The organism is Holophagales bacterium (genome assembly GCA_016699405.1).
Lineage (GTDB): Bacteria > Acidobacteriota > Thermoanaerobaculia > Multivoradales > JAGPDF01 > JAAYLR01.
The window spans coordinates 2319545-2377215 of the sequence record CP064972.1 but is presented as its reverse complement, the minus strand read 5'-3'; the positions used below and the strand labels follow the sequence as shown (position 1 = coordinate 2377215).

At 69.5% G+C, this 57671-nt stretch carries 48 protein-coding genes and 3 tRNA genes (2 of these 51 running past the window's edge); 13 read left to right on the top strand and 38 right to left on the bottom strand.

Annotated features, from left to right (window positions below; all coding sequences use genetic code 11):
- Positions 1-1812, bottom strand: partial view of a YfhO family protein gene (locus IPJ17_09860; GenBank protein QQR75848.1) — the 5' portion only. It extends 441 nt beyond the left edge of the window; 1812 of the gene's 2253 nt are visible here — the first part of the coding sequence; its start codon is at positions 1810-1812; its stop codon lies off the left edge, out of view.
- A gap of 161 nt (positions 1813-1973) precedes the next feature.
- Here IPJ17_09860 and IPJ17_09855 point away from each other — a divergent pair, with 161 nt between their 5' ends.
- Positions 1974-2816 (top strand): class I SAM-dependent methyltransferase, encoded by an 843-nt coding sequence (locus IPJ17_09855; protein ID QQR75847.1) that lies wholly within the window; start codon positions 1974-1976, stop codon positions 2814-2816.
- 7 nt (positions 2817-2823) lie between these two features.
- Here IPJ17_09855 and IPJ17_09850 read toward each other — a convergent pair whose 3' ends face one another.
- From IPJ17_09850 to IPJ17_09840, 3 genes are all read right to left on the bottom strand, one after another.
- Entirely contained in the window at positions 2824-4398 is a 1575-nt protein-coding gene (locus IPJ17_09850; GenBank protein ID QQR75846.1) for a beta-ketoacyl synthase, read from the bottom strand.
- A gap of 123 nt (positions 4399-4521) precedes the next feature.
- Positions 4522-5523 carry a type I glyceraldehyde-3-phosphate dehydrogenase gene (gap, locus tag IPJ17_09845; GenBank protein QQR75845.1) on the bottom strand — a complete coding sequence of 334 codons (1002 nt, stop codon included), beginning with the start codon at positions 5521-5523 and terminating at the stop codon, positions 4522-4524.
- Positions 5520-6545 carry a type I glyceraldehyde-3-phosphate dehydrogenase gene (locus IPJ17_09840; protein ID QQR75844.1) on the bottom strand — a complete coding sequence of 342 codons (1026 nt, stop codon included), beginning with the start codon at positions 6543-6545 and terminating at the stop codon, positions 5520-5522. Before IPJ17_09840 ends, gap begins: the two co-directional genes overlap by 4 nt.
- Before the next feature lie 177 nt (positions 6546-6722).
- On the opposite strand from IPJ17_09840, the gene IPJ17_09835 reads away from it, so the two are divergent.
- From IPJ17_09835 to IPJ17_09820, 4 genes are all read left to right on the top strand, one after another.
- Positions 6723-10163 (top strand): choice-of-anchor J domain-containing protein, encoded by a 3441-nt coding sequence (locus IPJ17_09835; protein ID QQR75843.1) that lies wholly within the window; start codon positions 6723-6725, stop codon positions 10161-10163.
- A gap of 1036 nt (positions 10164-11199) precedes the next feature.
- A complete protein-coding gene (locus tag IPJ17_09830) occupies positions 11200-11496 on the top strand; it encodes a hypothetical protein (GenBank protein QQR75842.1) in 297 nt (98 codons plus the stop codon).
- Positions 11497-12283: 787 nt separating this feature from the next.
- Complete coding sequence (locus IPJ17_09825) at positions 12284-13054, top strand: RHS repeat-associated core domain-containing protein (GenBank protein ID QQR75841.1); 771 nt, start codon at positions 12284-12286, stop codon at positions 13052-13054.
- Positions 13055-13834: 780 nt separating this feature from the next.
- Positions 13835-16600, top strand: coding sequence for a hypothetical protein (locus IPJ17_09820; protein ID QQR75840.1), 2766 nt, complete (start codon positions 13835-13837; stop codon positions 16598-16600).
- A gap of 107 nt (positions 16601-16707) precedes the next feature.
- Here the strand turns inward: IPJ17_09820 and IPJ17_09815 are convergent.
- From IPJ17_09815 to IPJ17_09765, 11 genes are all read right to left on the bottom strand, one after another.
- Positions 16708-16784 (bottom strand) — tRNA-Pro (locus tag IPJ17_09815).
- 98 nt (positions 16785-16882) lie between these two features.
- Entirely contained in the window at positions 16883-17137 is a 255-nt protein-coding gene (gene zapB, locus IPJ17_09810) for a cell division protein ZapB (protein ID QQR75839.1), read from the bottom strand.
- Positions 17134-19263, bottom strand: a complete 2130-nt coding sequence (pheT, locus tag IPJ17_09805) for a phenylalanine--tRNA ligase subunit beta (protein ID QQR75838.1) — start codon at positions 19261-19263, stop codon at positions 17134-17136. The genes zapB and pheT overlap by 4 nt, the downstream gene beginning before the upstream one ends.
- Before the next feature lies 1 nt (position 19264).
- Positions 19265-20362, bottom strand: a complete 1098-nt coding sequence (gene pheS / locus IPJ17_09800) for a phenylalanine--tRNA ligase subunit alpha (protein QQR75837.1) — start codon at positions 20360-20362, stop codon at positions 19265-19267.
- Positions 20363-20369: 7 nt separating this feature from the next.
- On the bottom strand, positions 20370-20750 hold the full coding sequence (gene rplT, locus IPJ17_09795; GenBank protein QQR75836.1) for a 50S ribosomal protein L20: 381 nt from the start codon (positions 20748-20750) through the stop codon (positions 20370-20372).
- A 133-nt stretch (positions 20751-20883) separates the two neighbouring features.
- Positions 20884-21078 (bottom strand): 50S ribosomal protein L35, encoded by a 195-nt coding sequence (rpmI, locus tag IPJ17_09790; GenBank protein ID QQR75835.1) that lies wholly within the window; start codon positions 21076-21078, stop codon positions 20884-20886.
- 24 nt (positions 21079-21102) lie between these two features.
- On the bottom strand, positions 21103-21675 hold the full coding sequence (locus tag IPJ17_09785; GenBank protein ID QQR76140.1) for a translation initiation factor IF-3: 573 nt from the start codon (positions 21673-21675) through the stop codon (positions 21103-21105).
- Positions 21676-21786: 111 nt separating this feature from the next.
- On the bottom strand, positions 21787-23721 hold the full coding sequence (gene thrS, locus IPJ17_09780) for a threonine--tRNA ligase (protein ID QQR75834.1): 1935 nt from the start codon (positions 23719-23721) through the stop codon (positions 21787-21789).
- 83 nt (positions 23722-23804) lie between these two features.
- A tRNA-Val gene (locus tag IPJ17_09775) sits at positions 23805-23881 on the bottom strand.
- Between the two features lie 37 nt (positions 23882-23918).
- Positions 23919-23995: transfer RNA gene (locus IPJ17_09770), tRNA-Val, on the bottom strand.
- Between the two features lie 684 nt (positions 23996-24679).
- Complete coding sequence (locus tag IPJ17_09765) at positions 24680-25876, bottom strand: class I SAM-dependent rRNA methyltransferase (GenBank protein QQR75833.1); 1197 nt, start codon at positions 25874-25876, stop codon at positions 24680-24682.
- Positions 25877-26030: 154 nt separating this feature from the next.
- Between IPJ17_09765 and IPJ17_09760 the strand changes: the two genes are divergently transcribed.
- The gene (locus tag IPJ17_09760; protein QQR76139.1) at positions 26031-27359 is read left to right on the top strand and encodes an HlyC/CorC family transporter; all 1329 of its coding nucleotides are present in this window, start codon (positions 26031-26033) and stop codon (positions 27357-27359) included.
- Between the two features lie 107 nt (positions 27360-27466).
- Here the strand turns inward: IPJ17_09760 and IPJ17_09755 are convergent, their stop codons facing one another.
- The 9 genes from IPJ17_09755 to IPJ17_09715 all read right to left on the bottom strand — a co-directional run bounded on the left by IPJ17_09755 (position 27467) and on the right by IPJ17_09715 (position 37896).
- Complete coding sequence (locus tag IPJ17_09755) at positions 27467-29197, bottom strand: proline--tRNA ligase (protein ID QQR75832.1); 1731 nt, start codon at positions 29195-29197, stop codon at positions 27467-27469.
- Entirely contained in the window at positions 29194-31029 is a 1836-nt protein-coding gene (locus IPJ17_09750; GenBank protein QQR75831.1) for a tetratricopeptide repeat protein, read from the bottom strand. The genes IPJ17_09755 and IPJ17_09750 overlap by 4 nt, the downstream gene beginning before the upstream one ends.
- A gap of 16 nt (positions 31030-31045) precedes the next feature.
- Positions 31046-31897: a 3-hydroxybutyryl-CoA dehydrogenase gene (locus tag IPJ17_09745; GenBank protein ID QQR75830.1), complete on the bottom strand. Its 852-nt coding sequence runs from the start codon at positions 31895-31897 to the stop codon at positions 31046-31048.
- A 63-nt stretch (positions 31898-31960) separates the two neighbouring features.
- Positions 31961-32917 (bottom strand): polymer-forming cytoskeletal protein, encoded by a 957-nt coding sequence (locus IPJ17_09740; protein ID QQR75829.1) that lies wholly within the window; start codon positions 32915-32917, stop codon positions 31961-31963.
- Complete coding sequence (locus IPJ17_09735; protein QQR75828.1) at positions 32914-33480, bottom strand: zf-HC2 domain-containing protein; 567 nt, start codon at positions 33478-33480, stop codon at positions 32914-32916. The genes IPJ17_09740 and IPJ17_09735 overlap by 4 nt, the downstream gene beginning before the upstream one ends.
- A 22-nt stretch (positions 33481-33502) precedes the next feature.
- Entirely contained in the window at positions 33503-34099 is a 597-nt protein-coding gene (locus IPJ17_09730) for a sigma-70 family RNA polymerase sigma factor (protein ID QQR75827.1), read from the bottom strand.
- Between the two features lie 42 nt (positions 34100-34141).
- A complete protein-coding gene (locus IPJ17_09725) occupies positions 34142-35110 on the bottom strand; it encodes a D-glycerate dehydrogenase (protein ID QQR75826.1) in 969 nt (322 codons plus the stop codon).
- Between the two features lie 45 nt (positions 35111-35155).
- Complete coding sequence (locus tag IPJ17_09720) at positions 35156-35605, bottom strand: hypothetical protein (GenBank protein ID QQR75825.1); 450 nt, start codon at positions 35603-35605, stop codon at positions 35156-35158.
- Between the two features lie 221 nt (positions 35606-35826).
- Positions 35827-37896 (bottom strand): peptidylprolyl isomerase, encoded by a 2070-nt coding sequence (locus tag IPJ17_09715; protein ID QQR75824.1) that lies wholly within the window; start codon positions 37894-37896, stop codon positions 35827-35829.
- A gap of 92 nt (positions 37897-37988) precedes the next feature.
- Between IPJ17_09715 and IPJ17_09710 the strand changes: the two genes are divergently transcribed.
- From IPJ17_09710 to ccsA (IPJ17_09685), 6 genes are read left to right on the top strand one after another with little or no spacing between them, the layout of a single operon-like run.
- Positions 37989-38624, top strand: coding sequence for an ATP-binding cassette domain-containing protein (locus tag IPJ17_09710; GenBank protein ID QQR75823.1), 636 nt, complete (start codon positions 37989-37991; stop codon positions 38622-38624).
- Entirely contained in the window at positions 38593-39279 is a 687-nt protein-coding gene (locus IPJ17_09705) for a heme exporter protein CcmB (GenBank protein ID QQR75822.1), read from the top strand. The genes IPJ17_09710 and IPJ17_09705 overlap by 32 nt, the downstream gene beginning before the upstream one ends.
- Positions 39276-39947 (top strand): cytochrome c biogenesis protein CcsA, encoded by a 672-nt coding sequence (gene ccsA, locus IPJ17_09700; protein QQR75821.1) that lies wholly within the window; start codon positions 39276-39278, stop codon positions 39945-39947. Before IPJ17_09705 ends, ccsA (IPJ17_09700) begins: the two co-directional genes overlap by 4 nt.
- Entirely contained in the window at positions 39944-40060 is a 117-nt protein-coding gene (locus tag IPJ17_09695) for a CcmD family protein (GenBank protein ID QQR75820.1), read from the top strand. Before ccsA (IPJ17_09700) ends, IPJ17_09695 begins: the two co-directional genes overlap by 4 nt.
- On the top strand, positions 40057-40452 hold the full coding sequence (locus IPJ17_09690; GenBank protein ID QQR75819.1) for a cytochrome c maturation protein CcmE: 396 nt from the start codon (positions 40057-40059) through the stop codon (positions 40450-40452). Before IPJ17_09695 ends, IPJ17_09690 begins: the two co-directional genes overlap by 4 nt.
- Positions 40453-40459: 7 nt before the next feature.
- Positions 40460-42709: a cytochrome c biogenesis protein CcsA gene (gene ccsA, locus IPJ17_09685; GenBank protein ID QQR75818.1), complete on the top strand. Its 2250-nt coding sequence runs from the start codon at positions 40460-40462 to the stop codon at positions 42707-42709.
- Positions 42710-42797: 88 nt separating this feature from the next.
- Here ccsA (IPJ17_09685) and IPJ17_09680 read toward each other — a convergent pair whose 3' ends face one another.
- From IPJ17_09680 to pilM, 14 genes are all read right to left on the bottom strand, one after another.
- Positions 42798-43544, bottom strand: coding sequence for a metallophosphoesterase family protein (locus tag IPJ17_09680; GenBank protein QQR75817.1), 747 nt, complete (start codon positions 43542-43544; stop codon positions 42798-42800).
- On the bottom strand, positions 43532-44050 hold the full coding sequence (locus IPJ17_09675) for a shikimate kinase (GenBank protein QQR75816.1): 519 nt from the start codon (positions 44048-44050) through the stop codon (positions 43532-43534). Before IPJ17_09675 ends, IPJ17_09680 begins: the two co-directional genes overlap by 13 nt.
- A gap of 64 nt (positions 44051-44114) precedes the next feature.
- On the bottom strand, positions 44115-45497 hold the full coding sequence (accC, locus tag IPJ17_09670) for an acetyl-CoA carboxylase biotin carboxylase subunit (protein QQR75815.1): 1383 nt from the start codon (positions 45495-45497) through the stop codon (positions 44115-44117).
- A gap of 17 nt (positions 45498-45514) precedes the next feature.
- The gene (gene accB / locus IPJ17_09665; GenBank protein ID QQR76138.1) at positions 45515-45982 is read right to left on the bottom strand and encodes an acetyl-CoA carboxylase biotin carboxyl carrier protein; all 468 of its coding nucleotides are present in this window, start codon (positions 45980-45982) and stop codon (positions 45515-45517) included.
- Positions 45983-46076: 94 nt separating this feature from the next.
- Complete coding sequence (locus IPJ17_09660; GenBank protein QQR75814.1) at positions 46077-46433, bottom strand: roadblock/LC7 domain-containing protein; 357 nt, start codon at positions 46431-46433, stop codon at positions 46077-46079.
- Positions 46423-48069 (bottom strand): tetratricopeptide repeat protein, encoded by a 1647-nt coding sequence (locus tag IPJ17_09655; GenBank protein ID QQR75813.1) that lies wholly within the window; start codon positions 48067-48069, stop codon positions 46423-46425. Before IPJ17_09655 ends, IPJ17_09660 begins: the two co-directional genes overlap by 11 nt.
- A 90-nt stretch (positions 48070-48159) precedes the next feature.
- Complete coding sequence (locus IPJ17_09650; protein QQR76137.1) at positions 48160-48846, bottom strand: PKD domain-containing protein; 687 nt, start codon at positions 48844-48846, stop codon at positions 48160-48162.
- A 311-nt stretch (positions 48847-49157) separates the two neighbouring features.
- The gene (locus tag IPJ17_09645; protein QQR75812.1) at positions 49158-51167 is read right to left on the bottom strand and encodes an IPT/TIG domain-containing protein; all 2010 of its coding nucleotides are present in this window, start codon (positions 51165-51167) and stop codon (positions 49158-49160) included.
- A gap of 18 nt (positions 51168-51185) precedes the next feature.
- Positions 51186-51746 carry a hypothetical protein gene (locus IPJ17_09640; protein QQR75811.1) on the bottom strand — a complete coding sequence of 187 codons (561 nt, stop codon included), beginning with the start codon at positions 51744-51746 and terminating at the stop codon, positions 51186-51188.
- 20 nt (positions 51747-51766) lie between these two features.
- Positions 51767-54406 carry a type IV pilus secretin PilQ gene (gene pilQ / locus IPJ17_09635; GenBank protein QQR75810.1) on the bottom strand — a complete coding sequence of 880 codons (2640 nt, stop codon included), beginning with the start codon at positions 54404-54406 and terminating at the stop codon, positions 51767-51769.
- Between the two features lie 37 nt (positions 54407-54443).
- The gene (locus IPJ17_09630; protein ID QQR75809.1) at positions 54444-54974 is read right to left on the bottom strand and encodes a hypothetical protein; all 531 of its coding nucleotides are present in this window, start codon (positions 54972-54974) and stop codon (positions 54444-54446) included.
- Positions 54975-54987: 13 nt separating this feature from the next.
- The gene (gene pilO / locus IPJ17_09625) at positions 54988-55608 is read right to left on the bottom strand and encodes a type 4a pilus biogenesis protein PilO (GenBank protein QQR75808.1); all 621 of its coding nucleotides are present in this window, start codon (positions 55606-55608) and stop codon (positions 54988-54990) included.
- A gap of 15 nt (positions 55609-55623) precedes the next feature.
- Positions 55624-56262: a PilN domain-containing protein gene (locus IPJ17_09620; GenBank protein ID QQR75807.1), complete on the bottom strand. Its 639-nt coding sequence runs from the start codon at positions 56260-56262 to the stop codon at positions 55624-55626.
- Positions 56263-56267: 5 nt separating this feature from the next.
- Complete coding sequence (gene pilM / locus IPJ17_09615; protein QQR75806.1) at positions 56268-57269, bottom strand: type IV pilus assembly protein PilM; 1002 nt, start codon at positions 57267-57269, stop codon at positions 56268-56270.
- Between the two features lie 285 nt (positions 57270-57554).
- Between pilM and IPJ17_09610 the strand changes: the two genes are divergently transcribed.
- Positions 57555-57671, top strand: the 5' portion of a protein-coding gene (locus IPJ17_09610) for a 50S ribosomal protein L28 (GenBank protein ID QQR75805.1). The gene runs 114 nt beyond the window's last position; the window shows 117 of its 231 coding nt (coding positions 1-117); its start codon is at positions 57555-57557; the stop codon falls past the right edge of the window.

The window sequence follows — 57671 nt, the reverse complement described above, 5'->3', positions numbered from 1 at the left end:
GCGCCAGGAGGGGTCCTTCGGCGGCTCTCCGGGAGGCGTCATCACCCAGCGGACGCCGAGACGATCGAGCCAGACGCTGTCCCAGTGCGCGATCGGCACGAAGTAGTTGGGGTGACGGCCCCCGAGCTCGTCGCCGTAGACCCGCTCGTAGCGCGCGAGCTTCAGCGGATCGTCGCCCCGCACGTCGAAGAGGCGCAGCACCAGCGCCGCGTTCGGTCGCAGCGTCGCGCCGGTGGCCGCGACGCGCTCCGGCCTGCCGGAGAGGAAACGGGTCGCTCCGCTCGCCCGATCGAGCCGCTCGACCGGGGCGACCGGCAAGGCCGAGACGTTGGCGATCCCCAGCTCGAGGCCGACCGCGGCGGTCAGGACCGCGGCGACGACGGCGTTCGAGCGCCAACGGATCGGCATCGTCCGCAGGAGCGCGAGCGCGGCGATCCAGAGCGCCGACCAGCCGAGCGCCGAGGCGAGCCGACCGTCGGCCAGCCACATCCGCCACGAGACGGCGGCGATCCCTCCGAGCGCCGCACCGAGGGCGATCGCGGCGAAGCGCACCCGACGCGCTCCCTCCCCCTGCTGCCAACGGTCGTAGCCGATTCCGGCGAGCGTCGCCACGGCAAGCGCCAGACCGAGGAGCAGGTAGTGGTGCAGACCCCGGCCGACGACCGGCATGGCGTCGAGGAGCTGGCGCGCGCCGGGCAGATCGAGGCCGCCGACGAGGGCGGCGCCTGCCATCGCCAGGAGACCTGCGACCCGCCGGTCACGACGCCAGAGCCCGGACCCGACCAGGGCGAAGAGCGTCGCCAACGCGCCGACGAAGAGCGACGACCCGACGAAGCCGAGTGTCCCGCGGTACGACCCGGTCGCTGGATCGCCGAAGGCGAAGGGCAGGAACAGACGTGCCAGGACCTCCCCGAGCTGCGCCGCCGAGAGCCTCGAGCCGGGGACCCACTGCTGCCAGCGCGCGGTGGCGATCAGCGTGGTGGCGAGCGGCAGGAGCGCGGGAGCGGCCAGCGCCCCGCCGACGAGCCAGGCCTTCGCATAGGCGCCCCAGACGGCGAGGTGACGGAATCCGACGCGTGCCGCCAGGTAGACGGCGAAGAGGATTGCGCAGTCGACCGCCGTCTCCGGATGCCCGGCGACGAGTTGCAGCGCCGCCAACAGCGCGAGGAGCCGCCAGGGCCTCCTCGCCGTCACGGTCGAAACTGCCAGGCGCTCGGTCGCCAGCAGCAGCCAGGGAGCGAGGCAGAGCGCGTTGGCCATCGGGAAGAGGGCGAAGGCCACCAACCGTCCCGTGAGGGCGAAAGCGACCGCCGCCAGACGGCTGCCGCGCTCGCCGACACCGAGCGAACGGGCAAGCGAGTAGGCGCCCAAGGCAGCGATCACCCCGCGCGCCCAGAGCAGGAAGGGCAGACCGAAGGCGATCGGCATCAGGGTGAACAGCCAGTTCAGTGGGAAGAGCGGCGCGCTCTGTCCGTTGCTCCAGAAGGGCGCGCCGGAGAACTGGTACGGATTCCAGAACGGCAGCCGTCCGGCACGCAGCTCACCGCGCTGGTGAAACAGCCACGGCTCGATCTGGTAGGTGAGGTCGCCGAGCTCGCTGCGGACGAGCGGCGCCGCGTCGCCTGGGCTCCAGGGCGATGCGTTGGCGAGCACCGCCGCCGAGCTCGGCACGCCGCCGGGGACAGTCGCCGTCGGCAGGAGCAGGACGAGGCCGGCGAGACTCGCGGTCAACCAGGTCCGCGCCGCCTCCCGGCGGAGCCAGGGAAGCGCCGCCAGGCTCGCAGCGAGAAAGGGTAGAAGCGTCCGGTTCATCGCTGCGGCCCGCCGCCCTCGGCCCGGGGCGCGGTCCGCGTTTGCCGCCCCCAGCGCCCTTCGCTAGACTCCCCCGCGCTCGCCCAGCGGTGCAACGCTGCAGCCGCTTTCGTTCGGCATCGAGCGGACGAAGACCGGCGGCCGACCCGTCGAGCCCCTCCTTGACCTGCCCGCTCGAGACCGTCCCCTGCGCGCTCTGCGGTCGACCGCCGCAGAGCGGCGACCACAACTTCGCCTTCGGCCCCCATCGCGTGCTGCGCTGCACCTGCGGCTTCTGGTACCTCACGCCGCGCCTGGCCGAGCGGGACATGATCGAGAACTACCGCAGCGTCGCCTATTTCGAGGGCCGTCACGGCGTGGGCTATTCGAGCTACCTCGCCCAGGAAGCGACGCTGCGTCGCACCTTCTCGCGACTGGTCGGCGAGCTCGCGCGCCGCGGGCTCGCCGGCGGCGACCTGCTCGAAGTGGGCTGTGCTTACGGCTTCTTCCTCGACGAGGCCCGCGGCCACTTCCGCCGCCGGGTGGGCACCGACTTCTCCGCCGAGGCGCTCGCCCGCGCCGCACCGCACGCCGACGCCCTGGTGCTCGGCGGCGTGGCCGAGTTGCCGGTCGAGGCGCGCTTCGACGTGGCCGCCCTCGTCCACGTCATCGAGCACGTCTACGATCCCGTGAGCCTGGTGCGCGAGCTCCACGCGCGGCTGCGGCCCGGCGGCGCACTGCTGCTCGCCGCGCCGGACATGGACGCCGGGTGGCGCCCGCTGCTCGGGCGGCGCTGGCCGTTCTACAAGGTCCCGGAGCACGTCTCGTTCTTCTCGCACGCTTCGCTCGAACGCCTGCTCACGCTCGGCGGCTTCGCCACCACCGAGCGCTTTCCCTACCTGAGCTACTTCACCCTCGAGCTGGTCGGCGAGAAGCTCGGCCGCGACCTCCCGGCCTTCTGCTCGCGAGTCCATCTGCCCGTCCCCGCCACCACCGCCGCGGTGCTGGGGCGCAAAGCCGGCTGAGAGCCCGCTAGTCTCGCGACCACGGACGCGAGATCACGCAGGCGTTGATCCCGCCGACCCCCATCGAGAGCTTGCCCGCCGCTCCGGCGGGCGCAGCGCAACCGGCGTTGAAGACGAAGCGGTCGTGCACCCGACCGATCTCGGGGTGCAGCTCGGTCTCGGCGAGCGGCGTCGGGAAGATGCGGCCCTTCTCGTAGCCGAGAAACTGCGCCGTCAGCTCCCAGCCGCCGCCGGCGCCCATGCCATGGCCGAACGTCCCCTTGCGTGCGGTGATCAGTACGTGCTCCGGGAGGACCTCGCGGAGGTTCTCCACCTCGAGGTAGTCGCCCGGCGTCGCCGTCGCATGGAGGTCCCACGACGCCACGTCGTGCGGGGTCACCCCGGCCTCGGCGAGCGCCATGCGGATCGCGGTGAGCGGCCCGTCCTTCGACGGCGTGATGATGTGGTCGGCGTCGGACGAGACACCGACGGCGAGCGGCTCCATGCCGAGCGGGCGGAAGCCGCGTGCCGTGAAGTAGTCGTAGTCGCCGACCACCCAGACGACCGAGCCTCCGGCGACATGGGTGCCGCGCAGCCCCGTCATCGGCTTCGACACCGAGCCGTCGGCGGCGCCGACGCGGGCTCCGTAGAAGGCGCCCACCACCAGGTCGAGCGGCGGCGGGTCGGTCGCACCGACCACCACCGCCTTCGCTTCGCCACGCGCGAGCGCGTCGAGCGCCAGCTTGAGGCAGACCCCGAAGGTGGCACAGGCGGCCACCGGGGCGAACGACAGACCGGTGATGCGGCCCATCATCGAGATCTGCGACGCCGGGGTGTTCTGAATGTTCCACACCAGATTGGCGGAGACCTCGCGCCACGGCGGCGAAGGTGCGCCCCACTTGGCGTCCAGCCGCTTCATCCGGCGCTGCTTCTCCTTGATGAGGCCGAGCTTGCCGGACTCGACCGTGCCCTGGACGGTCAACCCTTCGATCTCGCGCAGCTCGGCGAGGTAGTCGGCAAGCTGTTCGGACTTCGCCGCCCAGAAATGCCACCAGTCGGAGACGGCGTCGTCGCGGTCCTCCTCCGGCACCCGGTCGGGATGGAGCGGCAGCGGCTCGTCTCCCGCTGCCGTGACGTCGCCGGCGAGGTAGCGCGCCAGGGCGCCATTGCGCTCCGGCTGCGCCCAGAAGTGGTCCCAGCGCCGCTGCGCGCGGTGCAGATGGAGCGAGACCTTGCGCGTCGTGTCGAGCGCGCCGAGGCCGCTGCCCACGTAGACGTGAGCCGACGTCCCGAGAGCCGCGAGCTCTGCCTCGAGCCCCGGATTCTGGCCGAGCGCCTGGATGAACGAGCCGACGGCGTACTGGGTCGGCAGGTCCATCTTCTCGGCGAGCTGCGGAAAGCGGCTGGGCGGGAAGCGCGCGTCGATCCAGTCCTTGTACGCCGCGAAGTCGAACTCCGGCATCCCGACGAGGAAGTTCGAGGGGCCGAAGCCGTCGAACGGCGAGAGCCAATGGTCGTTCGACGCCAGATGGCGTTCGAACTCCTCGATGTTCGGGCAACGCGGTGCGACGATTCCCCAGCCAAAGACGCCAAAACGGGCCACAGCGAGACCTCCGATCTCTTGGTCCGGTCAAGAATAGACCAGCCGGGCACTCGCCCGGCTGATCGATCCAGCACATTCTCCCTCCGACGACGGATCGGAGGTGTCCCGCACGAGGAGCGACGGTCAGATCGCGGCCATGCGCTCCAGCAGGTCGACGACCCGGTTCGAGTAGCCCCACTCGTTGTCGTACCAGGCGACGACCTTGGCGAAGCCGTCGCCGCGCGAGGCGGTCGAGAGGGCGTCGAAGATCGACGAGTGGGGGTTGCCGATGATGTCGCTCGACACCAGGGGCACTTCGCTGTACTCGACGACCCGCGCCATCGGCCCTGCAGCGTAGGCCTGGATCGCCGCGTTGATCTCCGCCGTCGACGGGCTCTTGCGCAGCTTCACCGCCAGATCGACGATCGAGCCGTCCGGCACCGGCACGCGCATGGCGAGGCCGTCGAGCTTGCCCTTGAGATGCGGCAGCACCTTGCCCACGGCGCGCGCCGCACCGGTCGTCGTCGGGATGATGTTCTCCGCCGCCGCGCGGCTGCGCCGCAGGTCCTTGTGCGGCACGTCGGCGAGCCGCTGGTCGTTGGTGTAGGCGTGAACCGTCGAGACGAACCCTTCGACGATGCCGAACTCGGTGTCGAGGATCTTGGCGATCGGCGCCAGGCAGTTCGTGGTGCACGAGGCGTTGGAGACCAGCTTGTGCTCGGGCTTGAGCGCCTCGTCGTTGACCCCGATGACGATCATCGCGTCGATCTCGTCCTTCGGCGGCACGGTGAGGATGACCTTCTTCGCCCCGCCGTCGAGGTGCTTGGCGATCTTGTCGCGCGAGCGGAAGACGCCGGTCGCCTCGATCACGTAGTCGACGCCGAGCTTGCCCCAGGGGATCTGCGCCGGGTCCTTCTCGGCGGTCATGTGGATCTTCTTGCCGTCGACGACCATGAACTCGTCGTCGAAGCTCACCGTCTTGGGGAAGATCCGCATCACCGTGTCGTACTTGAGCAGGTAGGCGAGCTGTCCGTTGTCGAACAGGTCGTTGATGCAGACCACCTCGACGTCGGGGCGGTCGGAGAGGATGCGGTAGACGGAGCGGCCGATACGGCCGAAGCCGTTGATGCCGACGCGGATGCTCATCGCGAAACCTCCCGGTCGAGCTCGGCGAAGCGCTGGATCAAGTCGACGACGCGGTGCGAATAGCCCCAGCCGTTGTCGTACCAGGAGAGCGTCTTGGAGAGCTTGTCGCCGATCACCATGGTGGAGAGCGAGTCGAAGGTGCTCGAGTAGACGGTGCGAACGATGTCGGAGGAGACGACCGGGTCGTCGACGTAGGAGACGTAGCGCCGCCAGCGCGCGGCCGCCGCGGCGGTGCGCATCACCTCGTTGATCGCGGTGATCGAGACCGGACGCTCGTGCCAGCAGACCAGATCGACGACCGAGCCGTTGCGCACCGGCACGTTCATGGCGAGCGCCGAGATGCGTCCCTGGAGCTCGGGCAGCAGCTCCATCAGCACCTCGTCGGCGTTCGTCTCCTGCGGGATGATGTTCTCCGCCGCCGCACGCCCGCGCCGCTTGTCCTCGGACGGCACGTCGGCCAGCCGCTGCTGGTTGGTGTAGGCGTGAACGCTGGTCAGGAAGGCCCGCTCGACGCCGAACGCCTCGTGCAGGATCTTGAGGACCGGCGCGGCGCAGTGCGCAGTGACCGAGCCGTTGGAGACGATGCGGTGCTCGGGCTTCAATTGGTCGTCGTTGACCCCCATGACCACGGTGAGGTCCGGAGCGTCGGCCGGCGGCGAGCAGAGGACGACGCGACGCGCCCCGGCCTCGAGGTGCTTGGCGAGGTCGGCCCGCGTGCGATAGCGCGAGGTGGCTTCGATCACCACGTCGACGCCGAGGTCGCCCCACGGCACCTCCCCGGGGGCGGCGCCGGCGAGCATCTTGATCTGCTTGCCGATCGTATAGAGATGCCCCTCGCGGATGCTCACCTCGTCGGGGAAGCGACCGAGGATGGTGTCGAACTTCAGCAGGTACTCGAGCCCCTCCGGGTCGGCGGTGTCGCTGATCGCCACCACCTGGAAATCCTCCCGGTTGTAGAGGATGCGGAGCAGGCTGCGGCCGATCCGGCCGAAGCCCATCAGTCCCACGCGTACGGGTTGCATTCAAGGTCTCCTGGCTGCGCCGCCGGCGTGGCGGCAAGTCCGAATTCTAGCGCCGACGGCAAACGCGGTTCCGCGGTCGTCAGGGTTGCCCCCGGCCGGCCATCGGGAATAGCCTAGGGGATATTCCAATCAAGTCCCGGCCGACGCCTCGGCCCAGGGCCTTTCCCAGGAGGTCATGTGAACCGAACCGCTTGGATACCCCGAGTCTCGACGATCGTCGTGATCGCCGCGCTCCTCGCCCTCGGCTGGGGCACCTCAGCCTCGGCCGCCCCGATGGCTGCTCCGGCGACGAAGGTCGCCGCCACCGACCCGCTCGCCGGCTTCCCGACGACGGTGGTGTGGCACGGCCGTGCCGCGGACCGTCTCGGCCAGCCGCTCGCCGGTCGCAACACGATCGAGATCCGGTACTTCGCCGGAGGGCACGAGCTTTTCGCCGAACGGTATCGCAACGTCAACGTGGCCGACGGCCGGTTCGACCTCAAGCTGGGGACCGGCAAGGTCCTGAAGGTCGCCGGCAGCTCCGTCGCCTCGCTGCGCGAGCTCTTCTCGCGTCATCCCGAGCTCGAGATGGAGGTGCGGATCGGCTCGACCGTCCAGTCGCCGCGCGTTCGCATGCTTCCGGCGGGACACTCGCCGGCCGGCGTCCGGGCGCTCAGTGGAGCGACCCCGGTAGACGACGGCAAGCCGCACAGCAAGTTCTTCAACGCACGCGGTGGCGCGACGGGCATCGAGGCGGCGCTCCTCCGGCCGTCCGGCGCCGCGGGCCCGGCCGACCCGGCGACGCCGGAGGTGGTGACCCATCCGTTCGAGATCGACGTCGAAGGGCCGTGGCTCTCCCAGCCGTTGCGCGACCTGCCGGGGCTTCCGGCGCAGGTCGGCCCGGCGCCCGAGCCGAAGGAGACGAATCGGCCGCGCCACGAGACGCTCTACGACAGCGAGGGGTATCAGTTCGGCACGCGCAACGAGGAGATCGTCGACCCGCTCGCCGCGACCTCGCTCAACCCCAACGGCGCCGAGACGCCGGCTCCGCTCAACGATTTTCCGGGCATGGACCAGACGCAGGGCTTCTATCCGCCCGACACCCACGGCGCGGTCGGCCCGAACCACTACATCCAGGTGGTCAACGTCAAGTTCCGTGTCTTCAACAAGAACGGGACGCCGGCCGACGTCGAGAAGAACACCAACGTCCTCTGGACCGCGATGGGCGGTGGCTGCGCCAGCGACAACGACGGCGACGCGATCTTCCTGTACGACAAGGCCGCGGGCCGCTGGCTGCTGACCCAGTTCTCCGTCACCACGACCCCCGAGCGCGTCTGCCTGGCGATCTCGCAAACCGCCGACCCGCTCGGCGCCTACTACCTCTACTCGCTGACGACCCAGCGGTTCCCCGACTACTTCAAGTTCGGGGTCTGGCCGGACCCGACGTACAACGCCTACTACATGACGACGAACTCCGGGTTCGCCAACCAGTACGACGTCTACGCGCTCGACCGGGCGAACATGCTCACCGGAGCCGCTGCGCGTCCGGCCAAGTACTTCCAGAACTTCCCCAACCTCTTCATGCCGGCCGACCTCGACGGCAGCGCGCTCCCGCCGTCGGGAACCGGCGGCCTGATGTACACCATCCTCGACGGAACCGACCCCTACTTCGTCCCGTCGCCGGGCGTCGACACCCTGCGGCTCTACGAGTTCAAGGTCGACTGGAATACGCCGGCGAACTCGACCTTCACGCAGGTTGCCTCGTTCACGCCGTCCAGTGCCCCGGTGCCGCTCGCCGCGTTCAACTGGACCGTCTGCGGCTTCTTCACCAGCAACTGCCTCTCGCAGCCGGGCACGACGGTGAAGATCGACAGCGCCTCCTGGTGGCCGATGCAGCGGCTCGTCTACCGCAACTACGGCACCCACGAGTCGCTCTACGGCACCTGGACGGTCGACGTGACCGGCACCCCCGACCTCGCCGCGCCGCGCTGGTTCGAGCTGCGCCGCACCGGCGGCACAAGTGGCACCTGGACGATCTACCAGCAGGGCACCTACTCGCCGAACGGCGATCACCGCTGGATGGGGAGCATCGCCGCGGACCGGGACGGCAACCTCGCCCTCGGCTACAGCGTGCTCAACGCCGCGACGACGCTCTACCCGTCGATCCGCTACACCGTCCGCTCCGCGGGCGACCCGCTGGGCACCATGCAGGCCGAGCAGACGCTGCATGTCGGCAGTGGCTCCCAGACCGGCTCGGCCGGCCGCTGGGGCGACTATGCCGCGATGAACATCGACCCGACCGACGACTGCACCTTCTGGTTCACCACCGAGTTCATCGAGACGACCGGAAACGCATCGTGGAAGACGAGGATCGGCAACTTCAAGATTCCGGGCTGCGGCGGTCTCGCGGTCACGCCGACCAGCCAGTCGCTCTGCTCCACCGCCGGCACGGCAAGCTTCGGCGTCGAGCTGTCGGGCGTCTTCGCCGGCACGACGAACATGTCGACCTCGACCTGCCCGGCGGGCGCGACTTGTAGCTACACGGTCAACCCGGTCGTCTTCCCGGCCACTTCGACCTCGTTGCAGGTCGGCAACCTCGCCTCGGTCGCCGCCGGCACCTACAACTTCGACGCGGTGGCGACCGACAACGCCAATCCGACGATCACCCGCAACGTGCCGCTCAGCCTGAGCGTCTCGACCGCCTCTCCGGCGGCACCGGCGCTCACCGCCCCGGCCAACGGCGCGCTCAACGTCGCCGTCCGGCCGACCTTCCAGTGGGGTGCGGTCGCCCAGGCCGCGACGTACCGCCTCCAGGTCTCGACCTCCGCCGGCTTCGGCACGCTGCTCGTCGACCAGTCCGGGATTACCGGAACGAGCTACACGCCGACGAGCGATCTTCCCAGCAACTCGGTTCTGTACTGGCGCGTCACCCCGAGCAACCCGTGCGGCACCGGACTCAACTCGGCGACCTACACCTTCTCGACGACGGCCCTGCCGGGCGATTGCGGCATCGGCACGACGCCGCAGCAGGTCTTCTTCGAGAACTTCGACGGCGTCGTCACCGGTTGGACGCACAGCGGCACCGGCGACACCTGGGCAAGCTCGACGACGCGCAATCACAGCGCACCGAACGCCTACCTCGCGGTCGACACGACGACGGTGTCCGATCAGCGGCTCGTCTCCCCGGCGATCGTCCTGCCAGCGACCGCCTCCGGGCTGACGCTGCAGTTCTGGAATTACCAGTCGTTCGAGGACAATCCGCCGAACTGCTACGACGGCGCGATCATCGAGGTCACGACCAACGGCGGCACGACCTGGACGCAGATTCCCAACGGATCGCTGCAGACGGATCCCTACAACGGGACCATCTCGGCGAGCTTCTCGAATCCGATGGCCAACCTCAGCGCCTGGTGCGGTGACCCGCAGGACTGGCTGAACTCGGTCGTCGACCTCTCGGCCTACGCCGGCAACACCGTCCAGTTCCGCTTCCGCATCGGCACGGACACCTCGGCAGGCCGCGCTCCCGACGGCTGGCACATCGACGACGTGAAGGTCCAGGCCTGCATCTCCGGCGTCATCTTCAACGACGGCTTCGAGAGCGGTGCCTTCGCGCCCTGGAACGGCGGGGCCTACAACTGACCTTCCCGCAGTTTCTCGACACCACCGGTTGAACGACGGCCGGCCCTCCGGGGCCGGCCGTTTTCGTTGTCGCGAGGGAGGATGCTCCAGGACGCTCACCTGGCAGCTCGGTGCGGCGGCCTCCTTGCAACCTCCCAAGGCTGCGAGTAGCGTGAAGCCGTCGATTCAGTCCGCCGAAACGGGCGCCGAGAAGCCTGCCGCCAGGAGGGTCGCGGGTGCCGAGCACGTCGAAGCCGAGCCGCGCAAGAGCTCACGAGCCGAGTGGACGCGTTGCCGCTTCGAGCTCGCCAGCCTGCTTCGAGCCCTTCGGCGAGGACTGGAGCAACGCCCGCTCCTTTGAAACAACGGGAAGTGAGATCCTGCCCGACGAGATCAGCCGTGCAGACATCGACTCGCTTGGTGACGGCGGTCACGCTCGTCAAGTGGCCGACCACTCCGGGCGAAGGATTCTCGATAGCAAGCCGAATTGCCACAGCGCGTGTGCACTTGAGATCACCCCGGGCGTGAAGTCCGCATCTGGCTCGGGTTTCCGGGAGTCCCTCAGGCATCCGATCTGGACTCCTGACCAAGGCTGCCCAAGGAACTAGCGGATGCGGCTCGCAATAGTGGTGAGGGCTTCTCTAGTGCTGGGTCTTGCCGTCGTCGTCTTCTATTTGGACTGGCAAGATCGGACCGGCCAAGCGAACTTCCTCCGCAACGTGGATGCCATTTCGCCGGGAACGCCTGTAGAAGTTGCTGCAGCGAGCCTTGGCGCAATCCCGAATGTCGTTTCCCTGACGCATACACTGCCACACGGGTGCCGCTCAGTGCCGACCTTCGAGGCAGTGGTCGCTAGCGAGCGCGGCCGAATGGTGGCGGTTCCGTACCTCGACGCAGACAGAAGGGTGGTCTGCACCATGACTTTTGGGCCCGTGACGCAGTAGTTCTCGCTTCTTTCTCCGATGACCTTCCCAGTTCTTTGCCGGCAAGCGTCTCCTACGCCACGCGACAGGCCACAGGACCTGCGATCCCTGCCATAGTGGACGGCGCGAAGAAAATGGTGCGCAAGATCGAACCCGTTGAGAGCGCCAGGAGAGACCGCCTCGCGATCGCCGCAGTGATTCTCGTGGTCTCCGTTGCGGCGTTCTGGATCACGGGAGAGGGTGTGATCTTGGGCCTCGCGATTGGGACCTGCTGCGCTGGAGGCTACTTAGTGATCGACCACAACAACCGGGCGAATGGACTCTACGGCCCGCAGCCAGCCCCGCCGGGCGACACAAGAAGACTACTGCTGATTCTCATCGCAGTCGCTGCGCTGTACCTCGGTCTCCTGCTGGCCGTGTTCGTCACTTGAAGCTATCCCAGAACCCGATTCGATCCCATCACGGTCTTCGAATTCATGAGAGCGCATCAGGCCCATTGCCCGATCACGACGCAGATCCGCATTCTGGAACTCTCCTCCAGCGGCTGCCACGTGCGGTGTCGTCTGCAGGCATCGCCGCAGCCCCGGAACGGCAAGAAGCGGAGTGGCTGGCGCGAGACTCGGAGCGGACATGCCCAGTCGAGATAAGCAGGCAGATCGTTGGAGGAACATCGCGCTGACATGCTTCTGCGCGACCGTGATTCCCTTGCCACTCGGAGTGCTGCTGGAAGGGGCGAACGTTCTCCACGAAGGCGACACGGTGAGGCTAGGGCTCCCGTTGGCTGCCGTTGGCTTTGTTGGTCACCTCGGTGTACTCGCCGCACTGCTTAGAAGGGTCCGCACTGATGCTGCAGAACGGAGGCATGCCCTGCGGCGGATCTTCTGGACCGGTGGCCTAGGTCTTCTCCTGGTCACCCTTGAGCTCTCGAGTAGATTGGCCATGGTGGCGCCGCCGCCTCAAGAACGTGTTGGCCGCGAGACCGGTGACGGTTGACGGAGTTCCCAAACCGTCACCTAGCAGGGCTCGAAGAACACCCACTCCTTGAATCCCCCCGCGATCTGCCGAGACCAACCGCCCTGGGCCGCTCGTCGTGCGACTCCCGCCTTGTAGAACCGTGCGGCGACCCGATTGCAACCTCTCGAGGCTGCGAGTAGCGTAAGGCCGTCGATTCCGTCCGCCGAAACGGCGCCGAGAAACCTGCCGTCAGGAGGGTCGAGGGTGCCGAGCACGTCGCAGCCGAGCCGCGCAAGAGCTCACGAGCCGGAGGGACGCGCTGCCCATTCGAGCTCGCCAGCCTGCTTCGAGCCCTTCGGCGAGGACTGGAGCAACGCCCGCTCCTTCGGCCTCAATCTCCGCCTCCCCGGCCAGTGGGACGACGCCGCCTGGAACAACACCCAGATCGCGTCGGGGCTGTATTACAACCTGCATCGTTGGTATGAAGTGGCGACTGACCGCTACGAAAGCGTTGACCCTGCCCCATCGGAGCTCTCGCCAAAGCCCTACCTTTACGCCGCTTCCAACCCGAACACCTACGCAGATCCTCTCGGTCTCTTCACGATCGCTCCCGACTGTGGCGGTTTCCGTTGCGGCACTTCTCTCGGAGATTGCGCAGCGAAGCAAGACGCGACTTGCGTGCTGGCCACCATGAATCACATCCGCCGCGAGATAGCTGGGAATGCTCACTGCAAGAGCGAACTTGCGAAGTGCGGAGGAGAGGACTTCACTGACATGCTCTTGCCGATTGAAGGAACCAAGCCTTTCGTGCAATGCGACCAGAGTCCGTGCTGGAGAACTGAGACTGGCGGGCTCTCAGTTGCTAATATCTTCACTGGAGGATCCCCCGTGCTCTGTCAGAAGCTCTTCCGCGTTTCGTGGCGACAAGCAGCTCAGTCAATGTTCCACGAGATTCTCCATGTCCGCTTCTCAGACAAGAGTGAATGCCACGACGGCATCATGAAGGCCTGCTTCGCCTCCTCCTTTGATCCGTAGCTGCTGCTCTTATTTCAGCTCTCATGGCAGAGTCCGTGAAACGGATCGTCTTTCTCGCGCTAGGGCTTCCGGGCCTTTATCTCGCTACTGGGAGTTCCTTGCTGTTTCTTTGGAAGGCAAGCGTCTTAAGCCTGGGTGAAGCGGAAGGCCTGTTGTCTGGAGTCAACACATCCACAATGGGATTGAGAATTCGAGCCGATCTCATCTTCGTCTTACTGGTCGGCATTCTCGTCTCAATGCATGGCCTCAGACTCGGGAAAAGACGGGCCGAGGACGAATCCCCAATGCAAATTCTGGTGAGCCTGGCGGCGGGGTTGTGTGCCTGCGGTGGGCTCCTCCTCATTCCTGCAATTGACAGGCGGGGTCACCTTCCCCATCTTGGTATAGCAGCGAGCAACCCGAGTCTGGCTCTGCTTTTCTACGCCCTCTATTGTCTCGTACTTGGCTCGCTCTTCGCCGCGTCCCGACTGGTCGGTCGGTGGCAAAGGAGGGAACCCCGATAGGCGGCAGTCTGGAAGACTCGCAACGCTCGATCGGTCTCGCCGCTCAAACCCTCTCTCAGATGATCAAGGCAGGGACTAGTCGAGGCAAATGACGGGATGGAGCAAAGCACTTCCCCATGAGGTGAGGGTTCCACTCACACGCCGTAGGACCCGGGCAAGGAACAAGGCGCTCCTGGAGCCCCCGCTCCTTGCATCCCCCTCCCCCCGCGATTAGCCTAGGCCAACCGCCTTGGGCCGCTCGTCGTGGGCTCGGGTGTTCGTTGCGAGGACTTTGCCGGTGGGTGACTCTCTTTCGACCTCTCGCTGTCGCTTCTTCTTGTCCGCGTGGCTGCTCGTCGCGGGCGGTCTGGCTGCTGCACCGGTCGTTGCTGACTCGGGTGCGCGGGCGCTTCCGGTGCGCGGGCCGTGGGTCTCGCCGCCGCTGGCGACGGTTCCGCCGGTGGCGAGCGCGGAGCTCGGCGAGCGCGAGCTGCGGGAGATCCCCTCGGCGAGCCGTGCCGGCGGGAGCTTCGGCAGCGGGGCAACCCCTCGGCCGAGCGGCGTGCGGGAGGAGGATTCGCTCGTCGCGCTCTCGCGTCTGCCGGCGATCGCCACGACGCCGGCACCGCGGCTGAGCTTCGCCGGGCTGGCGAACCCGGACGGCTTCTATCCACCGGACGCCAACGGCGCCGTCGGGCCGAATCACTACGTGCAGGTGGTCAACGTCAGCTTCGCGGTCTACTCGAAGAGCGGCGTGCTGCTCGACGGACCGTGGAACACCAACACGCTCTGGGCGGCCGCCGAGGGCTCGATCTGCGCCACCGACAACGACGGCAGCGCCACCGTGCTCTACGACGAGCCGGCGAACCGCTGGGTCTTCGCGCAGATCGCCGTGACGAGCGGCACCGTCGTCTGCTTCGCCGTGTCGCAGACGAGCAATCCACTGGGCAGCTACAACCTCTACGAGATCGCGACCGAGCGCTTCCCGGACTCGCCGAAGATCGGCGTCTGGCCGGACTCGATCTACCAGGCCTACTTCATGGGCACGAGCTCCGGTGCCGCCGGGCAGTACGACGTCTACGCCGTCGACCGCGCCGCGATGCTCGCCGGCACGGCGGCGCGGCCGACGCAGTTCTTCCAGGACTACCAGAACCTGCTGATGCCCGCCGATTTCGACGGCACGACGCTGCCGCCGGCCGGGTCCGGCGGGCTCTTCTACACGATCCTCGACGGCACCGACCCGTACTTCAATCCGTCGCCCGGCGTCGACACGCTGCGGCTCTACGAATTCAAGGTGAACTGGACGACGCCGGCAAGCTCGACCTTCTCGCCGATCGCCACCTTCACTCCGAGCTCCGGCGGCCTCGCCGCGTTCAACTGGACGGTCTGCGGCTTCGAGGTGCGCAACTGCCTGGCGCAGCCCGGCACGGCGGTCACCGTCGACAGCGGGTCGTGGTGGCCGATGCCGCGGCTGGTCTACCGCAACTACGGCGGACACGAGACCCTCGCCGGCACCTGGACGGTCGACGCTGCCGTGAGCGGCGATCTCGCCGCACCGCGCTGGTTCGAGCTGCGACGCAGCGGCGGAAGCTGGAGCCTCTTCCAGCAGGGGACGCAGGCGCCCGACGCGGCCCATCGCTGGATGCCGAGCCTGGCGCTCGACCGCGACGGCAACCTGGCCCTGGGCTACAACGTCGTCGACGCGACGGCCGGCCTCTACCCGTCGCTGCGCTTCGCCACGCGGACGCCGGCCGACCCCGCCGGCACACTCCAGGGCGAGCAGACGCTGCACACCGGCACCGGCGCGCAGACGGCTCCGACCGGCCACTGGGGGGACTTCTCCTCGATGACCGTCGACCCGGTCGACGGCTGCACTTTCTGGTTCACCGGCGAGTACCTCGAGACGACCGGCATCGCCCCGTGGAAGACGCGCATCGGCACCTTCCAGGTCCCCGGATGCGGCGGGCTGGCGGTCGCTCCGCTCAGCCAGGCGCTCTGCGCCAGCGCGGGAAGCACGAGCTTCGCGGCAACGCTCTCGGCGCCGTTCACCGCGACGACCGTGATGAGCGCCACCGGCTGCCCGGCGGGTGCGACCTGCACCTTCACCCCGAACCCGGTGGTCGGCCCGGCGAACACCAGCACGCTCACGGTCGGCAACCTGGCGGCGGTGGCGAGCGGCGACTACGCGATCGGCGTCGTCGCCACCGACCAGGCGAACCCGACGACGACGCGGAGCGAAACGGTCACGCTCGCCCTGACGGCCACCGTCCCGGCCGCTCCGATCCCTGCTTCACCCGCCAACGGCGCTACGGCCGTGCCGCTCTCGACGGTCCTCACCTGGAGCGCGGCCGCCGGCGCGACCACGTACCATGTCGTCCTCGACGACGACCCGTCGTTGACCACACCGCTCCTCGACACGACGGTGTCCGGAACCAGCGTCCCGGTCACCGGTCTGGCCATCGACACGACCTACTCCTGGCGCGTGACGGCGACCAACCTCTGCGGCCAGACGGATTCGAGCCTCGTGCACTTCCGCACCGAGCAGCGATACTGCGATGCAACGAGCGTGGCGATTCCCGACAACTTGCCCGCGGGCGCCACCAGCACGATCTCCGTGCCGAGCGGCGGGGCGATCCTCGACCTCGATGTCTCGATCCGCGGCACGCACACCTGGGTGAGCGACCTGATCGTCGAAGTCACCCACGGGGCGACCACCGTGCGCCTCGTCGATCGGCCGGGGATTCCTGCCACCACGTTCGGCTGCGGCGCCGACAACTTCGATGCGACGCTCGACGACGAAGCAGTCAATCTGGTCGAGAACGCTTGCGCAGTCAATCCGCCGGCGCTCGCCGGGGCGCTCAAGCCGAACAACCTGCTCTCGGCGTTCGACGGTGCCACCCTCACCGGGAGCTGGTCGCTCAAGGTGATCGACGCTGCGTCGGGTGACACCGGCACGCTCCAGGAGTGGTGCCTCTCGCCGACGCTTGCCGTCCCCCCTCCCGAGCTCACCGACGACGGCTTCGAGTCCGGCGACCTCGCGGGGTGGAGCGCGCATCGGCCGTAAGAGGCGCTTCGAGGCGGCGAACGACGAGCACGCTCCGCGTCGGCCGTCGAATCGACGGATTCGGTCGCCTCGCTTCGCTGCCCTTCTGAGGTGATTTCGGGAAGGAATGGTCGGGGCGAGAGGATTTGAACCTCCGGCCTCACGGTCCCGAACCGTGCGCTCTACCAAGCTGAGCTACGCCCCGATTCAAGAGACAGAGCCGATCAGGCGACCGACCCCGTCACAACCCTTGAAAAATACAACGCTTCGCCGCAGGCGGTCAAGCGCTGCGACGCGCGTGCGCTACGTCGACGACTCGTCGGAGACGGTCGCGAGGATCGCTTCGAGCCGCTCGACGAGCCCGTCGACGCGCTGGGCGACCTCGTCGCGCTCCTGCTGCCAACGCGACTCGACCTCGCCGCCCTGCGCGGCAAGCGCCCGCTCGAGCTCGGCGACACGGCGCTTGAGCCCGGCGTTCTCCTGCTGCAACTCGCCGAGACGCGTCGCAGCGCGCTCGACCGTCGACTCGAGCTCCTTCCAGGCGATCGGTTCGCTCACCGCTCCTCCTCCCCGCGCCAGCCGAAACGCCGCTGCAGCTCCGCGGCGAGCAGCGACTGGCGCTCGTTGACCTCCTCCTGCGTCAGCGTGCGATCGGCTGCGCTGTAGAGGAACGCGATCGTCGTGTTGACCGCCCCCGCGGGCACACCGGCACCGCGGTAGCGGTCCTTCAAACGGAACGAGGCGAGATCGGGCACGGCGAGCGCGCGAACCGCGCGCTCCATCTCGCTCCAACCGACCTCGAGCGCATGGGTCAGCGTCAGGTCGGCCGCCACCGCCGGCAACCGCGACGGCAGCTCGACGCCGAGCCGCTGCCCCGCGGCCGCGGCGAGCGCGTCGGTGCGCAGCTCGCCGGCGAAGAGCGGAAACGGCGTCTCGCTCGCGGCGATCTGTCCGAACTGCCCCACGACGCGTCCGCTCGCATCGATCAGCTCGCCCGCGGTGCCCGGCACGAAGCCTTCGAGGCGTGCCGGCCGGGCGCTGAAGGCCACTCCGGCGTCGACCGCGAGACTCTCGAGCATCCCCTTGAGATCGAACAGGTCGAGCTCGGCCTGCCGGTCCCAGGGCTCACCGACGCGGCCCCCGACGACGAGACCGACCGCCTCGACCTCGGGGGCATCACCGGACGGGAAGAGGTGGCCGACTTCGAAGAGCCGCACCGCCGCCGCACCACGCCGCGCGTTGAAGCCGGCGGTGGCGACGAGACCGGGGACGAGCGAACGGCGCATGACCGCGTAGCGCTCGGAGAGCGGATTGGCGAGCGCGAGCGGATCGCCGCCCGGCACCAGCGAGGCGTAAGCCGCGTCCGCAGCCAGGTCGTGGAAGGCGTAGTGGATCGCCTCGGCGAGCCCGCACGCCGCGAGATGACGGCGCACGCGCATGCCACGCGCGTGACCCGCATCCCCGCCGGCATCGGGCGCACCGAGCGACGGCAACGTGGCCGGGATCTTGTCGAGTCCGTAGAGACGCAGGACCTCTTCGTAGAGATCCTGCGGCGCCGCGGCGAGCACCGTCCGCCCGTCGCGCGTGGCTTCGCGCGGCGTGAAGTCGTGATGGCGCCAGCCGGGGACCGTGCCCTCCCAACCGCCGGCGACGGGCTGCGGCGTGAAGCCGAGGCGCGCGAAGACCCGTTCGACCACCGTCGCCGGCACGGCGACCCCGGCGAACGCGTCGAGCCGGGCACTCTCGAGCCACCAGGAGGTCTTCGGCACCGCGTCGCCCACCGCCTCGACGGCAGGACCGACGACCACCCCGCCCGCGGTCGCGAGCAGCAGCTCGACGGCACGCGCGGCCGCCTCGCGCGGCGCCTCGGGGTCGGTGCCGCGCTCGAAGCGATGCGACGCGTCGGTGTGCATGGCGAGGGCCTTGGCACCGCGACGAACGCGACGCCGGTCGAAGTGCGCGCTCTCGAGGAGGATCGACGTCGTCGCGCCGGTGACCTCGCTCGCCAGACCGCCCATGATGCCGGCGAGCGCCACCGCCCGCTCGGCGTCGGCGATCACCAGCACCTCGGCGTCGAGCTCCCGTTCGACGCCGTCGAGCGTCGTGAGCTTCTCGCCCGGGCGCGCCCGCCGCACGCGGATCTCCCCGCCGGCGAGCCGGGCGAGATCGAAAGCGTGGAGCGGCTGGCCGGTCTCCCAGAGCACGAAATTGGTGACGTCGACCACGTTGTTGATCGAGCGCTGGCCGATCGCCGCGAGCCGTTCCTTGAGCCATGCCGGGCTCGGCCCGATGCGTACGCCGTCGATCGCCACCGCGACGTAGCGCGGACAGCCCGACGGATCCTCCAGCGTGACCTTGACGCGGGGCGTGCCGGTCGTGGCGAGCTTCGTCCGCGACGGCGCCGTGAGCGGCCGGTCGAGCGACGCGGCGATCTCGCGCGCCAGCCCGACGTGGCACATGCAGTCGGGACGGTTCCCGGTGACGTCGACTTCGAGCACCAGGTCGTCGAACCGGCCGGAACCTGCGCCCTCCTCGACCAGACGCTCGCCTTCGACGGCGTGACCGATCGACGTCAGGCGCTCGGCGAGCGAGCGCGAGAAGGCCTCCCAGGCCGCTCGACCGGCTTCACGGGCCGGCAGTTCGAGATCGACGTAGTCGGCGAGCCAACGGCAGGAGAATTCCATCTCAGGCCCTGTCTGCCGCACCGGCGAGCCCCGCCGGATCGGCCTCGCGCACCTGGCGCAGCAGCCGCTCGTCGTTTTCGAAGAGCAGGCGGATGTTGGGGATGCCGTAGCGGTTCATCGCCACGCGGTCGATCCCCAGACCGAAGGCGAACCCGCTGTAGCGGTCCGGGTCGATGCCGCAGTTGGCGAGCACCCGCGGGTCGACCATGCCGGCGCCGAGGATCTCCATCCAGCCGGTGCCGGAGCAGACGGCACAGCCGCCGCCACGGCAGTTGGCGCAGGTCACGTCGACCTCGCACGACGGCTCGGTGAAGGGGAAGTAGCTCGGCCGGAGGCGCACGCCGACCTCCGGCGAGAAGAGCCGCCGGAGGAAGGCCTCGAGCGTCCCCTTGAGGTCGCCGAAGGTGATCCCCTCCGCCACCGCCAACCCCTCGATCTGGTGGAACATCGGCGAGTGTCGCAGATCGTTGTCGTTGCGGTAGACACGCCCCGGGCAGATGACCCGGATCGGCGGCTTGCGCGCCAGCATCGTGCGGATCTGCACCGGCGAGGTGTGGGTGCGCAACAGGCGACCGTCGGCGAGCAGCAGGGTGTCCTGCGCGTCGCGCGCCGGATGGTCGTCGGGGAAGTTGAGCAGCGCGAAGTTGTAGCGGTCGCTCTCGACCTCCGGTCCCTCGGCGACGCTGTAGCCGAGCCCGGCGAAGATCGCCTCGATCTCGGCGACGACGCGGGTGACCGGGTGAAGCGAGCCGAGCGCCGGCCGCCGGCCGGGCAGGGTCACGTCGACCGCCGCGGCGCGCTCGGCCGCGGCCTTCTCGGCGGCGGCGAGGCGCTCGTCGGCGACCGCGAGCGCCTCCTCGACCCGCAGCTTGAGCTGGTTCACGGCGGCGCCGAAGGCCCGTTTGTCGGCCGCCTTGGGGATCAGGTCGAGGAGCTCCCGGACCTTCCCCTCCTTGCGCCCGATCCAGCGCAACCGCTCGGCCTCCCAGGCCTTGCGGTCACCGGCGGCGGCGATCGCCGCCGCCGCTTCGTCGGCCAGACGGACCAGTTCCTCGGGCCCCGGCGGGACCCCCGCGGCACCCTCGACGCCCGCTGTCATCCGAACCTCAGGCCTTGGCCGGAGCGGCCTTCTCGAGGGCGAGCTTGGCGAGGCTGGCGAGCTCGGCGAAGGGCTTGGGATCGGCGAGCACCGCGAGATCGGCCAGCATCTTGCGATTCAGCTCGCTGCCCGCCAGCTTCAGACCGGCGATCAGCTTGCTGTAGTTGAGCCCGTGCAGGTGCGCGGCGGCGTTGATCCGCACGATCCACAGGCTGCGGAAGTCGCGCTTGCGGGCACGGCGGTCGCGGTAGGCGAACTTGCCCGCCCGGTCGACCGCCTGCTGCGCCATGCGGTAGGCATTGCCCTTGGTGCCGAAAAAGCCGCTCGACTTCTTGAGCAGGCGCGCTCGGCGTTGGGCCCGCTTCGGGCCCCTCTTGACACGCGGCATGACGAACCTCGTTTCTCGCTCCCGAAGGAGCGGTCAGGGCCGCCGGGCAAAAGGCCCGCGGCCGGCGCCCCGGAGGACAGGTCCGTCCCCTCCGGTGGCGCGGGTCGATCGGTGGGCGTCGGAGGTCGTGCGACTACGAAGTCAGCATCGACCGCAGCGTCCGGGTGTCCGCCGCAGCGGCCACCACGGTGCCCCGCAGACCGCGCTTCCGGGTCCGCGTCTTCTTCGTCAGGATGTGGCTGTGGTACGCGTGACCGCGCAGCACCTTGCCGGTCGCGGTGAGCTTGAACCGCTTCGCCGCTCCCCTGTGCGTCTTCTTCTTCGGCACGTCGTCTCCTTCGTCCTTCGGTCGTCAACCGGCGGGCGGAGCGTCGGCGGTCGCCGGGGCCGCCTTCTTTTCCTTCGCCGGAAGCGCTTTCTTGGTCGGGCCGAAGATCAGGTGCATGCGGTTGCCCGCCTGCTCGGGGTGACCCTCCTGCGCTCCCACCTCGCCGATGTCGGCAGCGAGCCGCTTGAGCAGGTTGACTCCCAACTCCGTCCTCGACATCTCGCGGCCGCGGAACTGCACGGTCGCCTTCACCTTGTCGCCCTCGCCCAGGAAGCGGATGGCGTTGCGCAGCTTGAAGTCGTAGTCGTGGTCGTCGATGTTCGGCCGGAACTTCACTTCCTTGACCTGGATCGTCTTCTGCTTCTTCTTCGACTCGTGCGACTTCTTCTTCTGCTGGTAGAGGAACTTGCCGAAATCCATGATTCGGCAGACCGGCGGCCGCGCGAGCGGCGCCACCTCGACCAGATCGAGCAGCTGTTCCTTCGCCATCCGGAGTGCGACCTCGGTGGCGACGACGCCGAGCTGGCTGCCGTCTTCCCCGATCAGTCGGACTTCCCGGACCCGGATTGCTTCGTTCGTGCGTGCTGTCCTGTCGATGCGGTGCTTCCCTCCTCCGGAAGCCCGGGTGACGGTGACGGGAGTCCATCTCCCGGGCGGACCGCCACCTGAGAACGATCGGCCGGCGATTATAGGCGACCGCCCCGCCGGCTACAAACTGCCGCTGCGCGCCAGCGTCATTTCGCGCATCCGGGCAGCGATTTCGGCCACCGGTCGCGGCCCGAGATCGGCCCCGGAGCGCTCGCGGACCGCGGCTGCCCCGGACTCCTCCTCTCGTCCGCCGACCACCAGCATGTACGGCACCTTCTGGAGTTGCGCCTGCCGGACCTTGTAACCGAGCTTCTCGTTCGAGCCGTCGAGCTCGGCGCGGATGCCGGCGCCGACGAGCTCGTCGGCGACCTTCCTGCCGTACTCGAGGAAGCGCTCCGAGAGCGGCAGGACCACCGCCTGCACCGGCGCCAGCCAGAACGGGAACGCCCCGGCGGTGTGCTCGAGCAGGATCCCCAGGAAGCGCTCGACCGAGCCGAGCATCGCCCGGTGGATCATCACCGGCACGTGCTCGGCGCCGTCGGCGGCGATGTACTTCAAGCCGAAGCGGCCGGGGAGCTGGTAGTCGAGCTGCACGGTACCGAGCTGCCAGTCGCGTCCGATGGCGTCCTTGACGCGGAAGTCGATCTTCGGACCGTAGAAGGCGCCGTCCCCCTCGTTGATCGAGTACGGCAATCCCTGGCGCTCGAGCGCCCGCTTCAGGCCCGCTTCGGCGACGTCCCACTGCTCGTCGCGGCCGACGCGCTTTTCCGGTCGGGTACCGATCCCGATCGACACGTCGGAGAAGGCGAAGGTGCGGTAGATCTCGAAGATGATGCCGACGGCGCGCAGCACTTCGTCCTCGACCTGGTCGTCGGTACAGAAGACGTGGGCGTCGTCCTGGGCGAAGGAGCGCACCCGGGTCAAGCCGGAGGTCACCCCGCTGCGCTCGTAGCGGTGCAGGCGCCCGAAGTCGGAGTAGCGGATCGGCAGGTCGCGGTAGGAGCGCAGGCCCTTGGCGTAGATCAGGCAGTGGGTCGGGCAGTTCATCGGCTTGACCGCGTACTGCCGCTCGTCGACCTCGGTGAAGAACATGTTCTCGCGGTAGTTCGCCCAGTGGCCCGAGGTGTGCCAGAGCTCGACGTCGAGGATCTGCGGCGTCACCACCTCGCCGTAGCCGTTCTTGGCGTTGAGCTCCCGGACGTAGGAGATCAGGGCGTTGTAGACCGTCGCCCCCTTCGGGTGGAAGAACGGCGAGGCCGGAGCGAGCGCGTCGAAGCTGAAGAGGTCGAGCTCCGGACCGAGCCGCCGGTGGTCGCGCGCCCGCGCCTGCTCGATCCGCTCGAGGTAGGCGGCGAGCTCCTTCTCGCTGACGAACGCGGTGCCGTAGACGCGCTGCAGCCGCTCGTTGCGTTCGTCGCCTTTGAAGTAGGAGCCGGAGGCCTCGAGGAGCCTGACCGCGCCGATCTGCCCGGCACGCTGGACGTGCGGGCCGCGACAGAGGTCGGTGAAGGCGCCGTGCTGGTAGAGCGTGATCGTCTCGCCTTCCGGGATGTCCTTGAGACGCTCGAGCTTCAGGGTGAAGCCCATCTCGCGGAAGATCCGCTCGGCCTCCTCGCGCGACACCTCGACGCGCTCGAACGGCGCGTCCTCGGCGAGGATCTCCTTCATCTTCGCTTCGATCGCCTCGAGGTCCTCGGGAGTGAAGGCACGAGAGAACCGGAAGTCGTACTGGAACTTCTCCGAGTGGTCCTGCCGGCCGGCGTCGTACTCGGCCTCGGGCCAGAGCCGGCGCACCGCGTCGGCCAGCACGTGCTCGGCCGAATGGCGGACGAAATCGCCCGCCTCGGCGCTCTTGACCGTGAAGAGCTTGAAGCTTCCGCCACGGGTCAGCGGCAGGCGGAGGTCGATCCGGGTCCCGTCGAGCTCGGCGCCGAGCGCGTCCTTGGCCAGGCGCGGCCCGATCGAGGCGGCGACGGCGAGCGGCGTCGTCCCGGCCGGCACGGCACGAGTCGAGCCGTCGGGAAGCGTCAACACGATCTCCTGCAGAGAGCTCATCGGAGACTCCGGCGGATCAAGGACCTGGACGAGGACCGCCCGCCGCTCAGGCGGTGGCGGTTCGACCGGTCGGGTTGTCGAGGTGGTAGGCGCTCCCGGACTCGAACCGGGGACCTCTACCGTGTGAAGGTAGCGCTCTAACCAGCTGAGCTAAGCGCCTGGGCATGTCCGACTTCTCGAGCTCGCGCGGCGGATCGTGGTAGGCCCGAGTGGGCTCGAACCACCGACCTCTACGATGTCAACGTAGCGCTCTAACCAACTGAGCTACGGGCCTGCACTTTCCGTCCGCATTCCGCGACGCTTTGCGGCAGCCGCGGACCCGGAAATCTAGCAGCGGCTCCGGAGGGCGTCAAGCCGCCTCCGCGCGCCAACCCGCGATCGCCCACCCGGAGAAGCACTGACAGAGGAGCTCCGACAAACCGCTCCCGTTCTGCCCTACTTCCCCTTTCGCCCGACGCGGATGTCGCCTGACAGCACAGAATCCTAGGCTCCATGCTGTCGCATGCTCGCCCCCGCTCCCGCTCTCGCCGACCCCGCCGAGGCCGCTCTCGCGACCGACGGCAAGCGTCGTCCCACGTGGGAACGAGGCCCAGGACGAAGGCGCCGTCGACCGACGAACGGCGTCGCCGGGGATTCCGCGCAGCGTCCCAGTGCGCACCGTCCCACCCCGATGCGGCGCGTTCGCTCTCCCCCGGCCGCCCGCACGACCGGTCGCCCGCGACCGGGAGGAGAAGTCCACGCCTTGGCTTTCCGCGGGACGAACCTCAACTGCCCGCAGTTCGCGAGGTCGCGAGTCACCGCCCACGAGGGCGGCGCGATCCGTCACGCGCCTCGGACCTCGCGAGCTGCGCCAGCCAGCCGGCTGGCGATCGCTCGCTCGACCCGCCGCAACCGAGGGGATTCGGAAGACCGGGGCACCCGGTGCTCGCGCCGATCGGCCACCGCGACTCGACCGCGATCACCCCCCGGGCACGCGCGCGAGCCAGCCCTTGAGGTACTCGCCTTGCGGGTGGGTGACGGCGACGGGGTGGTCGGGGCCGGCGGCGAGCGGAGCGAGGAGTTGCAGGTTCACGCCGGCCTCACCGGCTGCCGCGAAGAGGATCTGGCGGAAGAGCTTGCCGTCGACCGCGCCGCTGCAGGAGAAGGTCAGGAAGTAGCCGCCGGGCGCCACACGGCGAAGCGCGAGGCGATTGAGGTCCTTGTAGGAACGCGCCGCGGCATCGAGATTGGCGCGGCGCGGGGCGAGCGGCGGCGGATCGCAGACGACGAGGTCGTAGCTCGCATGGCGCAGGCGAAGGTCGTCGAAGACGTCGGCGCGCGTCCATTCGAGCCGCTCGCCGTCGAGGCCGTTGCGCTCGGCGCCGGCCCGCGCCCGCTCTTCGAAACGCGGGGAGGACTCGACGCAGGCCACCGACGCCGCGCCGCCGCGCAGGGCGTAGAGCGCCACCGCCCCGGTGTGAGCGAAGAGGTCGAGAACCGCGCGCCCGCCCGCCAGCCGCTCGACGAGCCGGCGGTTCTTCCGCTGGTCGCAGTAGAAGCCGGTCTTCTGGCCGCCCGCCGGCTCGGCCTCGAAGCGCAGACCATGCTCGAGGAACTCGACGGCTGGCGGCACCGGACCGCGAATCTCGACGTCTTCGGCCGGCAGCCCTTCGTCGCGCCGTCCGGAGGCCCGCCCGAGGTGCAGGATCGCATGACCCGGAAAGTGCTCGACAAGGGCGGCGTAGGCCTCGTCCCGCATCGCTTCGAGGCCGGCGACGGTCATCTGGCTGACCAGGACGCCGCCGAAGCGGTCGACCGTCCAACCCGGCAGACCGTCCCCTTCGGCGTTGAGGAGCCGATAGCCCGTCGTCTCCTCCGGGATCACCTGGCGACGCAGGGCCATCGCGTCGCCGATCCGCTCGAGGAAGAGATCGCGATCGACCGAGACCCCGGCCGGCGCGAGGAAGCGGACGCGGATCTGCGAACGCGGGCTGTAGAAGCCGACGCCGAGCCGGTCGCCCGAGGAGGACAGCACCTCGGCGATCGCCGCGCCCTCGGGAGCCTCTTCACGGGCGATCGCGCCGGAGAAGAGCCAGGGATGCCCCTGGCGGACCGCCTTGTCACGACCAGGGAGAAGGGTGACCCGCGCACGGGCCGGAGTCTGGGTTTCGTTCATCGGTATCTCGCATTGTGCCCTAAAGCGGCGCCGGGCGCGGTCGGGGCCCCGGCAGGGCCACCTGAGCGGTGGCCCTGCGCCGAGCCGCCGGCTCCGCTATGATCCCGCCCGCTCGGTCATGAACATCCTGCTCCCGGTTGCTGCCACCGTCCCGATGGGCGAACCTTCCCTCGGCGCCGGCACGGCCCTGCTCCTCGCCCTGCTGCTCGTCGGCGTCAACGGCTTCTTCGTCGCCGCCGAGTTCGCGCTCGCCAAGGTGCGCCCGACGCAGATCGAGCCGTACGTTCTGCGCGGCGACCGGCGCGGCAAGACCGCCGCGCACATGCTGTCGCACCTCGACGCGTATCTCTCGGCGACCCAGCTCGGCATCACCCTCGCCAGCCTGGCGCTCGGCTGGGTCGGCGAACCGGCGTTCGTCTGGCTGCTCGACCCGCTCCTCCAGCGCCTGCCCGGCATTACCCCGGCGGTCGTCCACTCGGTGGCGCTGACCACCGCCTTCGTCACCATCAGCGCCCTGCACATCGTCCTCGGCGAGCTGGTGCCGAAGTCGCTGGCCATCCGCCGCCCCGAAGGGGTCAGCCTCTGGGTGGCGATGCCGCTCACCGGCTTCTACTGGCTGATGTTCCCGGCGATCTGGCTGCTCAATCACACGGCCAACCTGCTGCTGCGCCTCGTCGGCCTGAAACCCGCCACGGAATCCGAGCTCGCCCACAGCGAAGAGGAGGTGCGGCTGCTGCTCGGCTCGAGCGAGAGCAGCCACCTCTCCGACGCCAAGCGCGACCTGCTGACCAACGTCTTCGAGCTCTCCGATCGCGTGGCGCGCCAGGTGATGCTGCCGCGTGCCGACGTCGTGTTCCTGTCGACCACGCGCACCGTCGCCGAGAACCTCGAGATCGCCCGGCGCAGCGGCCACACCCGCTTCCCGCTCTGCGACGGCGACCTCGACCACCCGCTCGGCCTCGTCCACATCAAGGACCTCTTCCGCGCCGGGAAAGCGCCCGCCGACCTCGCCGAGGTCAGGCGACCGCTCCCCTTCGTCCCCGAGACACAGACGCTCGACCGGCTGCTCACGCGGATGCTCGACGAGCGCGTCCACCTCGTCGCGGTGGTCGACGAGTACGGCGGCGTCAGCGGCATCGTGACGCTCGAGAACGTGCTCGAGGAGATCGTCGGCCAGATCCAGGATGAGTTCGACCACGAGAAGCCCGAGCTCACGCGGCGCGAAGAGGGGGGCTACCTCGTGTCCGGGGCGATGCTGGTCGTCGACCTCGAGGACGAGCTCGGGCTCGAGTTCAGCCCGCGCGACGAGGACACGATCGCCGGCGTGGTGCTCTCCGAGCTCGGCCGTCCGCCGCAGGTCGGCGATACGGTCGAGGTCGGTCCGCTCCGGCTGGAAGTCGTCGAGCTCGACCGCAATCGCATCCGCCTGCTGCGGCTCGAAGTGGTGCCCGAAGGCGAGCGCGGCGACGGCGACGGCGACTGAAGGCCCGGGACTGCGCCCCCACTCGCTTCGGGCCCGTCACCACTCCGTGCGGGCTCGGACCCGGAGACTCCCGGGCCACGAGCCGGACCGAAGCTCACGCCCGCCGATCAGACGACGAGCCGCCCGCCCTCTTCGGCAAGACGCGCCGCGAGGACGGTGAGCGCGTCGCCCACCGCGACCATCGACTTGACGCGGTCGCGCCGGTGCGAGATCTCGACCTGGCCGCCGGCGAGCGACTTGCCGCCGACCACGACGCGCAACGGGATTCCCACGAGATCGGCGTCCTTGAACTTCACCCCCGGCCGCTCGTCGCGGTCGTCGTACAGCACGTCGGCGCCGCGTGCGCGCAGGGCGTCGTAGAGCTCGCCGGCGACGCGCGAGACCTCGGCGTCGTTGGGGTTGAGCGAGACGAGCAGCACCTCGAACGGGGCGAGCGGCAGCGGCCAGACGATGCCGTCGGCGTCGTGGTTCTGCTCGATCGCCGCCGCCACCGTGCGCCCGACGCCCAGGCCGTAGCAGCCCATGATCATCGCCCGCTCGGCTCCGGCCTCGTCGGTGAAGTTGCAGGCGAGCTTCTCGGAGTACTTCGTGCCGAGCTTGAAGATGTGACCGACCTCGATGCCGCGCGACATGGCGAGCCGCTGGTCGCAGCGCGGACAGGCGTCGCCCTCGCCGACCAGCAGCAGGTCGCGAAGCTCGGGCAGCGGCAGGTCGCGCCCCCAGTTCACGCCGACGAGGTGCGCGTCGACGGCGTTGGCGCCACAGACGAAGTCGGCGAGATCGCGCACCGACTCGTCGGCGATCACTCGCACCTCCGCCGGCAGGCCCAGCGGCCCGGCGAAACCGACGGCTGCCCCGGTCAGTCGCTCGACCTTCTCCTCGCTCGCCAGCGCCAGGTGCTCGACGTCGAGGGCGTTGCCGAGCTTGACCTCGTTGATCTCGCGGTCGCCCCGCACCAGTGCGGCGACGAAGCCCTTCTCCGTCTCGTACAGCAGCGTCTTGACGACGCGCGACGAGGGAACGCCGAGGAAACCGGCGACGTCGGGCACCGACGACTTGCCGGGCGTCGGCACCACCCGCTTCTCCTCCTGACCGCCGGCAGCCGGCGGGACGAGCGGCCGCGTCTCGGCCTTCTCGACGTTGGCGCCGTAGCCGCACGACGGGCAGTGCGCCACCGCGCTCTCGCCGGTCTGCGCCACCACCATGAACTCGTGCGAGGAGGAGCCGCCGATCGTCCCGGTGTCGGCCTCGACCATCGTGTAGTCGAGACGGCAGGCCTCGAAGATCCGGCAGTAGGCGGCGCGCATCGCCTCGTAGGCTTCGTCGAGCTGCTCGGGGGTGGCGCCGAACGAGTAGGCGTCCTTCATCAGGAACTCACGGCCGCGCATCAGGCCGAAGCGCGGACGGATCTCGTCGCGGAACTTCGTCTGGATCTGGTAGAGGTTGAACGGCAACTGCCGGTAGCTGCGCACGTCGCGCCGCACGAGGTCGGTGATCACCTCCTCGTGCGTCGGGCCGAAGCAGAACTCGCGATCGTGGCGGTCCTTGATGCGCAGCAGCTCCTTGCCGTACTTCTGCCAGCGCCCGGACTCCTGCCAGAGCTCGGCCGGCTGGACGGCGGGCATCGAGAGCTCGACGGCACCGGCGGCGTTCATCTCGCGCCGGACGATCGCCGCAAGCTTGCCGAGACTCTTCCAGCCTGCCGGCAGGTAGGTGTAGATGCCGGCGGCGAGCTTCTTGATCAGCCCGGCGCGGACCATCAGGATGTGCGAAACCACCTCTGCGTCGTTGGGCACTTCGCGGGTGGTGTGCAGGTAGAACTGACTCCAACGGCTCATCGTTTCTGCCTTCCCTGCACGCGCGCGGCGAGCTCGGAAGAGCTGCGCATGCACTCCATCATCCGTTCCTCGAGGCTGCCGCTCCTCGGTTGCAGGCGCCGCGCCCGCCGGAATGCTCCCTTGGCCCGCTCCTCCTGCCCGACGGCGAGCAGCGCCATGCCGAGGTGGGTGAGCGTGGTCGACGACGCTCCGAGCTCGCTCGACCGCGCCAGACAATCCACCGCCTCGTCGTACTCGCGACGCTTGTAGTGCACCCAGCCGAGCGCCGCCAGCGGGAACTGCTGCAGCTCCTCGGGCGAGAGGGCGAGCGAGCGACGCGCGTAGTCGAGCGCGCGGTCGAGATCTTCTTCGAGCTCGGCGAGGTTGTAGGCCATCTCGTAGTAGGCGATCGTCTGCGCGAAGCTCGACTTGGCCCCGGCGAGCAGCTCGTGGCCGAGCCGGTTGCCCTCGTGCAGGCGGCCGGAGCGGCGCAGCGCGGCGATCAGCGTCGCCGACGCGGCCGCGCGCAGCATGTCCTCCGACGAGAGCTCGAGCACTTTGCGGGCCACCGTCTCGAGATCGGAGAGGCGGTCGAGGGCGAGACAGGCCAGCGCGTAGGTCATCAGCACCGTCGGGTGCTCGGGCGCGAGCGAGAGGGCGCGCCGCAGCGACGCGAGCGCGGTGCGCCCGTCGCCGTCGGCCAGGCGCTTCTCTCCTTCGGCAAGCAGCGTCGCGACCTCGCCTTTCGCGGGGGGCAACGGCGAGGTCGGCGCCACCGTCAGGAAGCGCACCAGGTCCTGGTAGCGGAGCTTCTGCGGGTTGAGGCGCTGCGCCTCGCGGAAGCAGCTGAGCGCCCGACGCCGCCAGCCGCGGTCGAGACAGGCCAGGCCGAGAAGGTGGTGCGCCTCCTCGAGCCCCGGATCGCCCGCCACCGCCCGCCGCAGCTCGCGAATCGCCGGCTCGAGCCTCCCGGTCTCGTAGAGGCAGCTGCCGAGCAGGAAGCGGGCCTGCGGCGCCTCACGCAATTCGAGGGCACGCTCGAGATAGCGCACCGCCAGTCGCGGCCGCCCGCGGGTGGCCAACACCGCCCCGAGACCGAATTGGGCGAGGAAGGCATCGCCGTGCCGCCGCACCGCCAAGCGCAGGCGGCGCTCGGCGCCCGGCAGATCGCCGCGCTCGTGCAGCACTACCCCGCTGTAGACGAGGGCGTCGAAGTGCCGAGGGTCGACCGCCAGCAGGTGATCGCAGAGTGCCAGGGCGCGCGCTCCGTCGCCTTCGGCGAAGGCCGTCTCGGCCAGGAACAGCGTCAGGGCCGCATTCGCGCCGTCCCGCTGCTGGATCCGCTCGAGCAGCGCCATCGCCGTGTCGCCGTCGAAGGCCGCGAAGGCGCGCTCGGCCTCGGTCAGCACGGAGAGCACCGACTCTTCGTGGCAGTCGCCGAAGATCCGGTCGCGCGACAGGGCGAAGCGCTCGCGCCGCTCGAGAGCGGCGACCTGGCGCGTCAAGCCGTTCTGCCATGCCTGGTCGCACTCCTCCTTCTCCACCACGCCGCGCCGCTCGAGCAGCTCGACGACCCCGCCGATGCCGGCCTGGCCGAGCAGCAGCGAACGCTCGAGCTTGCTGACCACCGAGGCGAGACGGCCCACCGTCTCGGTGGTGCGGCGCAGCGCCTCCTCGAGCACCGAGACGCGCTCGAGCAGGTGCTCCTCGAGCGAGACGGCGCTGTCGCCGGCGAAGCCGAGCTCGGCGAGCTCCGGCGCGGCCGAGGGATGGGCCACGACGAGCTGGTGGTTGCAGCGTCGGCAGAACGCGCGGTCGATCGCGTTCTCGGCGCCGCAGGCGAGGCAGAGCATCGGCAGGTCCGCCGCGTCAGTAAGCGTAGAAGCCGCGGCCGCTCTTGCGGCCGAGGTGACCGGCGTCGACCAGCTTGACGAGCAGCGGACAGGGACGGTACTTCGGGTCGCCGAAGCCGTCCTGCAGCACGCGCAGGATGTCGAGACAGACGTCGAGGCCGATCAGGTCGGCGAGAGCGAGCGGCCCCATCGGGTGGTTCATCCCGAGCTTCATCACCGCGTCGATCGCTTCGGGCTTGCCGACGCCCTCCTGCAGGCAGTAGATCGCCTCGTTGATCATCGGCATCAGCACGCGATTGGAGACGAACCCCGGCGAGTCGTGGACCTCGACCGGCGTCTTGCCCATCGTCCGGCTCGCCGCCTCGACCGCGTCGTAGGTGGCCTGCGACGTGGCGAGGCCGCGAATCACCTCGACGAGCGGCATGAGCGGCACCGGGTTCATGAAATGCATGCCGATCACCTGCGCCGGGCGACGGGTCACCGCCGCGAGCTTGGTGATCGAGATCGAGCTGGTGTTGGTGGCGAGAATCGTCTCGCTTCGACAGAGGGTGTCGAGACGGCGAAGCACCTCGCTCTTGACCTCGAGCCGCTCGACCACCGCCTCGACGACCAGATCGACCTCGGCGAGCTCGGCGAGGTCGCTGCCGCCGGAGAGTCGCCCGAGCGCCGCCGCGCGCGTCCCGGCAGGGACCTTCCCCTTCGCTTCGAGCTTCTCGAGGCTGCCGGCGATCGCCGCGAGACCTTTCTCGAGCGCCGCCGGGGCGACGTCGACGAGCCGGACCTCGAGCCCGGCGACCGAGGCCACCTGCGCGATGCCGTGCCCCATGGTGCCGGCGCCGACGACGCCGATCGAGCGGATCTCCGCCATGGTCTCCCTCCGGCCGGGAGCCTAAGGGCAACGCTGCGAACGGGTCAAGGCGAGACGAGATTCTCAGGCGAAGCTGGTGGCGCTCTGCTCGGAGAACCAGGGCTCGCGCCGGCCGAACTTGCTCGACAGCGCCGCGCCCACGGCGACGAAGCTCGCCACGGTCCAGACCCACAGGCCGAGATAGGGCACGAACTTGAGCAACGCGAGAAACGCGAATCCGGCTACCGCGGCGTGCAACGCCAGCACGCGACGTCGCTGCGCCCGCGCGAGCAGGTAGCTGCCCAGGGCATGGAAGACCGCCACCATCCCCCAGAGCTTGAGCAGCAGGGCGAGGATCACCACCAGACCGAGCAGCGGCAGACCGACGAGCGCCGCGGCGACGGTCGAGAGCAGCAGCGCCGTGAGCGTCAGCGACAGCACGCCGACGAGACCCACCGCGAACTGACGGAACGGCTGGCGTCGGATCTCCTCGGAAGTGGCAAGCAGCGCGCGCCCGCTGGTGGCGAAGAGCACGAGCAGGAGGAAGAGCCAGGCCGCGGCGAGCGCCAGCTTGCCGGCCACGACGACGCGCGAGGTGGCGGGAAGACCGATCGCGGGTCCCTCGAGCAGGGTGAGCCAGGCCCGCGACATGCTCGGATAAGCCACGGCGTGCCCGCCGATTCTCGCCCCCGGCGCCGTTTCGATTTCGCCGCCGAGCACGTAGACCTGCCCACGGACCTCGCTGCTCTCGCGCAGATGCGCCGAACCGCCGAGCACGATCACGTCCCCGTCGACGCGGCCCGTGATCTCGACCGACCCGTCGAGCGCCGCGACGTCCGAGAGCGCCGTCCCCTCGATGCGCAGGTCGCGGCCGACGGCGACGAGGCGGTTGCGGGCCACGCTGCCGTCGCCGAGGCGAAGGGCAGGCGCTCGCTGCTCCGCCGAGAGCGGAACGGCCGCCGCGACGCCGAGGGACGCGGCAACGACCAGGGCGATCCGGCGGCACTTCGCCGCGAGACGCGTGCCGGAGGAAGGGATCACGAGCGCGGGCGACCGAGTCGCTGCTCTGCCGGCCGGCGCAGCAGACGGTAGAGGAGCCAGTTGACCCCGGCAACCAGCACCAGCGCCGCGACGAGATTGGCGCGCGAAGCACCGAGCAGCTCGCCGAGCGCCAGGCCGAGGCCGCGCCAGGAGGCCGCTGCCAGGCCGGAGCCGGCCAGCAGCGCCGTCCCGAAGAGGTCGACGATCGCCGTGAGCGCTCCGACCATCGACCCGGGAATCCCGGCCCGCGCCGCCGAGGTGCCGAAGAGAATCGCCGCCGCGCCGCCGAGCAGGGCGAAGAGGGCGATCGGCAGGCGCCAGGCCCGCGGCGCTCGCGCCTCCCAGCCGGTGGCCGGCAGCGCCATCATCACCGCGGCCCGGAAGTCGGGACGAACCTCCACCTTGCTCTGACGCAGCGTCTCGGCGAGCTCGAGGAGCTGATGCCGCTCGCCGCGACAGGCCTCGCAGCCCTCGAGGTGAGCGAAGAGCGCCGCGCGCTCGGCATCGCCGAGGACCCCCTCGATCTCGAAGTCGAGCCATTCGCGATAGGTGGAGTGATCCATGTGCCCCCCGTCCTTCCCGTCCTCAATCTGCTGCCCGCGGATCGCCGCCGAGAAGCCCCTTGAGCATCTGGCGGGCGCGGAACAGCTTGTTCTTCACCGTGCCGAGCGGCATCGCCTTGCTCTCGGCGATCTCCTCGTAGGAGAGCTCGCCGTAGTGGCGCAGCAGGATGAGCTCGCGGTACTCCCACGGCAGGCGGGCGATCACCGCCTGCACCTGCCGGTCCATCTGCTGCCCGGCGAGCGAGGCCTCCGGCCCCGGCTCGTGGGAGGGCAGCTCCCATTCCTGACCGTCCCCGTCGATCCCGTCGTCGGCACGGGTCAGCGACACCATGCGGAAACGGCGGCGGCGCATCACGTCGATCGCCGCGTTCTGCGCCACCCGGAAGAGCCAGGTGGAGAACCGGTAGCGCGGGTCGAAGCGATCGAGCGCCTGGTACACCTTCACGAACACCTCCTGGGCCAGGTCGTGCGCTTCGTCGGTGTTCCGCACGATCCGGTAGAGGTAGTTGACGAGGCGTCCCTGGTAGCGCTCGACGAGATCACCGAATAGCTCCTGATCGCCGGCCAGGACCCCGCGGACCAGTTCCTCGTCTCCGAGGGTGGAAGCAGCCTGGCGCACTCTAGGTACGCCCGCCCGGAAGCAAGGTTGCAGGGGGAGCCGTCACCGTCCGACCGCCAATCGGGGGCGCCGGCCGGCGACGAAGTGCTCGAGCAGCGACTCGACCGCCAGCTCGACCATGCGGAACCGCGTCTCCGCGGTGGCCGAGCCGAGGTGCGGCGCGAGGACGACGCGGTCGCTCCCGAGCAGCCCGGGGTGGACCGCCGGCTCGCGCTCGAAGACGTCGAGGCCGGCTCCGGCCAGATGTCCGGAGCCGAGTGCCTCGACGAGCGCCGATTCGTCGACCACCGGGCCGCGCGCCGTGTTGATCAGGAAGGCACCGCGCTTCATCCGCGCGAGCCGCTGCCGGTCGAGCAGGTGGCGGGTGGACTCGGTCAACGGGACATGGAGCGAGACGACGTCGGCCTCGGCGAGCAGGGCATCGAGCTCCCGCCAGGCGGCACCGAGCTCGGCCTCCAGCGCGGCGGGCAGCCGCTCGAGCGAGGTGTAGATCCCGCGCATCCCGAAGGCGTGCGCCCGCCGCAGCACCGCCTGCCCGATGCGGCCCGATCCGACGACGCCGAGGGTCGCCCCGCCGAGCGAGCGCCCGAGCAGGAGGTTGAGGTCCCAACCCCGGAAGTCACCCCGCCGGACGAAGGCGTCGGCCTCGACGACCCGCCGCGTGACGGCGAGCAGCAGCGCCCAGGTGAAATCGGCCGTGTCCTCGGTGAGCACGCCGGGGGTGTTCGTGACCGTGATGCCACGCCGACTGGCGGCCCCGAGGTCGATGTTGTCGAGCCCGGCAGCGCAGTTGGCGACGATCTCGAGCTGCGGTGCCGCGGCGAAGACCCTCTCGCCGACCGGGTGGACGAGCAACGGCAGCAGGCCGTGGAAGCCCGGGACGCGCGCCGCGACCTCTTCTTCGCGGGCCACGCCGAGCGGCTCGACGACGACCTCGAGCGACGCCGCCAGGCGCTCGCGCAGCGCGACCGGAATGTCGGCAAGGACGAGGAGACGGGGGCGGGACGGCATGGGCGATGCGGGCGACCTCGAACGGCGAGGCGCGGACTGCCGCGATCAGGGACCGAGATCGGTCCTGGCGGAGATGACCCCGGAGCGCGCCCCGGAGAGCAGGTCCAGGAGGTCACGCTCGATGCCGTTGGGCGAGACCTCGACGATGCGGCCGACCTCGTGCCCGTCGCGCTCGACGATGAAGGTCGGAACGAAGCGGAGATCACGACCGGCCGTCATCTCGGCCGGCTCGTGCTTGGCCCGGTCGACCGCCACATAGCGGATCTCGAAGCGCGGCTCGCCGCCGGCGAGGTCGAAGGCGCTCCACAACCGGGTGAGCTCACGGCGACTGTCGCCGCACCAACTGCCGAAGAGCACCAGGACGCGGGGGCCGGGGGCGATGTCGAGCAGTCCCGCCGCGGCTCGAGCGTCCGGGCTCGCCTGCCCGATCGCCGCGCCCCAGGCCGGCAGCGCCTCGACGATCGCCGAGCGCGGATAGGTTCCGACGAGGACCACGGGAGCAGGATGTGCGGCCGGGGCCGGCGTGGCTACGGCCGGGGCCGGCGTGGCTACGGCCGGGGCCGGCGTGGCTACGGCCGGGGCCGGCGTCGCCGCCGGAGCAGCCGGGGCCACCGCCGAACCGGGGCGCGACGTCGCCGTCGTCGCACACCCGAGGGCGGTTGCCATGAGCACGAAAAGGAGCGATGCGCAGTGTCGTCGCACGACCGGATCTTACTTCAACGCTTCGCCGCCGAAGCTCTGCCTGCGACCTCACGAACCCGGACGATCGTGTCTCCCTGGACGATCCGCGCCGCCACCTCGGCCCCCTCGACGAGGTGTCCGAAGACCGTGTAGCCGCCGTCGAGGTGCGGCTGCGCCGTGAGGGTGAGGAAAAACTGGCTGCCCCCGGTGTCCGGACCCGAGAGCGCCATGCCGAGGGCCCCCGGTTGGTAGCGCAGGCGGTTGATCTCGTCGCGCAGGGTGTAGCCGGGTCCACCCCAGCCGTCGCCGCGCGGATCGCCCGCCTGGATCACGAAGTCGGGGACCACGCGGTGGAAGACCTGACCGTCGAAGTAGCCGCCTTCGGCCAGGTGCAGGAAGGAGAGACAGGTCATCGGGGCCTCACGGCAGGCGAGCTCGAGCAGCAACCGACCGCGGGCGGTCTCCATCGCCACGAACCGCGGGCGAGCGGTCTGCTGGAGGATGTCGCGGTAGGCCGAGAGCTGACGTCGCGTCTCCAACGGGGCGAGCGGCGCCGGCGTCTCGCCGAGGCCGCGCAAGGCCTGGATCGCCTCGCGCCGCACCAGATAGCTCCCGTCCCGGGTCAGGGCATCGAGCGCCAGGAGGCAGGCACCCCGCTCCTCGACTCGGGCCTTGGCGAGCCCGGCCAGCGCACGCACCGCGGCGAGTCGGTCGTCCTCGAGCTCGGTGGCGGGCCGGCCCGCCGCCGCCGCGGCGACGAGCGCCTCGACCGGCAGTCCCGGGTGCTCCGCCCACCAGTCGAGCGCCGTCGACCGGATCGGCGGATCGGCATCGGTGAGCGCCTGCCGCGCCCACGCCGCCGCCTCGGCCGGAGGGGCCACCAGTCGCGCTTCGAGCACCGCGAGTCGAACCCGTGGCGAGGGATCGGACGCGAGCTGGGTCAGCAGTTCGAGATCCCCCACCCGACCGGCGCCAGCGGCCGCCGCGGCGCGCAGGACCGCCGATTCGTTCGTCGCCGCCTGACGCACGGCGGTTCGCGCGACCGGGGCCGCGCTCACCGCGAGCGCCAGGAGGGCGAGCTCGCGTTCGCGGGTCGTCTCGGCGTGCTCCCATCGCTCGGCCAAGGCGGCGACCAGAGCGCTTTCGGCTGGCGCTCCGGCGGCGAAGCTCGCCGCCGCCTCGAGCGCGGTGATTCGCACTCCGGCCGAGGGGTGGGCGAAGAGCCCGCCGAGCGTCTCCGGCCAAGCCCACTCGTCAGCCGGCGCCGCAGCGTGGCTGCGCCCACGAAGCTTCGCCCCGGCCCGCATCGCCTGGATCGCCGGGCTGTCCGCCCCCTCGGCGATCGCGGCATCGAGCGTGCGGCGGAGCGGCGCGAGATCTCCCGGATCCCCCACCTCCCCGAGCCCTCGGGCGGCGATCGCCTGGATCGCCGGATCGGCGTCCGCCAACAGCTCTCGCAGGATCGGCGCCGCCTCCGGACGCGGATAGCGCGCGATTCCGTATGCCGCCGCGCCGCGCCAGGGCGAGGCCTTCTCGAAGAGCGTCACCCGGCCCACCTCGAGTGCGGCCGGTTCGTGGAAGCGGAAGAGGAAGGGGAGGAGGCGGGCCTCGGACTCGACCTCACCGAGCGCCGCCAGGCGCGGACGGATCTCGGCGAGCGAGGCCCCGATCTTGCCGAGCGCTTCGACGGCGAGCGCCCCCACTTCGCGATCGGCGTCGGTGGCTGCGACCAGCAGCCGAGCCTCGGCCTCCCGCACCCCGAGCTCGCCGAGACCGAAGACCGCCGCCCGGCGCACCGCGACCGCCTCGTCGACAGCGAGCCCCTCGAGCATCGCCCGGCCCTGCGGGTCGCCGATCCGGCCGAGCGCGACGGCGAGGTCCTCGCGCAGCTGCGGACCGCCGAGCAGCGCCCGGTCGAGCGGCATGCGCACCAGCTCGCGCCGGTCGGCGAGCAAGAGCAGGGTCGCTCGGTTGTCGAGCTCGAGGGCGGCCGACGACGGCAGACCGGCGTCCCCCGACGGACGGGATCGCTCGGCACAGGCCGGGGCCAGCAGCAGCGGAAGCAGCAGGAGCCAGGGGAGGCGACGTCGGCGGAGCGTGTTCATCCCTTCATGCTACGCCGCCGGTGCGCCGAACGTCGCGAGAGTCGTCCGCTCCACTCCGCTGCCGGCCCCTTGTGCTGCATAATCCGCCGCCGATGGAACGCGACCTGCCAGCAGCCGCCGGAGACCGTCTGGAGTTCGAGGGGATTCGCCGCGCCTTCGGCCGCCTGCGCGTGCTCGGCGGCGTCGGCGGTCGCGTCGCCAACGGCGAAGTGCTCGCGGTCACCGGTCACAACGGTTCGGGCAAATCGACGCTTCTCAAGTGCCTCGCCGGGCTGCTCGCCCCGGACGCCGGGTCGATCCGCCTGGTCGAAGACGGACGCGAGCTCTCGGCGCGCGAGCGGCGCGAACGGATCGGCTTCCTCTCCCCCGACCTCGCCTTCTACGAGGAACTGACCGTCGCCGAGAACCTCGAGTTCTTCTGCCGCCTGCGCGGCCTGCCGCGCGAGCGCGGCGAGGCGCTGCGCGAACGCGTCGCGTTGCCCGCCGACCGGCGCAGCGGGGCGCTCTCCTCCGGCATGCGCCAGCGTCTGCGCTGGGCCTTCGCACTGCTGCACCATCCGCGCCTGCTGCTGCTCGACGAGCCGCTCGAGCACTTCGACGCGGGCGGCGCGGCGCTCGCCGGCACGCTGCTCGCCGAGCATCTCGCCGGCGGCGGACTCGCCATCGTCGCCAACCCCTCTCGACTGGAGCTGCCGGGTGTCGCCAGCCGCATCGACCTGGGCCACTGAAGCGGCCGCCGTTTTCGTGAAGGACTGGCGCTGCGAGCTGCGCACGCGCTACGCCTTCAACACGGTGCTGCTCTTCGCGGTGACCACGCTCGTCGTGGTGAGCGTCGCGCTCGGCCCGCTCGGCACGAACGCTCCGGCGCGCGCCACGGTGCTGCCGATGCTGCTCTGGCTGATCCTGCTCTTCGCCGCTGCCGCCGGACTGCCGCGCGTCTTCGGCGCCGAAGAGGAGAAGCACACCGCCACCGCGCTCCGTCTGGCGGCGACGCCGTCGGCACTCTTCGCCGGCAAGCTCGCCTATTCGCTCACCCTCTTTCTCGTCATCGAGGCAGTGACCGCGCCGCTCTTCGTCGCGATGATGCAGATGCCGGTGGCGCGGCCGCTGTTGTTCGTCGCCGCGCTCGCCGGCGGCGGCTACGGGCTCGCCGCCGGCAGCACGCTCGTGGCGTCGATCGTCGGCCAGGCGCGAGGTCAGGGAACGCTCTTCGCGGTGCTCTCTTTCCCGATCCTCCTGCCCTTGATGCTGCTCGCCATCGAGGTCACGCGCGTCGCCGTAACCGGAGTCGCCAACGAGAGTTTTCTCCTGCAATTGCTGCTATATGATGCCTCGGTGACGATCGCCGGCCTCATGCTCTTCCCGGCAATCTGGAACCCATGAACAAGATCCTCCCCTGGTTCCTCTGGCTGTGGATCGCGGTCGTCATCTGGGCCGCGTTCTTCTACGCGCCGCTCGCCGAAGGATTCGTCGGGCAGTCGTCGCGCATCCTCTTCTTCCACGTACCGATGGCCTGGGTTTCGTTCGTCGCCTTCGCCGTCGCCGGCGTGTGGAGCATCCGCTTCCTCGCCGGTGCGCGCAGCCTGGCGCACGATCGCGCGGCGCACGTCGCCGTGCAGCTCGGCCTGCTCTTCTGCGTGCTCGCCACGGTCACCGGCGCGCTGTGGGCGCGGGTGATGTGGGGCGCCTACTGGAACTGGGACCCGCGGCAGACGTCGATCGTCCTCGCCATGCTCTTCTACGCCGCTTATCTCGCGCTGCGCGCCGCGGTCGAAGAGCCGGAGACGCGGCGGCGACTCGCCGCGGCCTACGCCGTTCTCGGCCTGGTGGTGGCGCCGTTCCTCTACTTCATCCTGCCGCGCCTGACCTTCTCGCTCCATCCCGACACCGTGGTCAACGTCCGCGGGAAGATCGAGATGGACTCGAAGATGTTGCAGGTGCTCATCGCGAGCTCGCTCGCGTTCACCGTTCTCTTCTTCTGGATGCACCGCCTGCAGACCCGCGTCCAGGCTCGGGCCGACGCGTTGCCGGACGGAGGGGCCAGCGCATGAACGACAGCAGCAACTGGGCCCTGGTGGCCGTCAACCTGATCATCTGGAGCGGCATCTTCCTCTACCTGCTGCGACTGCAGCGCCGACTCGACGAGACGGAGAAAGAACGATGAGCCGACGTGGCTACTACATTCTCGGAGCGCTGCTCCTCGTCGCCTTCGCCGGCTTCTCGCTGGCCTCGTTCCGCTCGACGCTGACTCCCTACGTCTCCTACCCCGAAGCGCGCTCGCTCGGCCGCACGGTGCAGGTGGCCGGCGGCCTCGACAAGGGGAGCTCGCGCTACGACGAGGCGGAGGCGGCCCTCGTCTTCAACCTCGTCGACCCGGCGTCGCAGGAGAAGATGACGGTGCGCTACCACGGCGTCAAACCGGCCAACTTCGAGGACGCCATCAGCATCGTGGCGATCGGCAACTTCGACGCCACGCGCAACGAGTTCGCCGCCGGCAAGCTGCTCGTCAAGTGCCCCAGCAAGTACCAGGGCGCCGAAGTGAAGACCTACAGCTGAGGTCCCGATGACCTATCTCTCGTCGCTCTACCTGCCAGGCGCCCTGGCGCTCTGGTGCGCTTGCGCTTTCGCCTTCGCCGCGCTCTACGGTTACGCCGCGGCGCTCGGCGGCGACGAGGCGTCGCGGCGCTTCGCCCGCACCTCCTACCGCTTCTTCGCGATCTCGATCGTCCTCGCCTCGGCGGTCCTGCTCGTCTGCCTCTACCTGCGGGACTACCGCATCGAGTACGTCTACCAGTACTCGGGCAACGAGCTGCCGACGCACTTCCAGCTCGCCGCCTTCTGGGCCGGACAGAAGGGGAGCTTCCTCATCTGGCTGCTCTGGGGCTCGCTGCTCGGCCTGCCGCTCGCCCGCGCTGCGGGCCGAGACGAAGCGCCGGTGATGGGGACCTTCGTGCTCACCCAGATCGCGCTGCTGCTGATCCTGGTGCGCGAGAACCCCTTCGTGATGCTGCCCCAGACGCCCGCCGACGGGGTCGGGCTGAATCCGCTGCTGCAGGACAACTGGATGGTGATCCATCCGCCGATCATGTTCATCGGCTACGCGGCGAGCGCCATCCCCTTCGCCTTCGCCATGGCCGCGCTCTGGCGGCGCGACTACGAGGGCTGGGCGGTGCGCGCCTTCCCCTGGGCGCTCTTCGGCTTCCTGGTGCTCGGGGTGGCGATCCTGATGGGCGGCTACTGGGCCTACAAGACGCTGGGCTGGGGCGGCTACTGGGGCTGGGATCCGGTGGAGAACGCCTCGCTCATCCCCTGGATCTTCGGCACCGCGCTCATTCACGGTCTCTATCTGGAACGGACGCGCGGGCGCTACCGTCGTGCCAACGTCGTGCTCGCCTCGCTGGTCTATCTCTCGGTGCTCTACGGCACCTTCCTCACCCGCTCCGGCGTGCTGGCCGACTTCTCGGTGCACAGCTTCGTCGACCTGGGGATTTCGGGCTGGCTGATCGCGTTGATGGTCTTCTTCGTCGGCATGGCGGTCTGGCTCATCGCGACGCGATTCCGCGAGATCCCGGCCGTTCCCAACGAGGACCCGTTCCTCTCTCGCGGCTCGTTCCTCGTGCTCGGCTCGATCGCCCTGCTGACCTCGGCCGTGGTGGTGACCTTCGGCACCTCGGCGCCGCTGCTCACCCGCTTCCTCGAGAACCCCGGGCAGGTCGGGCCGGAGTTCTACAACCGGGTCAACACGCCGATCGCCCTGCTCATCGCTTTCCTGCTCTCGCTCATCCCCTACCTCACCTGGCGCGAGAGCGGCGGGGTGGCCGGCATTCTCCGCCAGGCCCGGCTGCCGCTCGCCGTGGCCGCCGTGGTCACGATCGTCGCGGTGGTGGTCGCCGTCCACGATCCGTTCCACCTGCTCTTCATCTTCCTCGCTTCGCTGGCGGTCGCCGGCAACCTGGCGACGGCCGTCGCCCTCATCCGGCGGGGCGGCCTGAAGACCGCCGGCGGCTACCTGACGCACGTCGGCGTCGGCGTCATCCTGATCGGCTTCCTCGCCTCCTCGGCCTACGACACGAGCGAGAAGGTGACGCTCGAGCGCGGCGTCCCGAAGGCGGTCGGCGATCTCACCCTGACGTTCCATCGCTACGTTCCGCGGACGGCCGACGAGAAGGAGCGGATGGAGGTCGAGGTGGTGCGCGCCGACGGCTCGCGCTACATGGCCTATCCGAAGCTGTTCCTCAACGACCGCACGCAGCAGATGATGGCCAATCCTCACGTCAAGACGATGCCGCTGCAGGATCTCTACATCTCGCCGCTCGAATACAACCCGGGCGAGCCCGGTGGACGGATCACCCTCGCCAAGGACCAGAGCGTCGAGCGCGGCGGCGTCGGCTTCCGCTTCCTCGGCTTCGACCTGCAGGGGGCCGATCACGGCGCGATGAACGCTTCGGCGGGCCCGATGACCGTTGGCGCGGTTCTCGAGATCACGCGCGGCGGACAGACGACGCGGGCCATGCCGCTCTTCTCCTTCAGCCCCGACGGGCGCAGCGAGTTCCAGCCGCTGACGCTGCCTGACGGCGCGACGATCGCCCTATCCGGCATCGACGCCGAACGCGGGGCGATCGAGATCGCCGTCGACGGCCTCGCCGAGCTCAAGGGCACACCGGCCCACCTCTCGCTCGACGTGACCCACAAGCCGCTCATCCAGCTCGTCTGGATCGGTCTCTATCTGATCTTCGCGGGTGGCGTCCTGGCGGCGATCAACCGCTACCGTCAGGCGTTGCGCTTCGACCGCGCGGACGTCGCCGCCGGCTGAGGCGACGCTCGGTGCCGGGCGTGCTCCGTCGGAGCCGCCCGGCGCCACGACTTCCCCGATCTCACGTCGCGAAGGGAGCCGGCCCGGCTCACACGCCCACGGCGAGGCGCTCGGCGAGGTTGCGCGGCAACCGGGCGCGGAGGATCCGCTCCTGGGCTCGCTCCACGGCGTAGTCGATCCGCTGCCAACGCACCACGCGCGCGACGCTGTCGTAGGTCATGTAGGAGGCCCGCGGATCGCGATCGCGCGGCTGCCCGACGGCTCCCGGGTTGAACAGGTAGCGATGCCCCGGCTCGATCGTCACCATGCCCGAGGGTCCGCGCAACAGGGTCGCCCGCAGGTCGATCGGCGACTGGACCAGCTGCGAGGGCAGGTGGGTGTGACCGAAGAAGACGACCTGCGGACCCGGGAAGTGGACGAAGATCTCGAGCGCATCGAGCGCCGAGAAGACGTAGTGGTCCTCGTCGAGCGGCGAGCCGTGGCAGAAGGCGACACCGTCGTCGGTCAACCTGGGGCCTCGCGGCAGCTCGCGCACGAAGCGCAGATTCGACGGCGTCAGGTGTTCGGCGGTCCAGCGCGCCGCGGCGAGCGCCGCGGTGTTGAAATTCGCTCCGTCTTCGAGGCCGGCCACCACCTTGTCGTGGTTGCCGCGCACGAAATAGGCCGGCCACGGCAGCCGACGCAGGGCATCCACCACCTGGTTGGGTGCCGCGCCGTAGCCGACGAGATCGCCGAGCACGAGCGCCGCATCGAAGCGCTTCCTTCGCACACGGCGCAGCACCGCCGCGAGGGCGTCGCTGTTGCCGTGCATGTCCGAGAGGATCAGGTAGCGCACGACAGGCTCTTTCCCAGGCGCAGCGCGAGTCGCGCCGCCACCTCGTCGACCTGCTCGTCCGCCCCGATGTCGAGGCGGATATCGGCCCGCTGGTAGGCCGCCAGGCGTTCGCGGTAGAGGGCGAAGGCCTGCGTCTCGTCGCGGAAGAGCGGGCGGTCCGGCCTGCCGTCGACACCGAGACGCGAGACGATCACCGCGAACGGCACGTTCAACCAGACCGAGAGCCCGGCCCCGGCCACCAGCTCGGCGTTCTCGGCGAAGGTGAGCGTTCCCCCGCCGGTGGCGATCACGGCATCTTCCAGAGCGAGCGTGCCGGCGAGCGCTTCGCGTTCCATGCGGCGGAACTCGGTCTCGCCCTGTCGCTCGAAGATCTCGCGCACCGTGGCGCCGGCGGCGATCTCGATCGCGCGGTCGAGGTCGACGAAGGGCATCCCGAGGTTCCGCGCCAGACTCTCGCCGACCGAGGTCTTGCCCGATCCCATGAAGCCGGTCAGATAGACGCGCATCGGCGATCCATGCACTCGCTGGCCATCCCGGTCCGCCCGCGCGAGTCTAGCCGGGCGAGCGGCCTCAAAGCGACCGCGACTCGGGGAGATGAGCGCGCCGCGCCGTCTCCTCGCGCTCCAGCATCTGCTCGAGGAAGCGCGTCGACAGCGCACCGTCGCCGAAGACCGGGTCCCGCAGGATCCGGCGATGCAGCGGAATCGAGGTCTTGATCCCTTCGACCACCATGAAGTCGAGCGAGCGCGCCATCCGGGCGATCGCCTCGCGCCGGTCACGCCCGTGGACGATCAGCTTGGCGACCAGGCTGTCGTAGTTCGGCGGGATCAGGTAGTCCTCGTAGGCGTGCGTGTCGACCCGCACGCCAGGACCGCCGGGCAGGTGAAGCGTCGTGAGCCTGCCCGGGCTGGGGGCGAAGGTGTCCGGGTCCTCGGCGTTGATCCGGCACTCGATGGCGTGGCCGCGCGGCTTGAGTCCGCTCGCCACGTGCATCCGTTCGCCGGCCGCGACTTCGAGCTGGAGCTTCACCAGATCGACGCCGGTGACCATTTCGGTGACCGGGTGCTCGACCTGGATCCGGGTGTTCATCTCCATGAAATAGAAGCTGCCGTCGGCATCCAGCAGGAACTCGATGGTTCCGGCGTTCTCGTAGCCGACCTCCTCGCAGAGCCGGATCGCCGCCGCGCCCATCTCCTCGCGCAGCGCCGGGGTCAGCGCCGGAGAGGGAGACTCCTCGATCAGCTTCTGGTGCCGGCGCTGGATCGAGCACTCGCGCTCGCCGAGATGGATCACCCGGCCATGGCGGTCGCCGAAGACCTGGAACTCGATGTGGCGCGGCGCGACGAGGTACTTCTCGAGATAGATCGATCCGTCGCCGAACGCCTTCGCCGCTTCGTTGCTGGCAGTGACGAACTGGCTCTCGAGGTCCTTCTCCTGATGGACGATGCGCATGCCGCGCCCACCGCCACCGGCCGCGGCCTTGAGGATCACCGGGAAACCGACGCCCGCGGCGAGACGGCGCGCCTCCTCGGCGTCCTGCAGCGCCTCGCCGCTGCCGGGCAGGACGGGGACACCGCAAGCCTTCGCCGTCTGGCGGGCGCGTGCCTTGTCGCCCATCAGCCGGATCGTCTCGGGCCGCGGACCGATCCAGGCCAGGCGGCACTCCTGGAGCACCTCGGCGAAGTGCGCGTTCTCGGCGAGGAAGCCGTATCCAGGATGGATCGCGTCGGCACCGGTGATCTCCGCGGCCGAGATGATCGCCGAGATGTTGAGATAGCTCGCCGACGACGGCGGGGGCCCGATGCAGACGTCCTCGTCGGCGTAGGTGACGTGCAGCGAGTCGCGATCGGCGGTGCTGTAGACGGCCACCGTGGCGATGCCGAGCTCGCGGCAGGCGTGGATGATGCGGAGAGCGATCTCGCCGCGGTTGGCGATGAGGACCTTGCGGAACATCGGCTCCGGGTCCGTTCTCAGCCGACGCGCACGGCAAAGAGCGGCTCGCCGAACTCCACCGGCTGGCCGTTCTTCGGGTGGATCTCGACCACTTCGCCGTCGACGTCCGACTCGATCTCGTTCATCAGTTTCATCGCCTCGACGATGCAGAGCACCTGGCCCTTGCGCACCCGGTCGCCGACACGGACGAACGGATCGGCGTCGGGACTCGGCGCCGCATAGAAGGTCCCGACGATCGGCGAATTGACGACGTGAGGGGCGGGGCCGGCGGGGGTCGGCGGCGCAGCCGCCGGGGCGACAGGGGACGGAGCGGATGCGGCGCCAGGCAATGGCGCCGGCGCGGCGACGAACGCTCCCGGGGCGATCGTCACCGGCGCGGCATGTCCGCCGATGCGCAGCCGGAATCCCGACCGCTCGACTTCGAGCTCCTGCAGATTCCGCGCGGCGACGAGCTCGACGAGCTCCTTGATCTGGTCGAAGGTCAACACGTGTGTCGCTCCCCCTCCAGGGCGGCTCCGCCCTGCGATGCCACTGCGTGCGCGCAGCGGACCGAGCCGGCGTCCAGGACGCCGGACGGTGTCAGATGAGGTCGGTCTCGAACTGCAGTCGGGCGCGCTTGAGCTCGAATCGCGCTCGGCCGTAGTTGCCATCGGGCGTGAGCACCGCCAGCAGGTAGTACTCCTTGGCCACCGAGCTCACCAGGATGCAGATCTTGTCGGTGGTCACCGAGAACTGCTCGACGTCGCCGACCGCGAGCTCCCGGTTGTGGTCCGAGACGAGCCGCACCTGAGCGAGCATCTCCGCGGCCAGGACCTCCAGGTCGAGGTCGGGCGACGAATTGACCGACTCGACGGGGATGCCGTCCCGATCGACCAGCGACAGGGCGATCGCACCGTCGATCCGCCCCTGAATGGCACTCAGTCGCTCAAGAAACATGCCGTCTCGCTCCCTCCCGGATGCGCTCGAGGTAGCCCTGGAGAGCGCGGATCTTCCGAGCTGTCAAACCCAGCGGCACCGGCTGTGCGGCGGTGCGGGCACCGATCTGGCGTCGGCGCCGGCTGACCTCGTCGAGTCCCGCGGCGGCCTGCAGGTTCCCGGGATCGCGTGCGAGCACCGAGCGGAACGACTTCTCCGCCTCGTCGATGTGGCCCTGCTGGAGATAGAGCTCGGCGAGCGTCGCCGTGGCGTCCGCCGAGGAGATCGATCGCCCACCCCGCGGCGGCACGGGCGCCGGGTCGACCGGCTCAACCGCTTCGAGCCGCTGGCCCACGGGCTCGCTGGACGACGCCGCGATCGGCGCCTCGGGAGCTTCGAACGCGAAGGCGGCCGGCGCGACATCCTCGGTCGCCCCCTCGACGTCGGCGTTCTCCGGCGGAAGCGGGGGCTCGGCCTCCACCGGAGGCTCCTGCGTCTCCACGGGAGGCGCCGGGATCTTCCACCACGGGCTGGGCGGCGGCGCGCCCGTCGCCACGACCGAGGGCTCCGCGACCGGAGCTGGGTCTTCGATCTGCGGGGATTCGGGCTCGGCTCGCGCGAGCGGCGTGCGATCGGCAGGCGGCTCGACAGCGGTCTCTTCGGCCGGGGTCTCGGTCGCAGCGGCCGGCTGGGCGTAGAAATCCGCCGCGCCGACAGCGGGCTCGACGGGACGTTCGGAGCGCTCGCTCAGGGGCTCTGCGAATAGCGCCTGCGGCTCCTCCACGGGAGCGTGCGGCCACGCCTCGTCCGTCCAGTGCTGGAGCCGTGGCATCGGGTCGAGGCGCTCGGCGGATTCGACGGCCTGCGCCATGCCGATCGTCTGCCGGAAGATCCCTTCGGCAGCGAGCGATCGCACGAGCCGGATTCGGTCCCCCGACCGAGGGAGCATCGGGAACGGGTTGGGAAGCTCGCTCGCGCCGCGCGAGCCGATGCGACGCGCACGCGCCGGCAACGGCACGGCGGCGAGGTCGAGCGCACCGAGCGTCGGGGTCGGCAGCGCGAGCGGAGCGGCGGGCGTGCTTCGCGCCGCCTCGCCGGCAGCGCGAGGCACCGGCATCGTGGGACGGACTTCCTGCGCCGCGTCCGGGGCCTTCGTCTCCTTCCCCGCCACCGGGGCGGGCGCTCCCGCGCCGGCTTCCCGGCCCGCCGCGCCGAGAGCGTCCTGGGGCGGTGGCGTCTTCTCGAGCGCGAGCACACGACGCTCGAGGTCGCCGATCTCCGGGTCGCTCTCGTTGAGCAGGAGGTAGAGGTCCAGGCGGTCGCGTGCCTTGTCCGGACGTGCCGTCCGAACGTAGGCCTCGATCAGGAGCTTGTTCGCCACCAGTTGGGTCGGATCGGCGGCCAGCACGGTCTCGAGCACCGTGCAGGCACCGGGAGCGTCGCCGAGCTCGAGCCGGCAGCGGCCGAGGGCGACGCGCGCCGAGAGGTAGCCCGGCTGCGTGGCCAGGCCTTTCTCGAGCGTCCGCACCGCCTCGGAGAGCTTGCCGTGCCGCCGGTACTCTTCGGCGAGTTGGAGGAAGATGCGCGATCCCGGATCGCGCTCCCATCTCAGCCTGAGTGCTTCCAGGCGACCGTCTTCTGACACGGGCTCAGGCAAACCGGGCTCCTTGGCGGCGCCGCCATGGTGACGGCGCCGAACGGCTGAGATCGCCGACGAACCCGCGGATTATAGCGCCCCTGCGCCCGCTCAGTTGCCGGTCACCGCCACGAACTGGGTGGCCTCGCTCGAACCCGTCGCGTTCGCCGCGGTCAGACGCACCAGATAGGTCCCCGGCGCCGGGTAGGTGAAGGTCGGACTCTGCTGGCGGCTCACGTTGTTGCCGGCGTCGCCGAACTCCCAGAACCAGTTCGTCGGGCTGCCCGTCGAGGTGTCGGTGAACACCACCGTCAGGCCACTGCGCGAGACCGTGAAGCTCGCCTTCGGCTTGCGCTGGATGCTCAGGGTGAAGCTCTGGCTGATCGCCGTGCCGCCGGAGCCCGCGCTCTCCGCCTTGATCTGGAAGGTGTCGCCGGCGACCGTCTGCAAGTCGGCGGCGGTCAAGGTCAGGACGTCGCGCGCCTCGCCTCGCGAGTTGGTCGACAGGAAGGCGCCGCCGGAATCGAGCGTCCCCTTCTGGGTGCTGAAGTTCACCGGGGCCTCGGCCAGCGGCTGGCCCTGGTCGTCGCGCACCAGGACGAGCAGGTCGACGCTGTCGCCGCTCTCGGCCACCGTCGAGGGTGACGCCTGCAGGCTGATCGACACCGGGAACGACCCGACCTTGACCTCGGCGGTCACGGCTTCGGCCGAGCCCGAGGTGGCGGTGATCTTGGCCGTCCCGACCCGGCCGTCGCCCTGAAGGGTGGCACGCGCCACGCCGGCCGAGTCGGTGTCGATGACCTCGGGCAGGGCTCCGATATTGGTGGTCAGCCGAACCTCGGTTCCCTGGTTGACCGGGTTGCCGTTCGACCGCATGGCCACGACGGTGACCGTGGCCGAGCCCCGCGCGGTGATCCGGTCGGGGCTGACGCTGATGCTGAGGAGGGCGCCGGAGGGCGCGACCGGAGTTCCCTTGTCGCACGACAGGCCGAGCAGGGCAACCAACGAGAGGAGGATCGGGAGACGGGTTCGCATGGCCACCGGAGTATACGAAACGGGGTGGCCGCGCGTACAAGCGGCCACCCCGCGATTTCATCCCAAGTCCTGATCTACGGGGTCAGGACGACCGAGTTGACGACCTCGCTCGACCCACCCGTGTTCGTCACGCGGAGACGCGTCGCGTAGGTTCCGACACCCGGGAATGTGTGTTGCGGGCTCTGAGCGGTCGAGTCGATCGACCCATCGTTGGTGAAGTCCCACTCGTAGGTGGTGGGATTCCCGGTCGAGGTGTTGTTGAACTGGACCGTGAACCCGGACACTACGAAGTGCGTGAAACTCGCGACGGGCGGAGTCGGCGCTGGCGTCGCCGTCGCCGGAGCCGAGTCGTTCCGGCAACTGTTGTCGCTCGGCTGATAGGTGTAGCCGTTGGCGAACGAGTCGGAGGTACAACCGGTTTCGAGGTTGCGGACCCGAATCGAGAAGGGGGTCGGGAGATAACGCGTTCCCTGCGTCCCGTCGCCGTTGTCGTCGCAGGGCTCGGTGCCGAGCGTCGAGTTCGGGACGGACGGCGAGGTGACGGTCACCGTCGTGCAGTAGCCGTCGCTGTCGCAACCCGAGAGCCCCTGAACGGCAGCGGCCCAGACGTCGCCCTTGACGAACTCGACGGCGACCGGGCTGCGGAACTGCGAGCCGCTAATGGTCACGGTCGTTCCGCCGTTCTGCGTGCCGCCGGCCGGGTTGACCCCGAAGATGATCGGCCGCTGGACGGTGTAGGCGAAGGTCGGCCCGGTCGCCGAATCCCCCGTCTCGATATTCGTCACGCGCGACGGCACCGTGTTGGTCGCTCCGGTGATGGTGCAGTTGGTGACCTGCACCGGAACCGTCCGCACGACGATCTGCGTGCCGCTGACGGAGATGACCTGCTGGGCCACGTTCGCCAGGCTGACGGCAACGGGCTCGTCGAACCCTTGCCCGTTGAGGGTGACCAGCGTGCCGCCGAAGTACGGTCCCTGACCCGGTCCGAGCGAGGTGATGATGACGCTCACCCCGTACTTGAAGGCGTTGACCAGGGATCCGTTGCGACCGCTGGTGAGGTTCGTGACCTTGATGTCGACCAGGGCGTTGAGGTTGCCCTGGCCGAAGCCGGTCGCCGCCGGCGAACGGACCACCAACCGGGTCCGCGACACCGAGGTGACCTGCGCCTCGACCCACGGGAGAGCCGCCGTGCCCTTGCCGAACTCCACCTTCAGCGGGCTCTCGAACCCGTCGCCGGTGATGACGACCTCGGTCCCGCCCTCGTTCGGGCCGGATGCCGGCGTGACGGAGAGGATGGTGGGCTGCAGGATGCCGGAGTTGAAGGCGTAGTTGTACGCGTTCGGCAGCGTGTCGCTCGCCGCCCGCACCGTGCCGACGGCGTTGTTGACCGTGACCGCAACCGTCCGAACGGAACCGGTCGCCGGTCGACGGCTATCGGGCAGTCGCGGTGCCGTCACCGTGATGCGCGTGCTCGAGACACTCTGGACGACGGCCGCGAGGTCGCCGTCGAAGAAGACGCGCACCGGCTGCTCGAATCCGCCGCCGAAGACCTGGACCGTCTCGCCGCCGTCCGGCGTGCCCAGATTCGGGCTGACCGAGGTGACGACGAAGGGCGTTTCCTCGACGATGCGCAGCGAACCGGAGGCGACGCCCGCGGCCAAGCCGCTGACGGTCGTCTGGGCGGCCGGATCGTACTCGGCCCGCAGGCTGGCGGTACCGATCGCCGTTCCGGGGAAGAGCACAGCCTGCGCGCTGCCCGAGAGGAGCTCGAGAACGACCGAGGTCCCGCCGGTCTGGCTGCCGAAGGCGCCGAGGGTCGTGGTGAGCGTGATCTTCGAGCGCTCCGGCAGCGGTCCACCCGTGTCGTTGCGCTGACCGGTGACCGTGACCACCGCCGGATCGGTGCTTCCGGCCTCGATCTGGCTCGGATTGACCGTGATGGCGAGGGTAACGCCGGTGGCCGCCGGGGCCGGGGTCACCGGCTGAGCGGGTGGCGCCGTGGGCGTACTCGGCTTGTCGGTGCTGCAGCCCGCGGCGAGGGCGAGAACGATGAGCGTCGCGCCGAGGCGTGAAATCGTACGCATGGCCTCTCTCCTACTCACTCAGGGCACCACGTCGATAGTGAAGTACGCCGGTGCGGATTCCACCGCCTTGCCGGACAGCGTCCTGCCGAAGAAGCGGATGCCGACGGTGAGACGCACTACCTGACTGGACGTCTCGCGGTCGTAGCCGTAGTCGAGGAGGTCCCGGAGCGGCAAGGTGTTGAACTGGTCGAGCCGCATCACGGGTCCGTTGTCGAGGACGAAGTTGCCGTTGACCGGCGCTGTGCCGAAGATGTACTCGACGAGCGGCGGCGGCACCCGGGTGCCTTTGTCGGCCCGGGTAAAGGTAACCTCGTAGCTTTGGATCTCGACGTTCATCAGCGCGCTTGAGTCTGCCGAGGCGTTCTTCACCACGTTCTGCACGGTGATCTGTCCGATCTGCACCAACCCGGCGTTGGTCAACACCGTCGAGCTGGCGTCGACGACCACCGGCAACTGGTCGAAGTCGGAGATGGAGAGCATCACGCCTCCGCTATCGACGCGATCCGTCCGCTGCTGGCAACCGAACAGGCCCAGCGAGACGAGGAGGACGAGACTCAGGATCGAGGTGCTCTTGCGCATGGGGCTCTCCTGCCGCCGGCTCACAGCTTGACGACCCGCGGGGTGATGAAGATCAGCAGCTCTTCGTTCGAATCGGAACGCCGCTTGTTCTTGAACAGATGACCGAGGAAGGGGATGTTCGAGAGCGCCGGCACGCGATCTTCGCCCTGGCTGGTCGAGACCTTGTAGATGCCGCCGATGACCGTCGTGGCACCGTCACGAACCACCACCGTCGTCGTGGCCTCCTTGGTCGCGATCGGCGCGTTCGGCGCACCGACCACGGCGAAGGCCTGCTGCGGCTCGCGCTTCTGCACGTTGATGGTCAGCATCACCGTGCCTTCGGCGGTGACGTGCGGCACGACGGAGAGCCGCAACGTCGCGTTGACGAACTGCACCGTCACGGTGTTGTTCGCCACCGTCTGGATCGGTATCTGCAGACCGCTCTGGATCTCGGCGACGACGTTGTTCAAGGTCGTGATGCGCGGCGCCGAGAGGACGTTGATCAGTCCCTCGTTCTCGGCGGCCTGCAGCACGGCATTCAGCTTGAACGTGTCGAGCACGTTGCCGAGCGTGATGTCGAGGAACCCGTTGTTCCCGCCGGTGAGCAGGTTGGTGCTCCCCTTGACGTCCACGTTGTTCGGGAAGATCAGGCCGGTGGTGTTGCCATGGGCAGCGTCGGCGATTCCGTTGAACCCCCAGGCGACGCCCAGGGTGCGGCCGAACTGCTTGGTCGTCTCGATGATCCGCGCCTCGATCATCACCTGCGGCTCGGGGATGTCGAGCGTCTCGATCACCGCCAGCACCGTGTCCATGTAGGCCGGCAGCTCCTTGATGATCAGCGTGTTGGTGCGCAGGTCGGTCTGGATCGTCCCGCGCTGGCTCATCATTCCGGTGCCGCCGCGGAGGATGCGCGCCATGTCGCCCGCCTCCGAGTAGCTCAGCCGCTTGAGGACGGTGCGGAGGGGGATCGCCTTCTGCTGCTCGGTCGCCAGCTGGGCGTTCTCCTGGGCTTCGCTGCGCAGCGTCTGCAGAGGCGCGATGCGCATGATGTTGCCGTCGAGCTCGTAGCCGAGACCGTTGATCTTGAGGATCTGGTCGAGCGCCTGGTCCCAGGGCACGTTCTCGAGCTCGACCGTGACCGTGCCGCGGATGCCCGGCTGGACGACGACGTTGAGGCCGCTGATCTGGGCGAAGGAGCGAAGCACGTCGCGGATGTCGGCGTCCTTGAGGCTGAGACTGACCGGCTCGCCGACGTACTGCTTGCGCTGGCCACCCACCGTCTTCGGCTCGAAGGCCTGGATCTCGGTGCGGGTGACCGAAGCGGCCGGCTGCTCGGGGGCGGGCACGTCGGCCGCCTCGAAGAGCTCGACTGGCTCGAGCTTGGGAGCCGGTGCGGGCGCGAGCGGCGCCGCCGGCGGCGCTGTCGGCAGGGGTTGAGCGTCGGCCACGGCGAAGGCCGGGGCCGGAGCCGGGGCGACCGCTCCCGCGACATCCGAACCACCGTCGCGCGAGACCGCGGCGGCGGGCTCGGGCTCCGGCGCCGGCGCGGTCGCGACGGCCTGCTCGGCAACGACGGTCGGCGGCGGCGCGGCCGGGGACTCGGCGACTGGAGCCGGGGCCGGCGCGGCCTCCGCGACCACGGCGCTCTGTGTCGGCGCTGGCGCCTGCCGGGTGGGCGGCGGCGCGGCCAGGTCCTCGACCATCGTCGAGGCGGTCCCCGACGGCTGCCCGTGGTCGAAACGCACCATCAGGCCCTGGGCGGTCCGCTCGATCGTCGCCGGCGTCGGCCCGTGAAGGTCGAAGACGACGCGCGAAACCGGCTGAGGCTGCGCCTTGAACTGGGAGACCCGGGCGCGATCGAGGACACCGTCACCCACCGGAACCTGACTCTTCCGCGTCGCGTTGACGACGCCGGCAAGGTCGATCACGAAGCGGTCCGGGCTGGACAGACGGAAGGCCGAGTACGCGAACTCGCCGTCTCCCTCGAGGCGGACGACGCTGCCCTGCGGGTCGGGAAGGATCTCGACGGCGCTGAGGCGCGTCGCGGTCGCTCCCGAGGGCGCCGGGCCGAGCAGGGGATTCTCTGGCGTGCCGAGAGCTGCCGCCTTGGCGGAAGACTCGTCGACCGCCACCGGCTGAGCCGCTGCGGGAGCCGTCTCTTGCGGGAGCGGCTCGGCGGCGAGGATCGGGGTCGTGACCACCGGCGTCAGCTCGAGGCGCAACCGGCCAGCCTCGCCGGTCAGCGAGTGCTCCGCTTCGCCCCGCGTCTCCGCCACGAGGCGAGTCAGCGGTCGATCCGAGCTCGTGTCGAGCTCGACGGCGAGCCGGGCCAGAAGGCCGGTCGGGGAGCTCCAGTCTCCGACGCCGGGAGCCGGACGCGTGTTCGGGAGCTCGATCACCAATCGGCCCGCCGCGTCTCGATAGCTGGTCCAGACGAGCGGACCGGACGCCTGCAGATCCACCTGGAGACCTGGAGCGCCCTCGCGCACGACCAGGGTCGAGACCTCCGTCGGCGCCTGAGCCACCGGGGCCGCCGCCCTCGCGGCAGGCGCCGGGGCGCCGGCAACCTTCGGCGGACCCGCGGCGGCGCAGCCGACGAGCAGGGCCAGGCAACACGCCGCCCCGACCGAGACCAGCCGGAGCCTCGTGGACCCGTTGCCAAACATCACGTCATCACCCATGGCGCTCGCCTCCCTCCCGAGATCGCTCGCCGGCGAATCACGGGTTGAGCTTCTTGACGACTTCTCGGAACGGCTTGATCACCGTTGGATCGCTCACGATCTGCTTGAACACGACTTCCTTGCGACTGATGCTGACCACGTCGCCGTCCAGCAACTGGTCACCTTCCTTGATCAGGTAGCTCTTGCCCTTGTTCGAGGCGAGAACCTGGGCGACCCATCCTTGCGACGTGTGGAAAATTCCGGAGAGCACGATCTCGTCGATCAACATGCCCGCCGGTCCCTCCGGTCGCGGGCCGGTCGCCACCTGGCGGGTATCGCCGGAGAGCAGCGAACGGAACGGATCCCGACGATTTCCCGGATCGTAGTTGTAGCCGGTGTCGGTGAGCAGAAGCTCCTCACCTTCGAGGATCTGGTCGATCCCGTCGCCCCCGGCGGGCGCCCCGCTGGCGCCGGACTGACCGGAGGAGGGAACAGGAGCCGGAGGAGGGGTCGCCGGCGGCTGCGCGAGCGCCAAGCTGGCGCCCAGGGCGATCCACGCCAGGGCCGAGGATGCGTGCTTCAGGCTCATCGCATCTGCCTCCTCACCCACCCGCCTTCGGCGGGCGCGGTCCTCGCGGTGCCGTCGGCGCCGGCGGGGGCGTCTCCTTGTAGATGAACGTGACCGCCACGAAGCTGGCGCTGATGGTGTGCGCCCTGCCGATCTGCCGGTAGGTTTCGATCTTCAGGTTCTCCACGTTGATGATGCGGGAGAAGCGGCTCACGCGATCGAAAAGCAACGCCAGGTTGTGGTAGGTGCCGTCGAGCTGCACCGTGATCGGCCACTCGCTGTAGAACTCCTTGTCCGAGAAGCCGCCGGGCGTGAAGCGCTTGAGATCGAAATTGCCGGCCTCGGTCAGCTGCCGCAGGCGGCGCAGCAGGTCCTGCGTGTTGCGCCGCGCCGGAAGGATGCGGAGGAGCTTGTCGAGCTCGAGCTCCAGGCGCCGCACCTCCTCCCGGAACTGCGGGAGTTTCTGCTTCGCGGCACGCCCCTCCTGGATCTTCACCTGCAGCTCGGCGAGCTGCCGGTCCTGGCGGGCGATCTCCTCGAACTTCGGCGTCAGCGCGACGTAGTAGCCGGCACCGACGATCGCCGCGCCCAGAAACAGGCCGACGGCCGCGCCGACGTACCACGGCTTGCCTTCGAGTCCGGTCTGAAAAGCCATCCTCGCCCCCTCCTCTTACCGCGCCCCGGCCGCGCCGGCCGGCGGCTGGCCAGCCTCGGCAGCAGCCGGACCGGGCGCCGCAGGCGTCACCGCCGGCGCCGGCTGGTAGGCGAAGCTGATGGAGAAACCGTACGTGGGGCCGCGCCGCTCGGTATCGCGCAGGATCGGCTCGGTGAACTCCGGAACGCGATCGAGGTTCTCCAGAAAGTTGGCGACCGCGTTGGTATTGAACGCCTCGCCGACGAGGGTGATGTTGCCGGAGTTGACTTCGGCAGCGGTCAGCCAGAGGAGCTCGGGCAGGGCCCGCGAGATCAGGTCCATGATCTGGACCGGGCCCCGCTGATTCAGCTTGAGCTGGTTGATCACGGCGATCTTGTGCTCGAGCTCGCCCTTCTTCGCCTTGTACTCGTCCACTTCCTTGATGACCAGCGCGAGCTCGTCGACTTCCCGCTGGGCCGACGCAATCTCCTCGTTCTTCCGGTCGATCTTGCGCTCCAGCATGTACCACCAGCCACCGAAGACGCCCAAGCCGAGCACCAGGCCGGCGACGATCAGCCACACACCGACATCGCCACCGCCGAGACCGAGCTTCGGAGCGGCCTTGCGCGTGGCGACCGGCCGCTTGCCCTCCGCGATCAAGTTGATCTTGATCATGCGACCTACCCTCCCACCTTGCGCACGGCCAGGCCCACCGCCACGGCCAGCATCGGCGAGATCGACCGCAGCCACTCGCGGTCGAAGTCGGCGTCGCGGTACTGCACCCGACGCAGCGGATCGAGCAACTCCACCGGGACACCGAAGCGGTCACGCAGGACCTGCTGCAGGTTGGGAGTCAGCGCGCAGCCGCCGGAGAGAACCAGCTCGTCGACCGGCCCCTCGCTCGAGGTCGCCGCGAAGAAGTCGAAGGTCTTCTGCAGTTCCGAGGCCATGTCGGCCGACACGCCGTCGAGGACCCGCCGCGCGTCGGCCGCGCCGTAGCGGTCCACCTGCTCACCCCGCTTGAGCCGCTCCGCCTGCTCGAACGACAGGTTGAACTCGCGCTGCAGCGCCTCGGTGAACTGATTGCCGCCGAAACCGATGTCGCGCCAGAACACCGTCGAGCCACGCGCCAGGATGTTGACGTTGGTGACCCCCGCACCCATGTTCACCAGGGCGATCACCTTCAGCGGGTCGAGGTCGTAGTTGGCTTCGTAGGCGTTCTGGATGGCGAACACGTCGACGTCGACGAGCGCCGGGACCTTGCCGGTCTGGCTGATCACCGAGACGTAGTCGTTGACCTTGTCCCGCTTGACCGCCACCAGCAGCACGTCCATGTTGTCGCGCCCGGGCTCGCCCTCGGAGAGGACCACGTAGTCCAGCCGGACGTCGTTGATATCGAAGGGGATGTACTGCTCGGCCTCCCACTGGATCTGCTCGGCCAGATCGTCGGCCGGCATGACCGGCATCTGGATCTTCTTGATGATGACCGAGTGACCCGAGAGCGAGGTGGCGAAGCTCTGGTTCTTGACTCCCGTCGCCTCGTTGAGCTTGTGGATCGCGTCGACGACCAGCGAGGAGTCCATGATCGATCCGTCGACGATCGCCTCGGGCGAAAGCGGTTCGATCCCCAGGCGCAGCAGGGTGTACTCCCCTTTGCGCTCCTTGAGCTCGACCATCTTCATGGCCGAGCTGCCGATGTCGAGCCCTACCAGGCCTTTGGAGCGAGAGAAAAGCACAGTCTTCTCAACCCCCTTCCCCGTCGTCTTCCGAAGCCCAGAGTGCGCCTCGCTTGCCGGACGTTGTTGCGGCACGCTAGCAAGCAAACTGTGGCCTGTCAAGACGTTGTGAGAACTGTGCCACACTCGGCTGCCCAACGAAATGTGCACTCGACACCCTTCGCGCTTGCGCTCTCGCCGAGGCCTCGGATACACTCCGCCGGCTTCCGCAAGAGCGGAACCGGAGGAGTTATGCCCAGGCAGTGCCACTTCTGCGGCAAGCAGACCGTCATCGGACGCCAGGTCAGCCACGCACACAACGTGACCGCCCGTTCGTTCCAGCCCAACCTGCGCAAGGTCCGCGCGATG

What these genes read in the sequence shown, in the direction of transcription:
- gap (QQR75845.1), bottom strand. Translation starts at nt 5,523, where the DNA reads ATGAGCATCCGCGTCGGCATCAACGGCTTCGGCCGTATCGGCCGCTCC.
- IPJ17_09840 (QQR75844.1), bottom strand. Translation starts at nt 6,545, where the DNA reads ATGCAACCCGTACGCGTGGGACTGATGGGCTTCGGCCGGATCGGCCGC.
- IPJ17_09830 (QQR75842.1), top strand. Translation starts at nt 11,200, where the DNA reads ATGGTGCGCAAGATCGAACCCGTTGAGAGCGCCAGGAGAGACCGCCTC.
- pheT (QQR75838.1), bottom strand. Translation starts at nt 19,263, where the DNA reads ATGGAATTCTCCTGCCGTTGGCTCGCCGACTACGTCGATCTCGAACTG.
- pheS (QQR75837.1), bottom strand. Translation starts at nt 20,362, where the DNA reads ATGACAGCGGGCGTCGAGGGTGCCGCGGGGGTCCCGCCGGGGCCCGAG.
- rplT (QQR75836.1), bottom strand. Translation starts at nt 20,750, where the DNA reads ATGCCGCGTGTCAAGAGGGGCCCGAAGCGGGCCCAACGCCGAGCGCGC.
- thrS (QQR75834.1), bottom strand. Translation starts at nt 23,721, where the DNA reads ATGAGCTCTCTGCAGGAGATCGTGTTGACGCTTCCCGACGGCTCGACT.
- IPJ17_09765 (QQR75833.1), bottom strand. Translation starts at nt 25,876, where the DNA reads ATGAACGAAACCCAGACTCCGGCCCGTGCGCGGGTCACCCTTCTCCCT.
- IPJ17_09760 (QQR76139.1), top strand. Translation starts at nt 26,031, where the DNA reads ATGGGCGAACCTTCCCTCGGCGCCGGCACGGCCCTGCTCCTCGCCCTG.
- IPJ17_09755 (QQR75832.1), bottom strand. Translation starts at nt 29,197, where the DNA reads ATGAGCCGTTGGAGTCAGTTCTACCTGCACACCACCCGCGAAGTGCCC.
- IPJ17_09750 (QQR75831.1), bottom strand. Translation starts at nt 31,029, where the DNA reads ATGCTCTGCCTCGCCTGCGGCGCCGAGAACGCGATCGACCGCGCGTTC.
- IPJ17_09745 (QQR75830.1), bottom strand. Translation starts at nt 31,897, where the DNA reads ATGGCGGAGATCCGCTCGATCGGCGTCGTCGGCGCCGGCACCATGGGG.
- IPJ17_09735 (QQR75828.1), bottom strand. Translation starts at nt 33,480, where the DNA reads ATGGATCACTCCACCTATCGCGAATGGCTCGACTTCGAGATCGAGGGG.
- IPJ17_09725 (QQR75826.1), bottom strand. Translation starts at nt 35,110, where the DNA reads ATGCCGTCCCGCCCCCGTCTCCTCGTCCTTGCCGACATTCCGGTCGCG.
- IPJ17_09715 (QQR75824.1), bottom strand. Translation starts at nt 37,896, where the DNA reads ATGAACACGCTCCGCCGACGTCGCCTCCCCTGGCTCCTGCTGCTTCCG.
- IPJ17_09710 (QQR75823.1), top strand. Translation starts at nt 37,989, where the DNA reads ATGGAACGCGACCTGCCAGCAGCCGCCGGAGACCGTCTGGAGTTCGAG.
- ccsA (QQR75821.1), top strand. Translation starts at nt 39,276, where the DNA reads ATGAACAAGATCCTCCCCTGGTTCCTCTGGCTGTGGATCGCGGTCGTC.
- IPJ17_09695 (QQR75820.1), top strand. Translation starts at nt 39,944, where the DNA reads ATGAACGACAGCAGCAACTGGGCCCTGGTGGCCGTCAACCTGATCATC.
- IPJ17_09690 (QQR75819.1), top strand. Translation starts at nt 40,057, where the DNA reads ATGAGCCGACGTGGCTACTACATTCTCGGAGCGCTGCTCCTCGTCGCC.
- ccsA (QQR75818.1), top strand. Translation starts at nt 40,460, where the DNA reads ATGACCTATCTCTCGTCGCTCTACCTGCCAGGCGCCCTGGCGCTCTGG.
- IPJ17_09675 (QQR75816.1), bottom strand. Translation starts at nt 44,050, where the DNA reads ATGCGCGTCTATCTGACCGGCTTCATGGGATCGGGCAAGACCTCGGTC.
- accC (QQR75815.1), bottom strand. Translation starts at nt 45,497, where the DNA reads ATGTTCCGCAAGGTCCTCATCGCCAACCGCGGCGAGATCGCTCTCCGC.
- IPJ17_09660 (QQR75814.1), bottom strand. Translation starts at nt 46,433, where the DNA reads ATGTTTCTTGAGCGACTGAGTGCCATTCAGGGGCGGATCGACGGTGCG.
- IPJ17_09645 (QQR75812.1), bottom strand. Translation starts at nt 51,167, where the DNA reads ATGCGTACGATTTCACGCCTCGGCGCGACGCTCATCGTTCTCGCCCTC.
- IPJ17_09640 (QQR75811.1), bottom strand. Translation starts at nt 51,746, where the DNA reads ATGCGCAAGAGCACCTCGATCCTGAGTCTCGTCCTCCTCGTCTCGCTG.
- pilQ (QQR75810.1), bottom strand. Translation starts at nt 54,406, where the DNA reads ATGGGTGATGACGTGATGTTTGGCAACGGGTCCACGAGGCTCCGGCTG.
- IPJ17_09630 (QQR75809.1), bottom strand. Translation starts at nt 54,974, where the DNA reads ATGAGCCTGAAGCACGCATCCTCGGCCCTGGCGTGGATCGCCCTGGGC.
- pilO (QQR75808.1), bottom strand. Translation starts at nt 55,608, where the DNA reads ATGGCTTTTCAGACCGGACTCGAAGGCAAGCCGTGGTACGTCGGCGCG.
- IPJ17_09620 (QQR75807.1), bottom strand. Translation starts at nt 56,262, where the DNA reads ATGATCAAGATCAACTTGATCGCGGAGGGCAAGCGGCCGGTCGCCACG.
- pilM (QQR75806.1), bottom strand. Translation starts at nt 57,269, where the DNA reads ATGAAGATGGTCGAGCTCAAGGAGCGCAAAGGGGAGTACACCCTGCTG.